The organism is Actinokineospora sp. NPDC004072 (genome assembly GCF_053604195.1).
This window is the reverse complement of the sequence record NZ_JBSGHB010000026.1, coordinates 1-57,671: the sequence shown is the minus strand read 5'-3', so window position 1 is coordinate 57,671 and position 57,671 is coordinate 1. Positions and strand designations below refer to the sequence as shown.

46 protein-coding genes (1 of these 46 running past the window's edge) are annotated in these 57,671 nt (G+C 73.9%); 37 read left to right on the top strand and 9 right to left on the bottom strand.

All coding sequences use genetic code 11. The annotated features are described in order from the left end of the window. Window positions 1-44: the final stretch of a S1 family peptidase gene (locus tag ACWEPX_RS29910; RefSeq protein ID WP_451900606.1), read on the top strand. Its footprint begins 1,060 nt before the window's first position; the window shows 44 of its 1,104 coding nt (coding positions 1,061-1,104); the start codon falls outside the window, past its left edge; its stop codon occupies window positions 42-44. A 56-nt stretch (window positions 45-100) separates the two neighbouring features. Here the strand turns inward: ACWEPX_RS29910 and ACWEPX_RS29905 are convergent, their stop codons facing one another. Then, the gene (locus tag ACWEPX_RS29905) at window positions 101-1,345 is read right to left on the bottom strand and encodes a helix-turn-helix domain-containing protein (RefSeq protein ID WP_451900605.1); all 1,245 of its coding nucleotides are present in this window, start codon (window positions 1,343-1,345) and stop codon (window positions 101-103) included. Window positions 1,346-1,721: 376 nt separating this feature from the next. On the opposite strand from ACWEPX_RS29905, the gene ACWEPX_RS29900 reads away from it, so the two are divergent. From ACWEPX_RS29900 to ACWEPX_RS29800, 21 genes are all read left to right on the top strand, one after another. Next, a complete protein-coding gene (locus ACWEPX_RS29900; RefSeq protein WP_451900604.1) occupies window positions 1,722-3,053 on the top strand; it encodes a DUF6801 domain-containing protein in 1,332 nt (443 codons plus the stop codon). 220 nt (window positions 3,054-3,273) lie between these two features. After that, the gene (locus ACWEPX_RS29895; protein ID WP_451900603.1) at window positions 3,274-4,476 is read left to right on the top strand and encodes a lipase family protein; all 1,203 of its coding nucleotides are present in this window, start codon (window positions 3,274-3,276) and stop codon (window positions 4,474-4,476) included. A 200-nt stretch (window positions 4,477-4,676) separates the two neighbouring features. Next, the gene (locus ACWEPX_RS29890; protein ID WP_451900602.1) at window positions 4,677-5,462 is read left to right on the top strand and encodes an SDR family oxidoreductase; all 786 of its coding nucleotides are present in this window, start codon (window positions 4,677-4,679) and stop codon (window positions 5,460-5,462) included. 814 nt (window positions 5,463-6,276) lie between these two features. Continuing rightward, on the top strand, window positions 6,277-12,495 hold the full coding sequence (locus ACWEPX_RS29885) for an SDR family NAD(P)-dependent oxidoreductase (protein ID WP_451900601.1): 6,219 nt from the start codon (window positions 6,277-6,279) through the stop codon (window positions 12,493-12,495). Next, window positions 12,492-15,098, top strand: coding sequence for an acyltransferase domain-containing protein (locus ACWEPX_RS29880; RefSeq protein WP_451900600.1), 2,607 nt, complete (start codon window positions 12,492-12,494; stop codon window positions 15,096-15,098). Before ACWEPX_RS29885 ends, ACWEPX_RS29880 begins: the two co-directional genes overlap by 4 nt. Continuing rightward, a complete protein-coding gene (locus ACWEPX_RS29875) occupies window positions 15,095-15,412 on the top strand; it encodes an acyl carrier protein (RefSeq protein ID WP_451900599.1) in 318 nt (105 codons plus the stop codon). The genes ACWEPX_RS29880 and ACWEPX_RS29875 overlap by 4 nt, the downstream gene beginning before the upstream one ends. Before the next feature lie 9 nt (window positions 15,413-15,421). Then, entirely contained in the window at window positions 15,422-16,219 is a 798-nt protein-coding gene (locus ACWEPX_RS29870) for an alpha/beta fold hydrolase (RefSeq protein WP_451900635.1), read from the top strand. A 382-nt stretch (window positions 16,220-16,601) separates the two neighbouring features. Continuing rightward, entirely contained in the window at window positions 16,602-17,855 is a 1,254-nt protein-coding gene (locus ACWEPX_RS29865) for a glycosyltransferase (protein WP_451900598.1), read from the top strand. Window positions 17,856-17,989: 134 nt separating this feature from the next. After that, complete coding sequence (locus ACWEPX_RS29860; RefSeq protein ID WP_451900597.1) at window positions 17,990-20,071, top strand: AMP-binding protein; 2,082 nt, start codon at window positions 17,990-17,992, stop codon at window positions 20,069-20,071. A 245-nt stretch (window positions 20,072-20,316) separates the two neighbouring features. After that, the gene (locus tag ACWEPX_RS29855) at window positions 20,317-21,525 is read left to right on the top strand and encodes a DUF6801 domain-containing protein (protein WP_451900596.1); all 1,209 of its coding nucleotides are present in this window, start codon (window positions 20,317-20,319) and stop codon (window positions 21,523-21,525) included. A 27-nt stretch (window positions 21,526-21,552) separates the two neighbouring features. Continuing rightward, window positions 21,553-22,809, top strand: a complete 1,257-nt coding sequence (locus ACWEPX_RS29850; protein ID WP_451900595.1) for an ABC transporter ATP-binding protein — start codon at window positions 21,553-21,555, stop codon at window positions 22,807-22,809. A gap of 107 nt (window positions 22,810-22,916) precedes the next feature. Continuing rightward, a complete protein-coding gene (locus ACWEPX_RS29845) occupies window positions 22,917-23,639 on the top strand; it encodes an MlaE family ABC transporter permease (protein ID WP_451900634.1) in 723 nt (240 codons plus the stop codon). Between the two features lies 1 nt (window position 23,640). Next, on the top strand, window positions 23,641-24,477 hold the full coding sequence (locus ACWEPX_RS29840; RefSeq protein WP_451900594.1) for an MlaE family ABC transporter permease: 837 nt from the start codon (window positions 23,641-23,643) through the stop codon (window positions 24,475-24,477). Further along, window positions 24,474-25,718 (top strand): MCE family protein, encoded by a 1,245-nt coding sequence (locus ACWEPX_RS29835; RefSeq protein ID WP_451900593.1) that lies wholly within the window; start codon window positions 24,474-24,476, stop codon window positions 25,716-25,718. The genes ACWEPX_RS29840 and ACWEPX_RS29835 overlap by 4 nt, the downstream gene beginning before the upstream one ends. Further along, window positions 25,715-26,743, top strand: a complete 1,029-nt coding sequence (locus ACWEPX_RS29830) for an MCE family protein (RefSeq protein WP_451900592.1) — start codon at window positions 25,715-25,717, stop codon at window positions 26,741-26,743. The genes ACWEPX_RS29835 and ACWEPX_RS29830 overlap by 4 nt, the downstream gene beginning before the upstream one ends. Then, entirely contained in the window at window positions 26,740-27,723 is a 984-nt protein-coding gene (locus tag ACWEPX_RS29825) for an MCE family protein (protein WP_451900591.1), read from the top strand. Before ACWEPX_RS29830 ends, ACWEPX_RS29825 begins: the two co-directional genes overlap by 4 nt. A gap of 5 nt (window positions 27,724-27,728) precedes the next feature. Then, a complete protein-coding gene (locus ACWEPX_RS29820) occupies window positions 27,729-28,748 on the top strand; it encodes an MCE family protein (protein ID WP_451900590.1) in 1,020 nt (339 codons plus the stop codon). Next, on the top strand, window positions 28,748-29,770 hold the full coding sequence (locus ACWEPX_RS29815; protein ID WP_451900589.1) for an MCE family protein: 1,023 nt from the start codon (window positions 28,748-28,750) through the stop codon (window positions 29,768-29,770). Before ACWEPX_RS29820 ends, ACWEPX_RS29815 begins: the two co-directional genes overlap by 1 nt. After that, window positions 29,770-30,957: an MCE family protein gene (locus tag ACWEPX_RS29810; protein ID WP_451900588.1), complete on the top strand. Its 1,188-nt coding sequence runs from the start codon at window positions 29,770-29,772 to the stop codon at window positions 30,955-30,957. The genes ACWEPX_RS29815 and ACWEPX_RS29810 overlap by 1 nt, the downstream gene beginning before the upstream one ends. After that, window positions 30,954-31,457 carry a hypothetical protein gene (locus ACWEPX_RS29805; RefSeq protein WP_451900587.1) on the top strand — a complete coding sequence of 168 codons (504 nt, stop codon included), beginning with the start codon at window positions 30,954-30,956 and terminating at the stop codon, window positions 31,455-31,457. Before ACWEPX_RS29810 ends, ACWEPX_RS29805 begins: the two co-directional genes overlap by 4 nt. Window positions 31,458-31,677: 220 nt before the next feature. Then, window positions 31,678-32,220: a hypothetical protein gene (locus ACWEPX_RS29800; protein ID WP_451900586.1), complete on the top strand. Its 543-nt coding sequence runs from the start codon at window positions 31,678-31,680 to the stop codon at window positions 32,218-32,220. A 66-nt stretch (window positions 32,221-32,286) separates the two neighbouring features. Here the strand turns inward: ACWEPX_RS29800 and ACWEPX_RS29795 are convergent, their stop codons facing one another. Both ACWEPX_RS29795 and ACWEPX_RS29790 read right to left on the bottom strand, forming a co-directional pair. After that, window positions 32,287-33,540 (bottom strand): PucR family transcriptional regulator, encoded by a 1,254-nt coding sequence (locus ACWEPX_RS29795; RefSeq protein ID WP_451900585.1) that lies wholly within the window; start codon window positions 33,538-33,540, stop codon window positions 32,287-32,289. Window positions 33,541-33,635: 95 nt separating this feature from the next. Next, window positions 33,636-34,988 (bottom strand): PucR family transcriptional regulator, encoded by a 1,353-nt coding sequence (locus ACWEPX_RS29790; RefSeq protein WP_451900584.1) that lies wholly within the window; start codon window positions 34,986-34,988, stop codon window positions 33,636-33,638. A 510-nt stretch (window positions 34,989-35,498) separates the two neighbouring features. On the opposite strand from ACWEPX_RS29790, the gene ACWEPX_RS29785 reads away from it, so the two are divergent. Both ACWEPX_RS29785 and ACWEPX_RS29780 read left to right on the top strand, forming a co-directional pair. Beyond that, the gene (locus tag ACWEPX_RS29785) at window positions 35,499-36,101 is read left to right on the top strand and encodes a hypothetical protein (protein WP_451900583.1); all 603 of its coding nucleotides are present in this window, start codon (window positions 35,499-35,501) and stop codon (window positions 36,099-36,101) included. A gap of 13 nt (window positions 36,102-36,114) precedes the next feature. Beyond that, on the top strand, window positions 36,115-36,570 hold the full coding sequence (locus ACWEPX_RS29780) for a universal stress protein (RefSeq protein ID WP_451900582.1): 456 nt from the start codon (window positions 36,115-36,117) through the stop codon (window positions 36,568-36,570). An 11-nt stretch (window positions 36,571-36,581) separates the two neighbouring features. Here the strand turns inward: ACWEPX_RS29780 and ACWEPX_RS29775 are convergent, their stop codons facing one another. Next, complete coding sequence (locus ACWEPX_RS29775; RefSeq protein ID WP_451900581.1) at window positions 36,582-37,409, bottom strand: ABC transporter permease; 828 nt, start codon at window positions 37,407-37,409, stop codon at window positions 36,582-36,584. Then, window positions 37,406-38,344, bottom strand: a complete 939-nt coding sequence (locus ACWEPX_RS29770; RefSeq protein ID WP_451900580.1) for an ATP-binding cassette domain-containing protein — start codon at window positions 38,342-38,344, stop codon at window positions 37,406-37,408. Before ACWEPX_RS29770 ends, ACWEPX_RS29775 begins: the two co-directional genes overlap by 4 nt. A 227-nt stretch (window positions 38,345-38,571) precedes the next feature. Between ACWEPX_RS29770 and ACWEPX_RS29765 the strand changes: the two genes are divergently transcribed. The 4 genes from ACWEPX_RS29765 to ACWEPX_RS29750 all read left to right on the top strand — a co-directional run bounded on the left by ACWEPX_RS29765 (window position 38,572) and on the right by ACWEPX_RS29750 (window position 41,751). After that, window positions 38,572-39,459, top strand: coding sequence for a helix-turn-helix domain-containing protein (locus ACWEPX_RS29765; RefSeq protein ID WP_451900579.1), 888 nt, complete (start codon window positions 38,572-38,574; stop codon window positions 39,457-39,459). 18 nt (window positions 39,460-39,477) lie between these two features. Then, window positions 39,478-39,861 carry a nuclear transport factor 2 family protein gene (locus tag ACWEPX_RS29760; protein WP_451900578.1) on the top strand — a complete coding sequence of 128 codons (384 nt, stop codon included), beginning with the start codon at window positions 39,478-39,480 and terminating at the stop codon, window positions 39,859-39,861. Between the two features lie 31 nt (window positions 39,862-39,892). Next, a complete protein-coding gene (locus ACWEPX_RS29755) occupies window positions 39,893-40,843 on the top strand; it encodes a carbohydrate kinase family protein (protein WP_451900577.1) in 951 nt (316 codons plus the stop codon). 86 nt (window positions 40,844-40,929) lie between these two features. Then, window positions 40,930-41,751 carry an SAM-dependent methyltransferase gene (locus ACWEPX_RS29750; protein ID WP_451900576.1) on the top strand — a complete coding sequence of 274 codons (822 nt, stop codon included), beginning with the start codon at window positions 40,930-40,932 and terminating at the stop codon, window positions 41,749-41,751. Here the strand turns inward: ACWEPX_RS29750 and ACWEPX_RS29745 are convergent. Then, window positions 41,748-42,506 (bottom strand): EI24 domain-containing protein, encoded by a 759-nt coding sequence (locus tag ACWEPX_RS29745; protein ID WP_451900575.1) that lies wholly within the window; start codon window positions 42,504-42,506, stop codon window positions 41,748-41,750. The genes ACWEPX_RS29750 and ACWEPX_RS29745 overlap by 4 nt on opposite strands. Before the next feature lie 102 nt (window positions 42,507-42,608). Here ACWEPX_RS29745 and ACWEPX_RS29740 point away from each other — a divergent pair, with 102 nt between their 5' ends. After that, a complete protein-coding gene (locus ACWEPX_RS29740) occupies window positions 42,609-44,477 on the top strand; it encodes an ABC transporter ATP-binding protein (RefSeq protein ID WP_451900633.1) in 1,869 nt (622 codons plus the stop codon). Window positions 44,478-44,515: 38 nt separating this feature from the next. Here the strand turns inward: ACWEPX_RS29740 and acs are convergent, their stop codons facing one another. Continuing rightward, entirely contained in the window at window positions 44,516-46,480 is a 1,965-nt protein-coding gene (acs, locus tag ACWEPX_RS29735; protein ID WP_451900574.1) for an acetate--CoA ligase, read from the bottom strand. A 178-nt stretch (window positions 46,481-46,658) separates the two neighbouring features. Between acs and ACWEPX_RS29730 the strand changes: the two genes are divergently transcribed. The 7 genes from ACWEPX_RS29730 to ACWEPX_RS29700 all read left to right on the top strand — a co-directional run bounded on the left by ACWEPX_RS29730 (window position 46,659) and on the right by ACWEPX_RS29700 (window position 53,362). Beyond that, window positions 46,659-47,726 (top strand): sensor histidine kinase, encoded by a 1,068-nt coding sequence (locus tag ACWEPX_RS29730; protein ID WP_451900573.1) that lies wholly within the window; start codon window positions 46,659-46,661, stop codon window positions 47,724-47,726. Beyond that, window positions 47,726-48,517, top strand: coding sequence for a LytR/AlgR family response regulator transcription factor (locus ACWEPX_RS29725; RefSeq protein ID WP_451900572.1), 792 nt, complete (start codon window positions 47,726-47,728; stop codon window positions 48,515-48,517). Before ACWEPX_RS29730 ends, ACWEPX_RS29725 begins: the two co-directional genes overlap by 1 nt. Beyond that, window positions 48,514-48,885 (top strand): hypothetical protein, encoded by a 372-nt coding sequence (locus tag ACWEPX_RS29720; protein ID WP_451900571.1) that lies wholly within the window; start codon window positions 48,514-48,516, stop codon window positions 48,883-48,885. The genes ACWEPX_RS29725 and ACWEPX_RS29720 overlap by 4 nt, the downstream gene beginning before the upstream one ends. Continuing rightward, window positions 48,882-50,642, top strand: a complete 1,761-nt coding sequence (locus ACWEPX_RS29715) for a sodium/solute symporter (protein ID WP_451900570.1) — start codon at window positions 48,882-48,884, stop codon at window positions 50,640-50,642. The genes ACWEPX_RS29720 and ACWEPX_RS29715 overlap by 4 nt, the downstream gene beginning before the upstream one ends. Before the next feature lie 63 nt (window positions 50,643-50,705). Continuing rightward, a complete protein-coding gene (locus ACWEPX_RS29710) occupies window positions 50,706-51,050 on the top strand; it encodes a DUF485 domain-containing protein (RefSeq protein ID WP_451900569.1) in 345 nt (114 codons plus the stop codon). Then, on the top strand, window positions 51,047-52,654 hold the full coding sequence (locus ACWEPX_RS29705) for a solute symporter family protein (protein WP_451900568.1): 1,608 nt from the start codon (window positions 51,047-51,049) through the stop codon (window positions 52,652-52,654). The genes ACWEPX_RS29710 and ACWEPX_RS29705 overlap by 4 nt, the downstream gene beginning before the upstream one ends. Before the next feature lie 105 nt (window positions 52,655-52,759). Then, entirely contained in the window at window positions 52,760-53,362 is a 603-nt protein-coding gene (locus ACWEPX_RS29700) for an HNH endonuclease family protein (RefSeq protein WP_451900567.1), read from the top strand. Between the two features lie 45 nt (window positions 53,363-53,407). Here ACWEPX_RS29700 and ACWEPX_RS29695 read toward each other — a convergent pair whose 3' ends face one another. Beyond that, window positions 53,408-54,133, bottom strand: a complete 726-nt coding sequence (locus ACWEPX_RS29695; RefSeq protein ID WP_451900566.1) for a S1 family peptidase — start codon at window positions 54,131-54,133, stop codon at window positions 53,408-53,410. A 321-nt stretch (window positions 54,134-54,454) separates the two neighbouring features. On the opposite strand from ACWEPX_RS29695, the gene paaZ reads away from it, so the two are divergent. Then, window positions 54,455-56,476, top strand: coding sequence for a phenylacetic acid degradation bifunctional protein PaaZ (gene paaZ, locus ACWEPX_RS29690; protein WP_451900565.1), 2,022 nt, complete (start codon window positions 54,455-54,457; stop codon window positions 56,474-56,476). 50 nt (window positions 56,477-56,526) lie between these two features. Here paaZ and ACWEPX_RS29685 read toward each other — a convergent pair whose 3' ends face one another. Then, the gene (locus tag ACWEPX_RS29685) at window positions 56,527-57,108 is read right to left on the bottom strand and encodes a snapalysin family zinc-dependent metalloprotease (RefSeq protein ID WP_451900564.1); all 582 of its coding nucleotides are present in this window, start codon (window positions 57,106-57,108) and stop codon (window positions 56,527-56,529) included. Window positions 57,109-57,671 lie beyond the last annotated feature (563 nt).

Genomic DNA, 57,671 nt, shown 5'->3' with positions numbered 1-57,671 from the left:
ACGAGATCCTCAGCCGCTACGGCCTGCGGCTGGTCACCAGCTAGCCCCCGGGGGCGTGCCAGGGGGGTGCCACCCAGGTCCCGGGTGGCGCCCCCTCGGCTCATGCCCGGGTGTCGCGCGCGAGCAGGACCGACCCGCGCAGGGCGATCTCCAGCGCCAGCCGCTCACCCGGGTCTTCGAGCCGCTCGCCCAGCAGCTCCTCCAGCTGGTGCATGCGGTAGCGCACCGTCTGCGGGTGCACGGCCAGGCGGGTGGCGATCTCGTTGACGCCGCCGCGGGTCTCCAGCCAGGCCAGCAGGGTGGCGGTCAGCCGGTCGCGCTGCTTGGCGGTCAGCTCGTCGAACGGGGCCAGCGCCTGCTCGACGATCTGGGCGAGCAGGTACTCGTCGGCCATCAGCACCAGCGCGGGCAGGTGGTCGGCGCAGCGCAGCACCGGGGTCGCGGGCAGCGCGCCGCGCTGGACCAGCCCCAGGGCGCGGCGGGCCACGGCGAGCGAGTGCGCGGCGCGCTCGACCGGGACGGCGGGGCCGACGGCGATGCGGCGGCCGGGCAGCGCGGCCGCCACCGCGTCCGTCCACTCCGGAACGACCAGGCACGGCGCCGGGCCGCCCAGGTCGGCGAGGACGTCCGGGCCGAGGTCGGCGGGGTCGTCGTCGGCGGGCTCCAGCGCGACGGCCACGACCTCGGCGGGCAGCGGCCAGTCCGCGGACCCGGCCAGCTCGCGCACCGCGTGCGGGGAGACCGGCGGGTCGGCCATGAGCATCTTGAGCAGCTGCTTGCGCCTGCGCTCCAGCGCCCCGCCCGCGGCCGCCTGCGCCTCGGCGTACCCGGCGATGGCCACCGCGCACAGCTCGTCGACGTAGGCGAAGATCCGATCGGCGAGCACCAGCAGCGTCTCCGTCGGTACGCCGAGGTCGGCGGCCGCCACCCGGATCCGCCGCCAGGCCGCGCGGGCCCCGACGCGGACGGCGGACTGCAGCGCGTCCGTCGTGCGGCCCTGGGCGAACTCCAGCCTGCCTGCCTCGCGGAAGACCTGCTCCCAGCGCGTCTGGTCGGCGTTCTCGGGGTGCTGGAGGCAGAACATGATGGCCGCGTCGACGTTGCGCACCACGATGAAGGTCGGGTCGCGCTCGGGGTCGGGGTCCGGGCGGTAGGCGGGCACGGCAGCCTGCACCTCGGCGACGACCTCGCGCACCACCTGCGCGCTCATCGCCCGCATGTGACGGGCGAGCGCCGGGGGCAGCGAGGCGATCACCTGTCGGACCGTCCCGCGCGGGGGCGGCGGGGCGGACCGCGGGCGGGGCAGCCCGCCCATCCGTGCCACCTGACCGGGCGTCGCCGTCATGCCCTCACCCCGTTTCTGACAAGTTCGGCCCCGCCGTTCCCCCCGCGTTCGGCCGGATTGCTCCGCCGACGATAAGTTTGCTCGCAGCGGGTGTCAACGAGTTCTCCGGAGAACGGGTTCCTGACCTGTGCCATCGCGGCGGGCCGTTGCCTGGTTATCACGTCCGATACAAAGCATGAGCGGTGTCTTGTGGGTGGATGACAAAGTTTCTCGGCGTGGTCTGCGCAGGTCACGACTGGTGTGTCGAAGTGATAAGGCGATGGCGGGAAATTGTGCCGATTAGTGGGTGGCGATTTCTTTCTAGACGTTCGTGAGTATTGCATCCCGTCGTTACCGGCCGGTAGTTTCGGCGTATTCCGGGACGGAAAGAGGACTGATGAGCACTCGCGTGAAATCGCGGCACGCGCTGGCGGCGGTATCCGCTGCCGCGGTTGCCGGACTCGTCTTCGGCGGCCTGCTCGCGGCCGCCGGGTCCGGCGCCGCCGCGACCGTCGAGGTGGACAGGACGCTGGCCTACTCGTGCCCCTTCCCGCTGATCGGCACGCAGCAGCTCGCGGTGCGCATCCGCGCCGTGGTCGACGTGCCCGCCGCCGAGGGCGGGGCGATCGTGACCACCGGCTTCTCCGCCACCGCGACCGTGCCGCCGACGGCGACCCAGGGGCTGGCGCTGGTCGGTGCGAAGACCGTCGAGGGCAGCGCGGAAGCGGCCATCACGATGGAGAACGCAGGCCAATCCCTGCCGATCGCACTGCCCGGGCTGACGATCCCGACCACCGAGGTCCCCGCCACCGGACCATTCGACACCGTGGCGACCGGGCCGGTGCCGCCCGCCCACCCGAAGGCGGGCCCGACGGCCATCGTCGTCGGCAACTTCAGCACCACGCTGACCCCACGCCGCGCCGACGGCTCCGAGACGGGCCTGGGCACCTTCACCGCACCCTGCACCCTCGCCCCCAACCAGAACACAACCCTCCTCACCTTCACCGTCGCCCCACCGACAACCCAGCCACCCACCACCGAGCCGCCCGCCACGACCCAGCCGACGACCACGACCGCCCCACCCACCACGACCGAGCCGACGAGCACGACCCAGCCGACGACCACGACCCAACCGACGGGCACGACCGAGCCGCCCACCACTACCGAGCCGACGGGCACGACCGGGCCCACGGGCACGACCCAGCCGACCAGCACCCAGCCGTCCGCCACGACCCCGCCGACGACCACCACCCGCCCGCCCAGCACGACCTACCCACCCACCACGACCCGGCCGACGGGCACCACCCAACCCACGACCACGAGCCGTCCGCCCAGCACGACCCCGCCGAGCACGAGCCGCCCGACCGCCACGACTCGCCCGACCGCCACGACTCGCCCGACCACCACGACCCGTCCGACCGGCACGACTCAGCCGACCGGCACGACTCAGCCGCCCAGCACGACCCGCCCGCCCACCACATCGGCGACTCCCACGACCCAGCCCACGACCGGCCCCTCCACCACCAACCCTCCACACCCCACAACCACGGAACCGACGGCAACCACGACCGCCAGTCCCACCACCGAACCGACCGCCCCACCCACCCAGCAGCCATCGGACGGCCCGAGCGGAACCTCCGATCCCGGCATCCTTCCCCCGCCCACCGGCAACCTCCCCGACACCGGCGCCCCGATCCTGCTCCCCTGGGCATCGGCGCGACCCTCGTAGCTGCAGGCGCCGCCTTGCTCCTCCACCGCAAGCGCTCCACCCGCCGCTGACGAACCTGCGCGGAGGCCGAGCGCCGCAGCAACCGACACCCCGATCGGGCTGCTCGGCTGGCGAACCTCGACCAACGCTTCGAGCGCCTGCGCATTCCACTGAAGCGCCTGCGCATTCCACTGTTTGTCCCGCCGGCGACGTGCGTCCCGGTGCAGCGAAAGGGTTTGCAGTGTTGACCACGACCAACCGCCCGCGGTGGCTGGGTGCGGCGTGTGCCGTCCTGGTTGCCGTGCTGGGCATCGGCCTCGCCCCCGCCGGGCACGCGCAGCCCGTGGCGCAGGACGACTCCTTCTACGTGCCGCCCTCGCCGTTGCCCCCGGGCGGGCCGGGGGACGTCATCCGCAGCAGGCCCACCACCGCGGCCGCCGTCGCGGAGCGGGTCGAGGCGTGGCAGGTGATGTATCGGTCGACGGATGCGTTGGGGCAGGCGATGGCGGTCGTGGGGACCGTGTTGGTGCCCAAGGGGGTTGATCCGGGCACCGCGCCGGTCGTCAGCTTCGCCGCGGGGACGCACGGGCCTGCGTTCCGGTGCCGCGTCTCGCACATGTCGCAGATCGGCGCGTTCTACGAGCAGCCTGCGATCAACGACATGCTGGCCCAGGGGTGGGTCGTCGTCATGACCGACTACGAGGGGTACCAGCCGCAGCCGCGCACGACCTACGTCACCGGCCGCTCCGAGGGGCACGCGGTGCTCGACGTGGTGCGCGCTGCGCGGCGGGTGCCCGAGATCGGGCTCGGCGCGTCGGCGCCCGTCATGCTGCGCGGGTACTCCCAGGGCGGCGGCGCGGCGATGTGGGCGGCCGAGCTGGCCCCGGCGTACGCGCCCGAACTCGACCTCATCGGCGTTGTGGCGGGCGGGGTGCCTGCCGACCTCGTGCAGGTGACCCTGTTCCTCGAAGGCAAGTTCGGGTTCGGCTTCCTCCTCTACGCCCTCGCCGGCCTCGACAACGCCTACCCGGAGCTGGACCTGGAGAAGTACCTCAACGACGCCGGCCGGGCCGCGCTCGCCGAGATGGTCGCGGGGGACTGCACGCTGGAGCTGCTCGTGAAGTACCAGGGCAAGCGGCTCGGCGAGTTCACGACCGCCAGCCCGGTGCTGACCCCGGAGTGGCTGGCCAGGGTGCAGGAGAACAAGCTGGGCAGCGGGAGCATCGGCGTCCCGGTGCTCCAATACCACGGAACCGAGGACAACATCGTCGCCTACCGCCAGGCGAAGCAGCTCAGCGCCGATTATTGCGCCAAAGGTGTCAAAGTCACGTGGAAAGAACTGCCCAAGGACCACATCGCGATGGTGTACCACGGCAACAAGGACGCCCTCGCCTTCATGAAGGACCGGGTCGCGGGCGTTCCTGCGTCGTCGAACTGCGCATAAGTCGAGCTCAGGAGCACCCCGTGCCGCCCAGGCGCGGGGTGCTCCTCGTTTTCCGGCCGACTAAACTGCTCACCGCCCCACAATGGCCGAGCGCTTCGCCTTGGGGCTGCGCCGATATTCCTCGGCGTTGCTTGACGCTGCCGCGAACGCGGTTCTAACTTCGGCCGACAGCCAGCGGAGAAAGCGGTCGGAGGAATGGCGTGGCAATAGCCGGGAAAGCGGTGCTGGTCACCGGGGCGGGCGCCGGAATCGGCGCGGCGCTCGCGCTCGCGGCGGCCTCGGCGGGCGCGTCCGCGGTGATCGCCGCCGACATCGACGCCACCGCCGCCGAGACGACCGCCGCCGCCATCCGCGCCCGGGGCACGACCGCCGCAGCGGCCGGGGTGGACGTCGCCGACGCCACCGCCGTGCGCGCCCTCGTCGCCGCGGTGCGCGCCGAACACGGCCCGATCGGCGTGGTGTTCTCCAACGCGGGCGTGGCGGTCGGCCTCGGCCTGCACGCGCCCGCGTCGCTGTGGGAGAAGGCGTGGGCGGTCAACGTCCGCGCCCACGTCCACCTGGCCCAGGCGGCGCTGCCCGGGATGGTGCGCGACGGCGGGGGCCACTTCATGATCACCGCCTCGGCCGCGGGCCTGCTCGGCCTGCCCGGCGACGCGCCCTACGCGGTCACCAAGCAGGCGGCCGTCGCCCTGGCCGAGTGGCTGGCCACCGCCTACGCCCGCGACGGGATCGCGGTGAGCGCCCTGTGCCCCCTGGGGGTGCGCACCGGCCTGCTCATGCCCGCGATCGAGTCCGGCCACCCCGCAGGCCTCGCCGTCGCCCGCCTCGGCCCGATCCTGGACCCCGCCGACGTCGCCGCCTGCGCCCTCGCCGCCCTGTCCGACGGCCGCTTCCTGGTGCTGCCCCACCCCGAGGTCGCCCACCTGTACGCCCAGAAGGCCGCCAACCCCGACACCTGGATCCATACCCACGCGAGCCCGCGATGACCGGAGGACTGATGCGGAACCAGCGCATGCAGCCGACTGCCTCCGCCGCGGCGGGTGGCGAGCGCCTGGCGTACGTGCGAGCCGTCGATGTGGCGCTGAGGGCCGGAACCCGCACCCAGGTGCACCCGACTGCCGGAGGAGCCCTGCGGAACCGGCCCGAGGACACGCAGCCGACACCCCAACGACGCGGTGGGCAGCGAGCGCTTGGCGTGGATGCCAGTCGCCGGTCCGGCGTTGAGGGCCGCCTTCCGCACGCGATGGGCCGGCGACTGCTCGCCGCACGTGCGGGCCGTTGGTCTGCCGCTGAGAGCCGGACTCTGCGCAACTGTGGGCCCGCGATGGCCGGAGCAGCGATGCGGACCTGGCACATGCAGCCGAGCGCCCGCCGACGCGATGGGCGGCGAGTGCCTGCGTGTGTTGGTCGTCGGTCTGGCGCTGAGGGTTGGAGTCCGCGCCCAAACGAGCCTGCGATGACCGGAGGACCTATGCGGAGGCAGAAGCACACGCAGCCGACGGTCGGTGAGGGCCTGGGGCGTGTCTGGGCCGTAGTTCGCATCTACGTGAGCACCCGATGACCGGAGGAGCAATGGGCGACGAGCGGCCCGAGTACGTGTTGGGCATTGGTCCGGCTGGGCAGAGCTGCGCCAGCCTGTGCGCCGCCGTTGCGGCGGCCGGGGGGCTTGGTGTGCTGGATCTGGGTGACGGCGGTAGGCGGGCGCGGGCGGCCTTGGTGAAGGCGGCGCGGGCGGCGGTTGGGGGTGGGCGGCGGTTTGGGCTGCGGGTGCCGCAGGGGTGTGCGTTGTCCTTTGCCGAGGTGGCTGAGCTGCTGGGGGACGCGGCGGAGCGGGTTGATGTCGTGGTGCTCGGGTGGGGGGCGCCGTGGCGGGTGGTTGATGTGCCGGATCGGTATGTCGTGTTGGTGGAGGTCGTCTCGGTTGGTGAGGCGGTGGTGGCGGGAGAGCAGGGGGCGGACGGGGTGCTGGCGCGGGGGGCGGAGTCCGGGGTGCGGGCGGCGGAGTCTGGGGTGCGTGGGGCGGAGTCTGGGGTGCGTGGGGCGGAGTCCGGGGGGCGGGTGTCGGAGTCCGGGGGGCGGGTGTCGGAGACCGGGGCGTTCGTGCTGTTGCAGCAGATCATCGCGGGCACCTCGCTGCCGGTGTGGCTGGCGGGCGGCATCGGGCCGGACACCGCGGCCGCCGCGATCGTCGGTGGGGCGGCGGGGGTCGTGCTGGACTCGCAGCTCGCGCTGCTGGCCGAGACCGACGAGATGGTCCTGGATGGACAATCCCTCGGCGAGGATGCCGCCCTGGCCGAGGAGTTCCGCCGCCGCTTCGGCACGGTCGCGCGGGCCGTGCGGGCGGTGCTGACCGCCATCGGCGGGGCCGTGCACGCCACCCGCCCGCCGGTCCTCGGCCCTGGCTCGCCCCTCGCCGCCGAGCTCGGCACGCGGTACCCGATCGCGCAGGGGCCGATGACCCGGGTCAGCGACCGCGCCGAGTTCGCCGAGGCCGTCGCGGAGGGGGGCGCGCTGCCGTTCCTCGCCCTCGCGCTCAACTCCGCCGAGCGGACCCGGGCGCTGCTGGCCGAGACCGGGGACCGGCTCGGCGGGCGGCCCTGGGGCGTCGGCCTGCTCGGGTTCGCCCCGCCGGAGCTGCGCGCGGCGCAGGTGGCGGCCGTGCTGGCGGCCCGCCCGCCGGTCGCGCTGATCGCCGGTGGCCGCCCCGACCAGGCCGAGGTGCTGGAGGCGGCGGGCATCAGCACCTTCCTGCACGTGCCGTCGCCGGGCCTGCTGCGCCAGTTCCTCGACGCGGGCGCGCGCAAGTTCGTCTTCGAGGGCAGCGAGTGCGGCGGGCACGTCGGCCCGCGCACCTCGTTCGCCCTCTGGCAGGCCCAGCTCGACGTGCTGCGCGAGCACCCGGCCGCGGGGGAGACCCGCGTGCTGTTCGCGGGCGGCATCCACGACGCGCGGTCGGCGGCGATGGTGGCGGCGCTGGCCGGGCCGCTGGCCGACCGCGGCGCGGCCGTCGGCGTCCTGATGGGCACGGCCTACCTGTTCACCGCCGAGGCCGTGGCGACCGGGGCCATCACCGACACCTTCCAGCAGCAGGTGGTCGCTGCGACGGGCACCGAGCTGCTGCACACCGCCCCCGGCCACGCGACCCGGTGCGTGGCCAGCCCGTTCACCGCCCAGTTCGCCGAGACCGCCGCCCGGCTGGCCGCCGAGGGCGTGCCCGAGCGGGAGGCGTGGGCGCGGCTGGAGGAGCTCAACGTCGGGCGGCTGCGGGTGGCCAGCAAGGGCCTGCGCCGCGAGGGCGGCGCGCTGGTCGAGGTCGACGCCGGCACCCGGGTCGCCGAGGGGCTGTTCATGGCGGGCCAGGTCGCCGCCCTGCGGTCGGAGGTGACCACGATCGCCGAACTGCACGAGGAGATCGCCGTGGGCGCGGGGGAGCACCTGCGCGAGCGGGCCGCGCGCGTGCGCGGCGGCCTGCCCGGCGCCCGCCCGCCCCGGCCCCGGTCCACCCCGGCCGACATCGCGGTGGTGGGCATGGCCTGCGTGTACCCGGGCGCGCCGGACCTGGCGGCGTTCTGGGCGAACGTCGTGGGCAACCGCGACAGCGTCACCGAGGTGCCGCCGACGCGCTGGGACACCGGGACCTACTTCGGCGACGGCGAGGGCAAGACCCGCTCCAAGTGGGGCGGGTTCCTCGACCCGGTCCCCTTCGACCCGCTGCGCTACGGCATCCCGCCCGCCGCGCTCGGCGCGATCGAGCCGGTGCAGCTGCTGGCGCTGGAGGTGGCCCAGCGGGCGCTGGCCGACGCGGGCTACGGCGACGGCGGCTTCGACCGCGAGCGCGCGGGCGTGGTGTTCGGCGCGGAGGCGGGCAGCGACCTGGCCAAGGCCGAGGACCTGCGGATGCTCCTGCCGTCCTACACCGACCCCCCGGAGGAGCTGCTGGCGCAGTTGCCCGCGCTGACCGGCGACAGCTTCCCGGGCAGGCTGGTGAACGTCATCGCAGGCCGCATCGCCAACCGGCTCGACCTCGGCGGCGCGAACTACGTGGTCGACGCGGCGTGCGGGTCGTCGCTGGCCGCCGTCGACGCCGCGTGCAAGGAGCTGGTGACCGGCGGGGCGGACCTGATGCTGGCCGGTGGCGCCGACCTGCACAACGCGATCGGCGACTTCCTGCTGTTCTCCTCCGTCGGCGCGCTCTCGCCGACTGGCCGCTGCCGCACCTTCGACGGGTCGGCCGACGGCATCGCGCTGGGCGAGGGCGTGGCGTGCCTGGTGCTCAAGCGCCTGGCCGACGCCGAGCACGACGGCGACCGGGTCTACGCGGTGATCAAGGGCGTCGGCGCGGGCAGCGACGGCCGGGCGCTGGGCCTGACCGCCCCGCGCCGCGAGGGCCAGCTGCGGGCGCTGGAGCGCGCCTACGCCGAGGCCGGGGTCCCGCCCGCCGCCGTGGGGCTGGTCGAGGCGCACGGCACCGGGACGGTCCTGGGCGACCGGACCGAGCTGGCCACGCTGACCGAGGTGTTCACCGGGGCGGAGCCGGGGTCGGTGGTGCTGGGGTCGGTGAAGTCGCAGATCGGGCACACCAAGTGCGCGGCGGGCCTGGCCGGGCTGATCAAGGCCGCGCTGGCCGTCCACACCGGCGTCCGCCCGCCGACCCTGCACCTCGCCGAACCCAACCCGGCCTGGGACGCCGACACCAGCCCGTTCGCGTTCCGGTCGACGGCCGCGCCGTGGCCGGGCGAGCCGCCCGCGCGGGTCGCCGCGGTGAGCGCGTTCGGCTTCGGCGGCACGAACTTCCACGTCGTGCTGGCAGGTCACACGCGCGCCCGCCGGGGCTTGGCGCAGTGGCCCGCGGAGCTGTTCGTCTTCCGCGGCGAGTCCGACGAGGCGGCCGTGGCGCAGGTGCGCGCCCTGCTGGCCATCGCCGACGGCCCGGTCCGCCTGCGCGACCTGGCGCGCACGGCCGCCCTGCGCTCCGACCGCGACCCCGCCCCGGTGCGGATCGCCGTGGTGGCCCGCGATGTCGCCGAGCTGGTCACCCTCCTGGGAAAGGCGATCGCGGGCGAGGCCGACCCGGGGATCTACCGGGCGGGCGGGGCGCAGGGGAAGCTGGCGGTGCTGTTCCCCGGGCAGGGCAGCCAGCGGCCGGGCATGCTGGCCGAGCTGTTCGTGGCCATGCCCGAGCTGCTGTCGGCCGACCCCGCGGTGGTGGCGGCGCTCTTCCCGGCCGATGCGTTCTCCGCGGAGGCGGCCGACGCGGCGGTCGGGCGGCTGCGGGACACCCGGATGGCGCAGCCCGCGCTGGGCGTCACCGGCCTGGCCGTGCACGAGGTGCTGACCCGGTTGGGCGTGCAGCCGGACATGTACGCCGGGCACAGCTACGGCGAACTCGTGGCGCTGGCCGCCGCGGGCGCGATCGACCCCGCCGACCTGCTCCCGCTGAGCACCGCCCGCGCCGAGGCGATCCTCGCCGCGGCGGGCGCCGACCCGGGCGCGATGGCGGCCGCGACCGCCGACTACGCCCGCGTCCAGCAGGTGCTGGCCGAGGCGATGCTCGCCGGGCGGGTCGTGGTGGCCAACCACAACGCGCCCTCGCAGGTGGTCCTGTCGGGGCCGACGGCGTTGGTGGCCGAGGCGGTGTCGGCGCTGCGGGCGGCGGGGGTGCCTGCGCGGGAGCTGCCGGTGGCGTGCGCGTTCCACAGCCCGGTCGTCGCCGCGGCAGCGGAGTCCTTCGCCGACGAACTCGCCCTGCACCGCGTCGAGCAGCCCAGGACCCCGGTGTGGGCCAACCGGACCGCGCGGCCATACGTGTCCGATGTGGACGGCATCCGGGCCGAGCTGGCGGCCCAGGTCGCCTCGCCGGTGCTGTTCGCCACCCAGATCGAGAACATGTACGCCGACGGCGCGCGGGTCTTCTTCGAGGCAGGCCCCGGCCACGTCCTGACCAACCTGGTCCGCGCGACCCTCGGCGAGCGCCCGCACACGGTGGTCTCCTGCGAGCCGGGCAACCGGACCGGCCTGACGGGCCTCCTGCACGCCCTGGCCGCCCTCGCCGCGGCGGGCGTGCCCATGCGCACCGGGTGGCTGACCGCAGGCCGCGACGCCGCCGAGCTGACCGCCCCGGCCCCGACCCCCGGGTGGACGGTCGACGGCCACCTCGTGCGCACCGCCGACGGCACGCCGGTCGCAGGCGGCCTGACCTCGGCCCGCCGCATTACCGCGTCCCCGCCCGCGACCGACCGGGACACCGTGGTCTCCACCTTCCTCCGCACCACCCGGGACCTGATCACCGCCCAACGCGACGTCCTGCTCGGCTACCTCGGCACACCCCCGCCCGAACAGCCCACTGCTCCGCCTGCCCTTCCCGAGCCACCCGCTGCGCCACTCCCGGTCGCGCCGGAACAGCCCTCCGTCCTCACCACCATCGCCACCGTCGTCGCCGAACGCACGGGCTACCCGGTGGACATGATCGAGCCGGGGCTGGACCTGGAAGCCGACCTCAGCATCGACTCGATCAAGCGCACCGAGATCGTCGGCGAGCTGGTGTCGCGGCTGGGCAGCGCGGTCCCGGTGGACGACCTGGTGCAGGCCCGCACCGCCCTCGACCTGGCCGCGCTGCTGGGCGGGGAGCGCGCGGAGGGGGTCGTGCCGACCCGGCAGGAGATGGTCCTCGTGCCCGCGGCCGGGCAGCCGGTGGACGACCCCGCGGCGTTGTTCGGGGCCACCATCCTCATCCTCGGCGGCACGCCCGGAGCTGTGGAAGCCCTCGCCGGGCGGGTCTCCGCGCATGGCGGGCTGGCCGTTCCGCTGCCGTCGGCGGTGGAGTTGCCCGAGTGGGTCGAGCGGGTCGACGGGCTGGTGTGCCTGCCTGCGGACGAGCCCGTGCTGCCGGGCGCGTTCGGCCTCATCCGGTCCGTGCTCGCCCGCCGCCCGCGGTGGCTGCTCGCCGTCGCCGGGGTGGACGAGGCGCTCGGCCTGTCCGGGTTCATGCGGACGGTCCGCCGGGAGCAGCCGGAGACCGCGGCGCGGCTGGTGGAGCTCGACGAGCCGCCCGCCGACGACGAGGCCCTCGCCGACATCGTCCTCGCCGAGCTGCTCACCCCCGGCCCTGAGCCGGTCATCCGCCGCGGCGTCGAGCGGCAGGTCTACGCGCTCGCGCCCCGGCCGCTGACCGCCGCCGCGGACCTCGACCTCGGGCCGGGCAGCGTCGTCCTGCTCATCGGCGGCGCCCGGGGGATCACCGCCCGGGTCGCGGCCCGGCTCGCCCGCACCGGGTGCACGCTGGAGCTGGCCGGGCGCACCAGCCCGCCCGAGGGGCCGGAGGACGCCGAGACCGCGGCGGCCGCCGACCTCGCCGCGCTGCGCGGGGTCCTGGCCCGCCGCGGCGGCACGCCCGCCGAGGTCGACCGGACCGCCAAGGCGATCATCGCGGGCCGGGAGGTCGCCGCGACGCTCGCCGAGGTCCGCGCCGCCGGGGCGACCGCCGTGCACCGCAAGGTCGACGTGGGCGACCCGCACGCGGTGGGCAAGCTGGTCAAGCAGGTGCACGCCGAGCGCGGCCGCATCGACGGGGTGGTGTTCGCGGCGGGCGTCATCGAGGACCGGCTCATCGCCGACAAGGACCCCCACTCCTTCCGCCGCGTCTACGCGACCAAGGTCGACGGCATGGCCGCCCTGCTCGACGGCCTCGACGACGCCGCCGTCGCGCCCCGGTTCGTCGTCGCCTTCGGCAGCATCGCCGCCGTGCTCGGCAACCGCGGCCAGGCCGACTACGCCGCGGCCAACGCCGCCATCGATACCCTCGCCGCGCGGTGGTCGCGGCAGACCGGCAACCGCGCCCTGACCGTCCACTGGGGACCGTGGGCGCCCAGCGCAGGCGGCATGGTCACCCCCGAACTGGGCCGCGCGTACGCCGACCGCGGCATCGAGCTGATCGACCCCGACGCGGGCGTCGACGCCCTCATCGCCGAGCTGGCCAACGGCGGCGCCCGCTCCGTCCTCTACGCCGGGGAGGGCTGGTGATCCTGCGCATCGCCGCGCCGACCCCGGACGCCCTGCGCGACCGCCTCGACCGCGAGGAGCCGAGAATCGGACCCACCGGGACCGGGCCGACCCGCCTGGCCATCGCCGACCCCACCGAGGAGCGGATCGGCCTGGCGCGCCGGGTCGTGGCCGCGGGCAAGCCGTGGCGGGGCAGGCGGGAGCTGTGGTTCACCCCGCAGGCCGTCCCCGGCCCGGTCGCCTTCCTGTTCCCCGGCCTCGAAGCCGACTTCGCCCCGGAGGTCGCCGACGTGGCGGCCTGGCTGGGCCTGCCGTGCCCGGACCTGGACACCAGCAGCCTCGGCAGGCACGGCGCCGCGGTCATCGCCGTCGGCCGCCTGCTCGACGCGGCCCTGCGCAGGCTGCGCATCACCCCGGTCGCCGTCGCCGGGCACAGCGTGGGCGAGTGGACGGCGATGATCACCGGCGGGCTGTTCGCCGCGGCCGACTTCGAGGCCATGCTCGCCGCCGCCGACCTCGACGCGCTGCGCGTGCCCGGGGTCGAGTTCGCCGTGCTCGGCTGCCCGGTCGAGCCCGCGCGCCAGGCCATCGCGGCCCACCCCGAGGTGGTCGTCTCGCACGAGAACTCCACCAACCAGACGGTGGTCTGCGGCCCGGCCGAGCAGGTCGCCGAGGTCGTCGCCCGGCTGCGCGCCCAGCACGTCATCTGCCAGGTGATGCCGTTCCGCTCCGGCTTCCACACCCCGATGCTCGCGCCCTACCTCGACCAGTTCCGCCGCACCGGCGTGCCCAGCCTGCCGCTGCACCCGCCGACGACCCCGGTCTGGTCGGCCACCACCGCCCGCCCGTTCCCCGGCGACCCGGCCGCCGCGCGCGAGCTGTGCCTGCGGCACCTGCTGGAGCCGGTCCGCTTCCGCCAGCTCACCACCGCCCTGCGCGCCACCGGCATCCGCTCGTTCGTGCAGATGGGCTCCGGCCAGCTCGCCTCCCTCGTCTCGGACACCCTGCGCGGGGTCGACCACCTCGCCGTCGCCGCGGGCAGCGACCGCATCCCCGGCCTCGCCCAGCTCCACCGCGCCGCCGCCGCCCTGTGGGTCGACGGCGCGGACCCGGATTTCACCGCCTTCGACCCGGACGGGCCGGTGATCACCCTGGCCCACGCCCCTGAACCCGCCGGTCCGCGCGGCTCGCTGACGGAGGCGGTCCACCGCTACCCGGCCCTCGCCGAGCTGCCGCCGCTCCTGCGCGAGATCGAGGACGCCGTGCAGGCCGTGCTGGCCGCCGCCGACCCGCGGCCGACCACGCTGGCCGTGTCCACAGCGGACATGCCCTGGCTTGCCGACCACTGCTTCGTCCGCCAGCGCCCCGGCTGGCCGGACGAGACCGACCTGCGCCCGGTCGTCCCGGCCACCACGATCCTGCACCACCTGGTGGAGGCCGCCGCGCGGCCCGGCATGGTCGCGGTCGGCGTGGACGAGCTGAAGCTGCACCGCTGGCTGGTCGCCGCCCCCGCCACCGAGGTCGACGTCCACGTCCGCGCCGAGGGCCAGGACCGCATCGCCGTCCGGCTCGGGGACTACGCCGAGGGCACCGTGCTGCTCGCCCCCGCCCACCCCGCCGGACCGACCCCCTGGCAGCCCAGCCCCGACGAGCGCAAGCCCGCGATCACCGCCGAGCGCCTGTACTTCGAGCGCTGGATGTTCCACGGCCCCCGCTACCGCGGGATCACCCGCACCCTCGGCGTCGGCGACCGGTCCGCCCGCGCCGAGATCACCGTCCCGGCCGCGCCAGGCGCGCTGCTGGACAACGTCGGCCAGGTCATCGGCGTTTGGCTGGCCGAGCGGCACCCGGACCGCGCGATCGCCTTCCCGGCGGCCATCCGCCGCGTGCGCTTCCACGGCCCCGAACCCGCCCCCGGCACGACGGTCACCTGCGACCTGCGCATCACCTCCGCCGACGACCGCCGCATCACCGCCGACGCCCAGGTCACCCTCGGCGGGCGCACGGTGGTCACCGTCGAGGGCTGGACCGACCACCGCTTCGACAGCGACGCCCGCGCAGGCGCGATCCACCGCTTCCCGGAGACCTCGACCCTCTCCCGCAGGCACGACGCGGGCTGGTGGCTGACCGAGGACCGCTGGCCGACGCTGGCCTCCCGGGAGTTCTTCCTGCGCAAGTACCTCGCCGCCGCCGAGCGCGCCGAGCACGACCGGGTGCCGCCGCGGCAGCGCCGGGACTGGCTGGTCGGCCGCTTCGCCGCCAAGGACGCCGTGCGGGCGGCGCTGTGGGACCGCGGCTTCGGCCCGCTGTTCCCCGCCGAGATCACCATCACGGGCGGCGCGCAGGGCCTGCTCCGCGTCGACGGCGCGCACGGGCTGGTGATCCCGCCGCTGGCCGTCGCCGTGGCCGTCCGCCACGGGGTCGCCGCCGCCCTGGCCGCCGACGCGGCCGCCCACCCGGCCGTCGCGCTGGTGCCGGTCGGACCGGACGGGCGCGAGGCGGCCATCGCCGAGGCGTCGGCGGCGATCGGGTCCGGCGCCGCCGATGTGGTCGCGGTCGACGGGCCGCACGAGTACGCCGTGGCCTGGACCCCGGCCCGGCACACCGAGAGGGAGAGCGCGTGAGCACCATCCAGCCCCTGACCCAGCGGCCGTCTCGGGCCGCCGTCCTGGCCGACCTGCGCGGCATCATCGCCGAGGTCCTCGACCAGTACGGCGCCGACGCCGTCGAGCTGGCCGAGATCGGCGAGGACACCCTGTTCCACGACGACCTCGGCCTGGAGAGCATCGACCTGGTCGCCGTCGGCGCGCTGCTGGCCGAGCGCTACGGCGAGCACGTCAACCTCGCCGCGCACCTGGCCGAGCTCGACCTCGACGAGGTGATCGGGCTGCGCATCGGCCTGCTGGTGGACTTCGTCGTCGCGCGGACGGGGCGTTGACCGGTGGCGATGGTGCAGGTCAACGGCGTCCGCACGCACTACCAGCTGCTCCCGGCGCGCGACCCCGGGCCGGGCGAGCCGCCGGTGGTGGTGTTCGTGCACGGCCTCGGCTACGACAGCCTGGCCAGCTTCTACCTCACCCTCTGCCCGCCGGTCGCCGCGGCCGGGATGACCGCCCTGGCCTACGACCTGCGCGCCCACGGCCGCACCGAGCGGCCTGCCGCGGGCTACCGGCTGAGCGACTTCGTCGCCGACCTGCGCGCGCTGCTGGACCTGCTCGGCATCCACCGACCGGTGCACCTGGTGGGCAACAGCTTCGGCGGCACCGTGGCGTTCAGCTTCGCCGCCCAGCACCCGCACCGCGTGGCGGGCATCGTCGCCGTCGAAGCCGAGCCCGCCACCGCGTCGTGGGCCGAGAAGATGGGCCGCACGCTGGGCAACGTGGTGGACGGGCTGGCCAAGGAGGAGTACCTGGCCTGGGTGGCGGCGACCTTCGGCGCCCACCACGCCCGCCTCACCCGGGCCGCCCACGCCCTGATCCGCGCCACCACGATCGTCGAGGACGTTCCCGCAGGCCCCCTGCTGTCCCCGCCCGACCTGGCGCGCATCACCTGCCCGGTCCTGTCCATCCTCGGCGACCACGGGTTCCAGAGCGACGACCCGTTCGCGGTGCAACGCCTGCTGCCGGACTGCCGAACCGAGGTCATCGAAGGCCAGAACCACTCGGTCCTGGTCGAGCGCCACCGCACGGTCCGCACGCTGGTCCTGGACTTCGTGGCCGCACTGGCCGGGCGGGCTGCTGCGTGAAGTCGGCCCGGTCGTCGGGAGAGGGGCCGGGTGCGGGGCTGGCCGGGCGGGCGGCGGGTGAAGTCGGCGCGGTGGTCGGGAGAGGGGTGCGAGGTGCGGGGTGAGGTCAGCGCGGTGGTCGGGAGGGGTGCGGGGGGAGGTCGGCGCGGTGGTCGGGAGGGGTGCGGGGGGAGGTCGGCGCGGTGGTCGGGAGAGGGGTGCGGAGTGAGGGGGCAGGTCGGCTCGGTGGTCGGGAGCGGGGTGCGGAGTGAGGGGGGAGGTCGGCTCGGTGGTCGGGAGCGGGGTGCGGAGTGAGGGGGGAGGTCGGCTCGGTGGTCGGGAGCGGGGTGCGGGTGCGGGGTGTGGGGTAGGTCGGCTCGGTGGTTGGGAGAGGAGGGGCGGGGTGCGGGTTCTGGTTGTTGTGCCGCCGTTCGCGGGGCATGTCAACCCGGTGATCGGGGTGGCGGCGGAGCTGGGCGCGCGGGGGCACCGGGTGGCGTGGGCGGGGGACGCCGCCCTGCTGGGCGCGCTCCTGCCCGCCGGGTCGACCGTCCACCCCTGCGCCGGGCTGGACGTCGCCCGCCCCGCCGGTCTCCGCGGGTTCGCGGCGCTGAAGCACCTGTGGGAGCAGGTGCTCCTGCCGCTGGCCGACGTGATGGCCCCCGGGGTCGAGGCGGCGCTTGCGGCGGAGCGGCCGGATGTGGTCCTGGTGGACCAGCAGGCGTTCGCGGGGGCGTTCGCCGCCGAGCGGTGGGGGCTGCCGTGGGTGACCTCGGCGACGACCTCGTCGGAGCTGGTGGACCCGCTCGCGGGGATGCCTGCGGTGGCGGGGTGGATCCGCGAACGGCTGGGGGAGCGGTCCGCGGTCGACCCGCGGTTTTCGCCGCTGCTCACCCTCGCCTTCACCGCACCGGCGCTCGCCCCGGCAGCCGCCGCCCCGACGGTCCGCTTCGTCGGCCACACCGCCCGACCGAGCGAGCCGCACCCCTTCGACTTCGCCCTCCTGGACCCCGACCGCCCCCTCGTCTACGTCTCCCTGGGCACCGTCAACGCCGACACCGGCGCCCGCTTCCTCACCGAATGCGCCACCGCCCTCGCCCGCCGCCCCCACCTCCAAGCCGTCATCGCCGACCCCGCCGGCGCCGTCACCGCCGCGAGGCCGCACCTTGCCTTCGACGCGGCGCACATCGTCGCCGGATCACCACAGCCTGGCCTCGCCCCGGAACCGGCCGTCGACGCCCCGCTCATCGTCGCCGCATCAAGCCCGCCACAGCCTGGCCTCGCCCCGGAACCGGCCGTCGACGCCCCGCTCATCGTCACCGCGCCGCGGGTGCCGCAGCTGGCCCTCCTCGACCGGGCCTCGGTCGTCGTCTGCCACGGCGGGCACAACACCGTGTGCGAGGCGCTCGCCCGCGGGGTGCCGCTCGTCGTCGCGCCCATACGGGACGACCAGCCGGTCATCGCCGAGCAGGTGACCGCCGCGGGGGCGGGGATCCGCCTGCGCTTCACCCACGCCGCGGCCGAGCACATCGGCGCGGCCATCGACCGCCTCATCGCCGATCCCGCCTACCGCGCCGCCGCCGCCCGCGTCCGGGACTCCTTCGCCGCCGCGGGCGGTGCGGCCGCGGCCGCCGACGCGCTGGAAGCGCTGGTCTGATTGTCCGTCAGCGCGGCTCGAAGATCGGCGTTTGCGCGCGCTGGCAACACTTTTCCGCCATCTCACCCGCGTCCTTGACCGGTCGCCGAACCGGGTGCTTCATTCGATGGACCGGGGTGGAGGGAGCATGCGTCATGGTGGACGACTGCGTGGTCTACGAGACCACTGTGGACCATCCGCGGGCGGCGCTGTGGGCGGTGCTCGGCGAACCCGCCCGCTACCCCCGGTTCTTCCGCGGGATCAGCGGGTGCGACAAGCTCGCCCCGGCCCACTACGGCGCCCAGCCCGAGTACGCCATGCGGGCCTGCCTCGGCCCCGGCGAGGTGCTCGACCACCGGCTGCGCACGGTCATCCGCCGCGCGGAGGACCAGCTCGTGCTCGCGGGCGTGCCGGACACCGGCGGCTGGGTCTCGATCAAGCTGCAGGACGCCGACCGCGGCCGCACCCAGATCAAGATCGTCTTCTTCAAGCCCATGCTGCGCCACCGCCTCGGCGTGAGCTGGACGCAGGCGCAGATCAAGCGGTGGGCGCGCGACGGCATCCGGAGGGTGTGCGAGCACCTCGCGGGTGCCCCGGAAGCGCTGCCCGAGCGCGCGGGCGGCAGGCTGACCGCGCTGCGGGTGCTCGCCGCGGCGGGCGTCTTCACCCCCAGCCGCCCCGACCGCACCTACCGCCAGCTTCGGGAGCTGGCCAAGTGGGGCGCGACCGTCGCGGGCGGGTACGCCGCGGCCGCCGCGCGCTCGGCCAACCGGGCCGCGGTGGTGGACGAGCGCGGGGTGAGCACCTTCGGCGACCTCGACGCCGCCAGCACCCGGCTGGCCCGCGGCCTCGGCGGGCTCGGCGTGCGCTCGCGCGCCAAGGTCGCCGTCCTGGCCCGCAACCACGCCGACCTGGTCCGCGCGCTGGCCGCCTGCGCCAAGCTCGGCGCGGACACCCTCCTGCTCAACACCGGCCTGGCAGGCGCCCAGATCGCCGACCTGCTGCGCGTCCACCGCGTCACCGCGCTCATCGTCGACGACGAGTTCGCCCCGCTGCTGCGCGAGATCCCGCCGGAGGTGGCGCTGGTCGGCACCGGCCGGGTCGCCGACGTGGACTTCGACGCCACCCTGGCCGACCTCGCCGCCGACCAGCCCGCCGACCCGCTGCCCGCGCCGCGCAGGCCGGGCAGGCTGGTCGTGCTCACCTCCGGCACCACCGGCCTGCCCAAGGGCGCCCGCAGGCCCACGCCCGGCCTGCTCGACGCCGCCGCCGTGCTCGCCGCGATCCCGCTGCGCGCCAACGACCGCATCTTCATCGCCGCGCCGATCTTCCACACCTGGGGGCTGACCGCGCTGCAGATCGCCATGCCGCTGCGCGCGACGGTGGTGCTGCGCAGGCGGTTCGACGCCGAGGCGACGCTGGCCGCCATCGAGGAGCACGGCTGCACCGCGCTCTTCGCCGTCCCGATCATGCTCCAGCGCATCCTCGCCCTGCCCCCGGCCGTGCGCGACCGCTACGACACCTCCAGCCTGCGCGTGGTCGCCAGCAGCGGGTCGGCGCTGCCGAGGTCGCTGGTCACCGGGTTCATGGACGTCTTCGGCGACGTCCTCCACAACTTCTACGGCTCCACCGAGGTCTCCGCGGCCACCGTCGCGAGCCCGCACGACCTGCGCGCCGCCCCGACCACCGCGGGCACGCCCCCGCCGGGCACGCGGATCGCGCTGCTCGACCGCGACGGCGGGCCGGTGCCGCCCGGGGAGGTCGGCCGCATCTTCGTCGGCAACCGCATGCTCTTCGACGGCTACCTCGACGGCGCGGGCCGCGAGGTGCGGCGCGGGCTCATGGACACCGGCGACCGCGGCTACCTCGACGCCGACGGCAGGCTGCACATCTGCGGCCGGGCCGACGAGATGATCGTCTCCGGCGGCGAGAACGTCTTCCCGCGCCCGGTCGAGGAGGTGCTGCTCGACCTGCCGCAGGTCGCGGAGGCCGCCGTGGTCGGGGTGCCCGACGCCGAGTACGGGCAGCGCCTGGCCGCCTTCATCGTCGTGCGCGACGGGTGGCGGCTGGACGAGGACGCCGTGCGCGCCTACGTCCACCAGCGATTGGCGCGCTTCGCCGTGCCGCGCGACGTGGTGTTCGTCGACGAACTCCCGCGGAACCAGACCGGAAAGGTGCTCAAGCGCCTCCTAGTCGACGGGGAAGAACCCGCGCGGCGGCTGACAAAGCCCGCGTAGGAATTGCGCCGACGGTGACAAATTCTGTTCCTCCATCCCGCGTATCGGCAGGTCGAGCGGCTGGATCGACCACAAAGCCGATCACGGAAATGTGGCTCCGGTGATAACTGGCAAGCCGTTCGGAACGCGACGGAAAAGCGTCGTTGTCACCCTGGTAGCACGCTGGTAACGTCCGTTCGGCGAGGCCGGTCGAGGGTATCGGCCCGCATTTCCAGTCGCATTCCCGGCAGTCGAATGGGCGTCCCATGAAGATTCTCCGGTCTCGTCCGGCCCGTCGCCGCGCGCTGCTCGCCGCGGCGGTCGCGGCGGCGGTCGGCACGGCGGTCGGCGCGGTCTCCGGGATGCCCGCGGCCACCGCCCGCCAGGAGCAGGCGCCGCCGGGCTTCCGCTGCGCCCTGCCCGCGGGCGGCCAGGTCGACACCCCGGTCGAGGTCGGCCTGGCCGTCCCCGCGGCGGTGACCGCGGGCGAGCCGCTGGCCGCCCGGCCCACCGCGGCGATCGCCCTGCCCGCCGACGCCGTGGCCGCCCTGCGCGCGGCAGGCGCGCAGACCGTCGCGGGCGACGCGACCGCGGAGCTGGTCCTGCGCCAGGGCGGCGTGGACACCCCGCTCGCCCCGGCCGAGCTGACCGCGGCCCCCGCCCCGCTGGCCGACGGCCTGGTCCTGCGCCTGACCGGCCCCGTAGTCACCGCCACACCCGAAGCAGGCCCGGCCGAGGTGGTCCTCACCGGACTCACCGCCCGGCTGCGCGCAGGCGCGCCCGGCGCGGCCGACCAGGCCGTCGACTGCGGCGCCTACACCGGCGGCGACGTCCTCGGCAGCGCGACGGTCACCGCAGCCGCGGAGCGCGTCCCGGTCACCCCGCTGGCCGACCCCGCCGCCCCCGCGGGCCTCAAGGTGACCTTCGACGTCGCCGCGGTGAACACCATCGCCAAGGTGGGCGTGGACATCGAGATCAGCGGCGACCTGGTGACCTACCTCGACCCGTTCGCGCCGCCGCCGTCCCCGGTCACCGGCACCCTCGCGCTGGACCCGGTCGTGGACGCCTACCTGGTGGTCTTCCGCTTCATGCCGGTGCGCAACGACATCGACTTCAAGCCGGGCCCGGTCACCGGCACCGCCGCCATCGACATCACCGGCCAGCCGTGGGTCGCCAAGATCGACACGGTGTCCGACGTCGCGCTGAGGCTGCACCGGGTCCGCCAGGACGGGGTGGACCTGCGGGTCGGCGACAACTGCTGGACCGCGGGCCCGATGAAGGTCCCGCTCAAGGGCGACATCGTCCTGGTGCCCGGCCGGACCTCGACGTTCACGACCAAGGCCGACCTGCCCGCCTTCACCGGCTGCGGCACGCGCGAGGACCTCGACCCGCTGATCACCGGCCTGGTCTCCGGACCGGGCAACCCGATGTCGGTCGAGCTGACCCTCAAGTGCATCGAGACCAACTGCGGGTAGCCGAACCCCCTGTTCGCTGGAGGTGTGATGGGCGTCGAGGTGGCCGTCGAGGGGCTGAGCAAGTCCTTCGGCAGGCAGGCGATCTGGCGCGATGTGACGCTGACCCTGCCCGCAGGCGAGGTGAGCGTGCTGCTCGGCCCGTCCGGCACCGGCAAGTCGGTGTTCCTCAAGTGCCTGATCGGCCTGCTGCGCCCCGAGCGGGGCAGCGTCGTCATCGACGGGGTGGACCTGTGCGCGTGCGCCGAGCGCGACATGTACGAGATCCGCAAGCTCTTCGGCGTGCTGTTCCAGGACGGCGCGCTGTTCGGCTCGATGAGCATCTTCGACAACGTGGCGTTCCCGCTGCGCGAGCACACCCGCAAGTCCGAGACCGAGATCCGCCAGATCGTGATGTCCAAGATGGACATGGTGGGCATGCTCGGCGCGGAGCACAAGCTGCCCGGGGAGATCTCCGGCGGCATGCGCAAGCGCGCCGGGCTGGCCCGCGCGCTGGTGCTCGACCCGCAGATCATCCTCTGCGACGAGCCCGACTCCGGCCTGGACCCGGTCCGCACCGCCTACCTCAGCCAGCTCCTCATCGACCTCAACGCCCAGATCGACGCGACGATCCTCATCGTCACCCACAACATCAACGTGGCCAGGACGGTGCCGGACAACCTGGGCATGCTCTTCCGCAAGGAGCTGGTCATGTTCGGGCCGCGGGAGGTGCTGCTGACCAGCGACGAGCCCGTGGTCGCCCAGTTCCTCAACGGCCGCAGGATCGGCCCGATCGGCATGTCGGAGGAGAAGGACTCCGCGACGATGGCCGCCGAGCTGGCCCACCAGGCCGCGGGCCACGGCGACGGCAGCCCGGAGGAGGACCTGCGCGGCCTGGTGCCGCAGCTGGAGCCGACCCCGGGCCTGCCCGCCCGCCAGGCCGTGCGGCGCAGGCGGGCGCGGGTGCTCCAGGTCATCGACACGCTGCCCGACGCGGCCAGGAACGGCATCCTGGCCGAGCTGTCCCTTGAGGACTACGAGCGCTACCAGGACTGGCGCAGGCGCACCACCGGCATGGCGGTGCCGCAGACCCTGCCGCAAACCTTGCCCCAGTCCATGCCGCAGCCGATGCCGCAGTCCATGCCCCGGCCCACGCCCCGCAGACCGCTCCCACCCGGCCCGCCGCAACCCGGCCCGCCCCGGCCCGATCCGGCGACCGGGCCGATCCAGCACGTCCAAGGCGCGCCGCTGCCGCCCGCCCGCAAACCGCGCCCGTGGCGGCGCGACGACCAGGGGCGGCGCGGATGAGCGCGCCCACCAAGATCCTCGCGCCGGAGGACGTCGAACCCGGGCCGCTGGCCCGTGCGAAGGCCAAGGCCGTCGGCGCGCTGCGGGAGTTCGGCGACCTGTTCGCCATGGGCCTGGACGTGCTCTTCGGCCTGTTCAAGCGGCCGTTCCAGGTGCGGGAGTTCATCCAGCAGTTCTGGTTCATCGCCAGCGTCTCGATCATGCCCGCGGCGCTGGTGTCGATCCCGTTCGGCGCGGTGCTGACCCTGCAGCTGGGCTCGCTGACCGAGCAGATCGGGGCGGAGTCGTTCAACGGCGCGGCCAGCGTGCTGGCCGTCATCCAGCAGGCCAGCCCGGTGGTGACCACGCTGATCGTCGCGGGCGCTGGCGGCAGCGCCATCTGCGCCGACCTCGGCGCCCGCACCATCCGCGAGGAGATCGACGCCATGCGGGTGCTCGGCGTCTCGCCGATCCACCGGCTGGTGGTGCCCAGGGTGCTCGCCGCGATGGGTGTCGCCGCCCTGCTCAACGGCATGGTCAGCGTCGTGGGCGTGGCGGGCGGCTACTTCTTCAACGTCATCGTCCAGGGCGGCACGCCCGGCGCGTTCCTGGCCAGCTTCTCCGCCCTGGCCCAGCAGTCGGACCTGTGGGTCAGCGAGCTCAAGGCGCTGATCTTCGGCTTCCTGGCCGGGCTGGTCGCCGCCTACCGCGGCCTCAACCCCAAGGGCGGCCCGAAGGGCGTCGGGGATGTGGTGAACCAGTCGGTGGTCATCACGTTCCTGCTGCTGTTCTTCGTCAACTTCGTGATCAGCGTGTTCTACCTGCAGCTCGTCCCGGCGAAGGGAGCATGAGGTGACGACGCTCAACCGGGCGCGCGCGGCCGTCGCCAGACCGGGCACCGCGCTGGAGCGCCTCGGCGACCAGCTCGGCTTCTACCTGCGGGCGCTGGCGTGGATCCCGTTCACCGCCACCCGCTACGCCCGCGAGGTCGTCCGGCTGCTGGCCGAGGTCAGCTTCGGCAGCGGGGCGCTGGCGGTCATCGGCGGCACCATCGGCGTGATGCTGGGCATCTCGGTGTTCACCGGCACCGTCGTGGGCCTGCAGGGCTTCGCGGCGCTGGACCAGATCGGCACGTCGGCGCTGGCGGGGTTCCTCTCGGCCTACTTCAACACCCGGGAGATCTCGCCGCTGGTCGCGGGCCTGGCGCTGTCGTCGACGGTCGGCTGCGGCTTCACCGCGCAGCTGGGCGCGATGCGCATCTCCGAGGAGATCGACGCGCTGGAGGTCATGGCCGTGCGGTCCATGCCCTACCTGGTCACCACCCGGATCATCGCGGGCTTCATCGCGATCATCCCGCTCTACACGATCGGCCTGCTCACCTCCTACCTCGCCGCCCGGATGACGACGGTGTGGGTGTACGGGCAGTCGGCGGGCACCTACGACCACTACTTCTCCCTGTTCCTGCCGCCGGAGGACGTGGTCTGGTCGTTCGTCAAGGTGCTGGTGTTCAGCGTGGCGATCATCCTGTCGCACTGCTTCTACGGCTACCGCGCCGCGGGCGGCCCGGCGGGCGTGGGCGTCGCGGTCGGGCGGTCGGTGCGCACGGCGATCGTCGTCACGATGGTGCTGGACTTCTTCCTCAGCCTGGCGATCTGGGGCGCGACCACGACGGTGCGGGTGGCCGGATGAGGCGGCGCAGGAGCACCAGGCGGCGCAACCAGGCGCTCGGCGTGGTCTTCATCGTCCTGCTGGGCGCGCTCGGCTGGCTGACCGTGGCGATCTACGACCGGGCGTTCACCGCCACCGACGCGGTGACGCTGCGCGCGGACCGGGCGGGCACCCAGCTGCGGCCCAACGCCGACGTCAAGGTGCGCGGGATGGTGGTCGGCAGCGTCCGCGCCATTCGCACCGACGGCGACGGGGTGGCCGTCGAGCTGGCGCTGGACCCCGACCACACCGACCTGCTGCCCGCCAACGTGACCGCCCGGCTGCTGCCCAAGACCCTCTTCGGCCAGCGCTACGTCAGCCTGGTCCTGCCCGAGGACCCGGAGGGGGTGCTCGACGGCGGCGCGACGATCCACCAGGACACCAGCGAGCGGGCCATTGAGATCGAGAAGGCGCTGCGCGACCTGCTGCCGGTGCTCCAGGCGGTGCAGCCGCAGAAGCTCGCGAGCACCCTCGGCGCGGTGTCCCAGGCGTTGGAGGGGCGCGGCGCGCGGCTCGGCGAGACGCTGTCCCTGCTGGACGACTACCTCGCCGGGATCAACCCGCAGCTGCCCGGGATCAGGGCCGACATCACCAAGCTCGCCGACACCCTGGCCGTCTACCAGGAGGCGGCCCCGGACATCGTCGACGCCCTCACCGGCCTGACGACGACCTCGGCGACGCTGGTGGAGCAGCGCGACCAGCTCTCCGCCCTCTTCTCGACCCTCACCACCGCGGCCGGGGACCTCGACCGGTTCCTGCGCGGCAACCGGAAGACGCTGATCGGGCTGGTGGGCGCCAGCCGCCCGACGCTGGAGCTGCTGGCCGAGTACGCCCCGGAGTTCCCCTGCCTGGCCCAGGCCGCCGTGGCGCTCAAGCCGGACCTGGAGAAGGCGTTCGGCGTCGGCACGAACGAGGCCGGCCTGCACGTCAAGCTGCACGTCAAGGAATCGCGCGGGGCCTACAAGCCGGGCGCGGACCGCCCGCGCTACACCGCGGGCGGCGGACCGCGCTGCTACCCGGGCGGGCTGGCCGCGGGCGCCACCGCGGCCGTTCCCGCCGCCTACACCGAGGACGGTCTGGGGTTGCCCAACTCACCGCAGGAGAACGCCTTCGTCGGCGAGCTGGTCGCGGCCGCGGCCGGTGCGCCCCCCGCCGAGGTCGGCGGGTTCGGATCGCTGCTGGTCGGTCCGCTGCTGCGCGGGGCGGAGGTGGAGCTGTCGTGACCAGCATCCTCCGGCCGCTGCTCAAGTCCCTCGTCTTCACCGTGGTCACGGTCCTGGCCACCGGGCTGCTGGCCGTCACGATCGCCAACGACGGCGACGGCGACGCGGCCACCTACCTGGCCAGGTTCACCGACGTCACCTCGCTCAACCCCGGCGACGACGTGCGCATGTCCGGCGTCCGCATCGGCCAGGTCGAGGACATCGAGGTGGTGGAGGGCAACGTCGCCGAGGTAGAGTTCACCGCCGACCGGCGCTGGCCGCTGAACGCCCAGGTGACCGCGACGGTGAAGTTCCGCAACCTCATCGGCCAGCGCTACATCAGCCTCGACCAGGGCCCGGCCGCGGCGGGCGGGGCCACGCTGGCCGACGGCGCCACGATCCCGCTGGAGCGCACCCGGCCCGCGCTGGACCTGACCGCCATGTTCAACGGGTTCAAACCGCTGTTTCAGGCGCTGGACCCCGAGCAGGTCAACAAGCTGTCCCTGCAGATCGTCCAAGTGCTGCAAGGCGAGGGCGGCACGGTCGACAGCCTGATCGCCCACATCGGCTCGCTGACCACCACGCTGGCGCAGAAGGACGAGGTCATCGGCCGGGTGATCACGAATCTCAACACCGTCATCGGCCGCTTCGACGAGCGCGGCGACGAGCTGTCCAAGCTCATCCAGACCACCCAGCAGCTGGTGTCCGGCCTGGCCAAGGACGCCGTGCCGATCGGCGAGGCCATCGAGGGCTTGGCCGACCTGACGACGGCCACCGCCGGGCTGCTGGCCGAGGGCCGCGAGCCGCTGCGGCGCGACATCCAGGCCCTCGGCGCGCTGTCGAAGGCGCTCGCCGACAACACCCCGGCGTTCGAGGCGTTCCTGGCGAACCTGCCGGTCAAGTACGAGACCATCGGCCGCACCGCCTCCTACGGGTCGTGGCTGAACCTCTTCCTCTGCTCGATCAGCACCGACGTCCCCCCGGCCCCCGGCCAGGCGCCCGGCGACATCGGCCTGCCCGTCACCGAGGCGAGGTGCCGCCCGTGAAGCCCTTCCGCGAACGCGACACCGTCAAGGTCGGCCTGGTCGGCGCGGCCGTCATGGCGGTGGTCGGCCTGCTGCTGTTCACCTGGGAGAGCCTGCCGGTCATCGGCGGCACCACCTACGTCGCGCACTTCCGCGAGGCCGCGGGGCTGAGCCCGGACGACGAGGTCCGGGTGGCCGGGGTCAAGGTCGGCGAGGTGACCGACGTGGAGCTGGAGAACTCCTACGTCAAGGTCTCCTTCCGCTCCCGCGGCGTGTGGCTGGGCGACCGCACCGTGGCCGCCATCCGCATCAAGACGCTGCTGGGCCAGAAGATGCTGGCCCTGGAGCCCGCGGGCGGGGCGGAGCTGGACCCGGGCACCCCCATCCCGCTGGAGCGCACGATCATCGCCTACGACGTCACCGAGGCGTTCGAGGACCTGGCGGGCACCGTCGGCGACATCGACGCCGAGGGCCTGGCGGCGAGCTTCGACACCCTCGCGCAGACGTTCTCGGCGACCACCCCGCAGGAGGTGCGCACCGCGCTGGAGGGCATGTCGGCGCTCTCGCGCACCGTCGCCACGCGCGACGAGGAGCTGCGCAAGCTGCTGGCGCACTCGGCGGGCGTCGGCAAGATCCTCGCCGAGCGCACCGACCAGTTCACCGCGCTGCTGGACGACGGAGCCGTGCTGCTGGCCGAGTTCGCCCGCCGCCGCGACGCCATCGGCCAGCTGTTGCGCGGCACCCGCGATCTCTCCGCCCAGCTGACGGCGCTGGTGCAGGAGAACCAGGCGCAGATCGGGCCCGCGCTGACCCAGCTGGAGCGGGTCGCCACCGTGCTCCAGCGCAACCAGGCCAACCTGGACAAGGCGCTGAAGCTGGCGGGCCCGTTCTACCGGCTGGTGGGCAACGCGGTCGGCAACGGCCGCTGGATCGACACCTACCTCTGCGGCCTCATCCCGGCCGCCGACGGATCCGCGGGCTGCGTCCCGCCGAGGCGGTGATGGGCATGGCGAAGAAGACCAACCGGATTCGCGTCCGCAGGCCGTGGCTGGGCCGTGTTGCGCTGCTCGTGGTCGTGGCGCTCGTCGTCGCGGGGACGTGGGCGATCGCGGGCCGCGGCGACGTGCGCCGGGTGACGGCCTACTTCACCGCGGCCGTCGGCCTCTACCCGGGCTCGGACGTGCGGGTGCTCGGGGTGCGGGTGGGCGGCGTCGACGCCGTGACCCCGCAGGGCGCGTCGGTGCGGGTGGACATGACCATCGACGCCGATGCCCCCGTGCCCGCCGACGCCACCGCCCTGGTCGTCACCCCCAGCCTGGTCTCCGACCGCTACGTCCAGCTCGCGCCGGTGTGGACGGCCGGGCAGAAGATCGCCGACGGCGCGGTCATCCCGGTGCCCCGCACGCAGGTGCCCGTCGAGCTGGACGAGCTGTTCGCCAGTCTGGACCGGCTGACCACCGCGCTCGGCCCGGACGGGGCCAACGCCGACGGCGCGCTCAGCGACCTGCTGCGCACGGGCGCGGAGCACCTGGGCGGCAACGGCGCGGCCACCGGCCAGACCATCCGCGACCTCGGCGACCTCGCCCGCACGCTCAACGGCTCGCAGGAGGACCTGTTCGCCACCATCGACGGCCTGCACAAGTTCACCGAGATGCTGGCCGACAACGACGCGCAGGTGCGCGAGGTCAACGAGCAGCTGGCGGTCGTCACCGGGTTCCTGGCCGACGAGCGCGCCGCGTTCGACCAGGCGCTGACCGAGCTGGCGTCGGCGCTGGCGGTCGTCGAGGCGTTCATCCGGGACAACCGCGCGCTGCTCAAGTCCAATGTGGCCAAGCTGACCGGGGTGACCCAGGTGCTGGTCGACCAGCGGGCCTCGCTGGCCGAGGCGCTGGACACCGTGCCCAACGCGCTGACCAACCTGGTCGGCGCCTACGACCCGGCCACCCGCACCATCGACGGCCGGGCCAACCTGACCGAGTTCACCGCGCTCCCGCTGCCCGCCACCGACGACCCGGGAGGCCGCTGATGCGCGCGCCGCGGCTGACCGCCGCCCTGCTGGCCTGCCTCGCCGCCACCGGCTGCGGCGCCGGGCTCTACGACGTCGACCTGCCCGGCGGCGCCGACCTCGGCGACCACCCGTACCAGGTCACCGTCCACTTCCGCGACGTGCTGGACCTGGTCCCGCAGTCGGCGGTCAAGGTGGAGGACGTGCCGGTCGGCCGGGTCGAGGCGATCACCCTGTCCGCCGACGGCCGCACCGCCGTGGTCCGGCTGTCGGTCAACGGCGGGGTCCGGCTCGCGGGCAACGCCTACGCCCGGCTGCGCCAGTCCAGCGTCCTGGGCGAGAAGTTCGTCGAGCTGGACGACCCCGACGACGCCGCCAGGGTCGGCGCGCTGGTCGACGGCGCGGTCATCCCGGTCGAGCGCACCAACCGCAACCCGGAGGTCGAGGAGGTCTTCGGCGCGCTGTCGCTGCTGCTCAACGGCGGCGGCATCGGGCAGCTCCAGCTGATCACCAAGGAGCTCAACGCCGCGCTCGGCGGGCGCGGTGCCGACATCAAGTCGCTGCTGAAGAACCTCGACACGTTCGCGGGGCAGTTGGACGCCCACCGCGGCGAGATCGTCCGCGCGATCGAGGGAATGGACCGGCTGGCCGCCGACCTCGGCCCGCGCGGCGACCAGATCACCGCGCTGCTGGAGGGCCTGGGACCGGGCATCGAGGTGCTGGCCGCCCAGCGCGAGCAGTTCGTGGCGATGCTCAAGTCGCTCGACGGGCTGTCCGGGGTCGCCGTGGACGTGGTGAACCGGACCAGGGACGACCTCGTCGCCGACCTGCGGGCGCTGGAGCCGATCCTGCGCGAGCTGGCCGAGGCCGGTCAGCAGCTCCCCCAGGCGATGGAGGTGCTGTTCACCTTCCCCTTCACCGACAAGGCGATGGCGGCGGTGCGCGGCGACTACATCAACTCCTACCTGTCGTTCAGCGCCCGGTCGCCGGTCCCGCGCCCGGCCGCGCTGCCGCTTCCCCCGGTCGATGGCGGTGAGGGCTGATGCTGACCAGGCGCGTTCGGGTCCAAGTCGTGCTGTTCGTGGTCATCGCCCTGGTGGGGGTGTCCTACGTGGGCGCGCGGTACGTCGGCATCGACCGCCTCTTCGGCGGCGCCGGGTACACCGTGCACCTGCGGCTGGCGCACTCCGGCGGCATCTTCACCAACGCCGAGGTCACCTACCGCGGGGTGGCCGTCGGCCGGGTCGGGAACCTGACCCTGGTCGGCGACGGCATCGAGGTCGAGCTGCTGATCGAGCCGAACGCCCCGGTGATCCCCGGCAGCGTGCAGGCCGTGGTGGCCAACCGCTCCGCGGTGGGGGAGCAGTACGTCGACCTGCGCCCGACCCGCGACGGCGAGCCGTACCTCGCGGACGGGTCGATCATCGCCCAGGACCGGGCCGTGCTGCCGCTGCCCACCGAGACCGTCCTGCGCAACCTGGACCGGCTGGTGGAGTCGGTGCCGCGCGAGGAGCTGCGCACGGTCGTCGACGAGCTGTACCTGGCCACCGAGGGCGCTGGCCCGGCGCTGCAGGCGCTGCTGGACTCCGCCGCCGCGTTCACCGAGCTGGCGACCGAGCACCTGCCGCAGACCACGGCGCTGATCACCGACGCCGGGGTCGTGCTGGGCACCCAGGTGGAGACCTCCGCGGCGATCAAGGGCTTCGCCGAGGGCAGCAAGCAGATCGCAGAGCAGCTGGTGGCCTCCGACGGCGACCTCAGGGCGGTGCTGCGGTCGGCGCCCGGGGCCGCCGCCCAGATCAGCGGGCTGCTCGCCGAGACCGGGCCGGACCTGGGCGTCGTGCTGGCCAACCTGCTGACGACGGCGAACGTCCTGGTCACCCGGCAGGCGGGCATCGAGCAGGCGCTCGTGGTGACCCCGCGCGCGGTGGCCGCGGCGCGCGATGTGATCCGGCCGGACGGGGCGCACTTCGGCCTGGTGACGACGTTCTTCACGCCGCTGCCGTGCACCGCGGGCTACGGCGGGACGCGGTACCGCAACGGCCTGGACACCTCCGGCGCGCCGCTGAACACCGGGGCCAGGTGCACCGTCGCGCCCGGTTCCGGGAACGTGCGCGGCTCGCAGAACGCGCCCCGGGGCGGCGTGCCGCCCGCGCTGCCGCCGTTCACCTACGACGCGGCCGCGCCCGCGGGGCTGGGCGGACTACTCGGAGTGGAGGGGACACCATGAACCGGTTCCGGGTGCTGGCCGCGGCGGTCTTCGCCGTCGCGCTGGCGTTCGCGGTGTACGGGGGAGCGCGGTGGTGGTCGGCGGCGACCAGCTCCTCCGCCGACGCATCCGCGCTGCGCGACGAAGCCCTGCGCAGCGCGACCGCGGCGGTGGAGACCTTCAACACCCTCGACCACCGCAGCGTGGACGAGGGCCTGGACCGCTGGCTGGCCGCGGCGACCGGCCCGCTGGCCGACGAGCTGCGCTCCACCCGCGACACCAGCCGCGCCCGCATCGTCGAGGCGCGCACGGTCACCGAGGGCACGGTCGTCGACGCCGCGGTGACCGAACTGGACCCCACGGCGGGCACGGCCGCGGTGATCGCCTCCGTCGAGGTCGTGGTGACCCCGGAGACGGGGGCCGCGGCGACCAAGCGGGTGCGCTTCACCGCCCAGATGACCAAGACGGACCAGGGGTGGCTGCTCAGCGGCATCGCCCAGGTGCCGACCAGCCCGGTGTGAGGAGGCGTTCTCCATGCGCAGCACGCGAACCCCGGTGGCCTCCCGCCGCCCCCAGGTGGCAGGCATTCGCCGCCCCCGCCCTGCCCCAACCGAACCGGCATCGCCCGAGCTGCCACCTGCGGAGGACGGCCCGGGTGCATCCACCGCAGGCGAGTCAGCTCCAGACGAGGGTTCGGCTGAGCCCGCGGCAGGCGAGCCTGCCCGGGCCCAGAGCGCTCCGGTGGACGAGACGGGCGGGTCGGTCGCCGACGACCAGCCCGCCGCGCGTCGCGGTGTCCGCCTGCCGGTCGCCCTGCTGGTCGCCGCCGCCCTGCTCGTCGCGGCGGGCGTCCTGGCCATCGTGCGGGCAGGCGACCTCGACGCGACGGCCAACACGGCCCTCGTGGACCCCGCAGGCACCGCCGAGGTCACCCGCCAGGTCCGCGACGGCCTGGAGAAGATCTTCAGCTACCGCCACGACGACACCGCCGCCACCGAGACCGCCGCGCGCGAGGTCCTCACCGGCCCCGCCGCCGAGCAGTACGACCACCTGTTCCGGCAGGTGCGGGAGCAGGCCCCCGCCCAACGCCTGACCTTGACCACCCGCGTGGTCGCCTCCGGCGTCGTGAGCCTGCGCCAGGACACCGCCGTCCTGCTGGTCTTCCTCGACCAGAGCGCCACCCGGGCCGACACCGGCGAGACCACCACGGCAGGCGCCCAGCTCTCCATCACCGCCGTCCTGGCCGACGGCCGCTGGCGCATCAGCGACCTGGTCCCGCGGTAGCGGACCGCTAGAGCACCGGGCGGGTGGTCGGGCGACGAAGCCCGGCCACCCGCCCGGTTTCCACGCTCAGCACCGGCGCAGCGCGCGTTCGGCGCGCAGGGCCACCTCGATGTCGAAGCGCTGGTCGGGGTCGGTGAGGCCAGGGCCGAAGAGGCGTTCGAGCTGGCGGAGGCGGTAGCGGACGGTCTGCGGGTGGACGTCGAGGAGGGCGGCGATCTCCGGGGCGCTGCGGCGGGTCTGCAGCCACACCAGCAGGGTCTCGCCGAGCTTGTCGCGCTGCTTGCCGGTCAGGGCGGCCATCGGGGCCAGGGCGCGGGCGCCGATCTCGCGGACCAGGAACGGGTCGTTGAGCAGCCACAGCATCGACATGCTGCGGTCGAACCAGGTGGGGGCGCCGTCGGCGAGGGTGCCGTCGACCACCAGCGACAGGGTCCGCCGGGCCCAGCGCAACGACTGGGCGCACTCGGCGACGGGGACCGCGGGGCCGATCGCGGCCTGCCAGCCGGGCAGGTCGGCGGGCAGGTCCGCCAGCGCAGGCCGGTGCTCCTCGCCCACGACCAGGCACGGCTCGGCCGATTCCAGGTCGACCAGGTAGCGCTGGTCCAGCCCGGTGACCGGTGCCTCGGCGTCGCGCGGGCGCACCGCGACGGCCCGGACCCGCTGCGGCAGCGGCCACCGGGCCGCCTCGGCCAGGCTGGCCAGCGGGCGGCCCGGCCCGCCGCCGGGGGCGATGATGGCCTGCAGGAGCTGCCTGCGCCGCCGCTCCAGCGCGCCGACCTCCCGGGCGCGGGCCGAGGCGTGGCCCTCGACCGACAGCGCCGACAGCTCGTCGATGTAGGCGAAGATGGCCTCGGCCAGCAGGCACAGCGTCGCGCTCGACACCCCGGCCGCCTCGCCCGCGGCGGCGATCCGCCGCCACGCCACCCGCGCCCCGATCCGGTAGGCGGTCTGCAGCACGTCCAGGATGGGGCCGTCGTGGATCTCCTGGCGGCCCATGTCGCGGAAGACCTGCCTGCGCTCGTCGCGCGCCGCGCCCGGGTCTTCGAGCCGGTCGATGAACTGCGTGATGGCCTGCTGGATGCCCTCGGTGACCGCCCGGCCGACCACCCCGTCGGGGTTGCGGGCGAAGGCCGGGATGGCCTGGTTCAGCTCGCCGCGGATCTCCGCGACCAGGCGCGGGATGCTCGGCCGCAGCAGCGGGGCGAGCTGGCGGGGCAGCAGCGACCACAGGGTCGCCCCCCGCCCGCCGCCCGGGGCCAGCAGCGAATCGAAGGCGATGCGCGGCGGGGGTCCGGCTGGGTCACCCGGCTGTTCCGGCACCTGGGCCACCTCCGGCGGGATGCACTGGACAGACCGGAATGTACCGCGCCGCAGGGCGCTCTGGCCTGCGGATTCTGCGGTTCACCGCGGATTTGTCACGGCCGGACAAGGGTGGCTGCGGGAACGCGCCGCCGCTGCGCAGCCTGCGCGGCCGGTCGTCCGTCTTCTTCGGACGTCCACAGCAGACGGTGCGCGCGCAGGGCGATCTCCAGGTCGAGCCGGGAGTCCGGGTCGGTCAGCTGGTCGCCGAAGAGCTTCTCCACCTGGCGCATCCGGTAGCGCACGGTCTGCGGGTGGATGCGCAGCCGCTCGGCGATCTCCGGGGCGCTGCCCCGGCTCTCCAGCCAGGCCAGCAGCGTCTCGGCGGTGCGGGCGCGCTGCTTGGGGGTCAGGTCGGCCAGCGGGGCCAGCGTGCGGTTGAGCAGCTCGCGCACCAGGAACTCGTCGGCCAGCAGCCACAGCGTCGACAGGTGGTCGCGGCACCACGTGACCTGGCCGTCGCCGATGATGCCGCGGCGCACCAGGTTCATCGCCCGCCGTGCCCAGCGCAGCGAGGTGGCCGCGTCGCGCAGCCCCACGACCGGCCCGACGCAGGCCCGCCTGCCGCCCAGGTGCTCGCGGACGGCGCGCAGCTGCCGCTGCGGGTCGGGCAGCACCAGGCAGGGCAGGTCGCCGTCGAAGTCGGCCAGCACCTCATCGGGCAGCCCCGCGGCGCCGAGGTCGTCGGGCTCGCCGTCCGGCGCGGGCTCCACGACCACGACGACCACGGTGTCCGGCACCCGCCAGCGGGCGGTCGCGGCCAGCTTGCTGATCGAGGTCGGCGCGGCGGGCGGGTCGCTGAGCAGCAGCTCGACCAGCCTGCGGCGGCAGCGCTCGATCATCCCGGCCGACTGCGCCTGCGCGGCGGTGTAGCCCTCGATCGACAGCTTCGAGATCTCGTCGACGTAGGCGAAGATCGCCTCGGCGGCGATGGTGAGCGTCGCCGTGGGCAGCTTCTGCGCCTGGCCCCACGCCGCGACGTGCCGCCAGGCCACCCGGCCGCCGACGCGGTAGGCCGTCTGCAGGCTGTCCAGGCTGCGGCCCTCGCTGAACTCCACCCGGCCGAGCTGGCGGAAGACGTTGGCCCAGTTGTCGTCCGGGGTGCCGCCGACGCCGATGGTGTCCATGATCCGCATGATCGCCTGCTCGACGCCCGCGACCATGATCGCGCCGAAGTGGCCCTCCAGCGGCTGGGCGTAGGCGGGCACGACGCGCTGGATCTCGCGGATCATGTCCCGGGTCAGCTGCCCGACCATCGGCCGGAACCGCGGGCCGAGGTCGCGCGGCAGCGCCGCCCACAGCGCCGTGGCCTGGTCGTCCGGCCGGGCCGGGCGCGGCCGCGCGGGGAGCGGGGCCCTGGCCTGCCCCGGCCTGCGGGACGGGGGTCGGCTGCCCAGGTGAATCGCCATGTCGTCCCCTTTGTCGCTGGGCGCGCTCGCGAAGCGCGAATTCTCCCGGTTCCGGCTCGCCGCGAATCGGCGCAATTTGTGCCGACGACCATAAGTTCGGCTCGGCGGGCCTGTCAAACGGCTGGGTTGCGCGCCGCGCCGACTACCCGAACGGGTGACGGATCGGCCCGGGTATTTGCGGAATCGGGCGGGGTGCCCGGTCGAGTTCTTGCGCATCGGTGATAAAGCCGCCGGTGTCCCGTGATCGCCTGCGACGCGCGGATCAGCACGTCAGGACCAACAACCGTGCGGTGGCCCTCGACTGGGCGGACACACAAACGCAGACGGGCGGACTGTGCCGGGGTGACAAATCAGGCCGTCCACCGCGGCTGCTCCCGGGCAGTTCTTGCTCGGGCCGTCGGCGGGTCAGTAGGGTTTCGGCCAGATCGCCGCGGTCGGCGGATCGAGAGCCGGTGCGCATTCTGGCGAGCCCGCCGCGAATTACGCCGAGCAGTCGTGAGGGACGAATCCATGAAGCCTCGTTTGGTCGCCGCCGCGGTGTCCGCGGCCGCCGTTCTCGCAGTCGCCGGGGCGTGCGGCTCCGACCCGGAGGCGCCGCCGCAGCTCCCCGCGCCGGGCCAGGGCACGACCGCGGAGCAAGCCCCGCCCGCCGACCTCAGCGACCCGGCCGTCGCGTGGGCGGAGAAGGTCTGCACCGCGGTCGAGGACGGCGGCAAGGCGCTGTCCCAGTTCCCCGCGGTCGACCCGAGCGACCCGGCCAAGACCAAGCAGGCCATGCTCGACTACCTGCAGGCGATCTCCGACACCCTGGCCGAACTGGGCGCGGGGATCAGCGCCGCGGGCGAGCCGCCGGTCGACGGCGGGGCCGCTGCGGTGGACGCCGCGCTCAAGCGCGTCGAGGACCTGCGCGCCGGGCTGTCCGGGGCGCGGGCGGAGCTGGCCGCCGTCGAGACCGGCGACCCCGCGGCGTTCCAGGCCGCGCTGGCCGCGCTCGGCCCGCGGCTGGAGGGGCTCAACACCACCGAGGGCCCGACGACCGACCTCAAGGCCAACCCCGCCCTCAAGGACGCCTTCGCCCAGGCCCCGGCCTGCAGGCGCGTCGACGGCGTGTGAGCGGAGGCCCCCGATGCCCGTCTACCGCACCATCGTCGTCGGCACCGACGGCTCCCGCTCCTCGCTGCGCGCGGTCGAGCGGGCCGCCGAGGTCGCCCGCGACACCGCAGCCGCGCTGGTCGTCGCCTGCGCCTACGAACCGGCCGAGCAGCGCGCCGTCGACCGGGCCGTCGATCGGCTCGGTGATGACGTCGGCTACCAGGTGGTCGGGGCCAGCCCGGCCGAGGAGACCGTCCGCGCGGCGGCTGAGCTGGCCCTGGCGGCGGGCGCGGCCGACGTGACCACGGTCGTGGCCGAGGGCTCCCCGGTCGCCGTCCTGCGCCGAACCGTCCGCGACCACGACGCCGACCTCCTGGTCGTCGGCAACCGCGGCCTGAACACCCTGGCGGGTCGCGTCCTCGGCTCGGTGCCGGGTGAGGCGGCCCGCAAGTCCCGGGTGGACATCCTGATCGTGCACACCACCGGCTGATCCCGCGGCGCTCAGCGCGCCCGGCGGAAGGTGCGGAAGGCCCAGGCGCTGCCGCCTGCCGCCGCGGTGGCGGTCAGGGCGAGGGCGAGCAGCGGGGACCACCCGGCCGGGTGGCCCAGGGTGAGGGCGCGCACGGCGTCGACGGCGTAGGTGATCGGGTTGACGGTGCTGAACCAGCGCACCCAGGTCGGCATGGCCTCCAGGGGGAGGTAGGCGCTGGAGCCGAACATCAGCGGCACCGCCACCACGAACGAGGCCGCCTGCATCACCTCCGGCTTGGGCGCCCAGCAGGCGATGGCGATGAACAGCCAGCTCACCCCCCACCCGACCACGACCGCCAGCAGCAGCCCGAGCGCCAGGCCCGGCGCGCTGCCGGGGCGGAACCCCAGCAGCGGCACCGCGATGGCGACGGCCACCAGCAGGCTCAGCGCCAGCCGCGCGGAGTCGGCGAGCGTGCGGGCGACCAGGACCGCGCCCAGCGCCAGCGGCATCGCGCGCAGGCGGGCGATGAAGCCGGTGAAGACCTCCGCCAGCAGCCCGGCCCCCGAGCCGACCGCCGTCGTCAGCGCGATGGTGACGAGCGTGGCGGGCAGCAGGTAGTTGATGTAGCCCTGGTACCCGGCCATCCCGGGCAGCGCGCCGATCCCGCTGAACACCTGGCTGAACAGCAGCAGCAGGACGACCGGTTGCAGCAGGCCGAAGAGCAGCACCTTGCGGTCGCCGAAGGCCAGCCGCAGCGACCGTCCGGTGAGGACGGACACCTGGCGCAGCGGCGGCGCGGGCCGCCACCGGGCGGTCTGCCGGTCGGCGGCCCGGCGCGGCGCGGCGTGGCGGCTCACGACGCGCTCGCGTGGTGCAGGGCCAAGTACACGTCGTCCAGGGTCGGTTCGGTGACGGTGAGGTCGGTGATCGCCGGGCCGGTGGCGTCGAGCACGCGGACCACGGCGGTGATGTGCCCCGGCTCGGCCAGCGCGACCCGCACGACCGGTTCGACCGGGTCCGGGGTCGCGCGGATGCCCGCGTAGGCCAGCACCCCGAGGGCGTGCCGGACGCCGCGCCCGTCGGCGAAGCGCACGGCCGCGGCGCGCTGCCCGATGCCGGACTTGAGCGCGGCGGGCGTGCCCGCGGCGACGACGTGCCCGCCCGCCAGCACGACCACCTCGTCGGCGAGCCGGTCGGCCTCCTCCAGGTACTGCGTGGTGAGCACGACGGTCGTCCCGTCGGCGACCAGGCCGGACACCAGCGCCCACAGGCCCGCGCGGCTGACCGGGTCGAGCCCCGTGGACGGCTCGTCGAGGAAGAGCACGTCCGGGCGGCCGACCAGGCTGGCGGCCAGGTCGAGGCGGCGGCGCATGCCCCCGGAGTAGGTGCCCGCCCTGCGATCGGCGGCCTCGGCGATGCCGAAGGCGGCCAGCAGCTCCTCGGCGCGCTCGGCCGCCTGCCGCCGGGTCGCGCCGAGCAGCCGGGCCAGCAGCACCAGGTTGGCCCGGCCCGAGACCGCCTCGTCCACGCAGGCGTACTGGCTGGTCAGCCCGATGAGCCTGCGCACCTGGTGGCCGGAGCGCACCACGTCGTAGCCGCACACGCGGGCGCTGCCGGAGGTGGGCAGGGCGCGGGTGGCCAGGATGTCGATGAGCGTGGTCTTGCCCGCGCCGTTGTGGCCGAGGACGCCGAGGACCGCGCCCGCGTCGGCAGACAGGGAGACGTCGGTCAGCGCGGCCACCGGACCGTAGGTCTTGCCGAGCCGGGTGACCTCGATGCGGGGCCGGGGCATGGCCGCGACGATACCGGCGGCGCGAATTCCGGAACACCATTCCCGACGGTATTCATAAACAGATGACAAGACCTGTTCCGGCATTTGTGCGCGCCCATTCTGCAATTGCGTCGGAATGGGTCCGGCCCGCTGGCCCGACAGGTGTCGGGGTGCGGCTCGTCGCGGCGGGGCGACCGCCGGCCGCCGGCCGCTTCCGGCGATCGGCCCAGCCGGCTACCGTGCCCCAGGTGACCGAGCCGCCACCGCCTTTCGCGTCGGGTCTGCGCGCTGCCATCGATGCGGCCGGGGTGACGCTGGAGAAGCTGGCCGCCGACCTGCGGGGGCGGGGGACGCCGGTCAGCCTGGCCACCCTCAGCTACTGGTGCTCCGGGCGCAGCAGACCCGAGCGGGCCAGGTCGCTGGCCGCGCTCGCGGAGCTGGAGGACCTGCTCGGCCTGCCCAGCGGCGGCCTGCGCAGGCTGCTGCCCGAGCGCAGGCCGCGCGGGCGCGCGGCCAGGCGGGAAGTCGCGCCCATCACCGCGGGCGCGCCCTGGCACCGCGTCGAGCAGGTGCGCAGCCTGCTCGACGGCTACGACCTCAGCCGCGACGGCCAGCTCAGCAGGCTCAGCGCGCACGACCGGGTGGAGATCGACGCCGACCGGGTCAAGCGGGTGCAGCACACCCGGCAGGTGCTGCGCGCCGAGCAGGACGGCATCGACCGGATCGTGGTCGTCTCCTGGGGCGACGGACCGGACGCGCCCGCCCCCGCGGTGGTGCCGGTGCGCAACTGCTCTCTCGGCCGCACCGAGGTCGACGACGACGCCGGGCTCCTCGCCGCCGAGCTGGTGTTCGACCGGCCGCTGGCCCGGCGGGAGACGATCGTCGTCGAGCACGCCCTGCATTCCACGTCGCCGCCGACGGCCGTGAGCCACCAGCGGGCCAGCAGGCTGCCGGTGCGCGAGTACCTGGTCGAGGTCAGCTTCCATCCCGCGGCGCTGCCCCACCACTGCGTCCAGTTCTCCGAGGTCAACGGGGAGGAGCGGGTCCGCGCCGTGGAGCTGGACTCGACCTGCACCGCGCACGCCATCGGCATGGACCTGCCTCCCGGCCGCTACGGTTTGCGCTGGTCCTGGTAGTTCCGTACACTGTACGACATGACTGCCGAGATCCACGCCTGGTTCGCCGAGTACGACGCCCGCGCCGCCCGCGGCGACATCGAGGGGATGGCCGACCTCGCGGCCTTCCCGCTCAACGTGGTCACCGACATCCCCGGCGGCACCGCGGCCGCGCAGATCTGGGACCGCGCCGAGTTCATCCGGGTCATGGGCGAGGTCGTCGGCGAGGGGGCCGAGCTGACCTCCGAGCGCACCCCGCACCTGATCGGCGACAACCTCGCCGTCGTCTTCACCGACGCCGCCTACGGCGAGCACCGCATGCGCTACGCCGACGTCCTCGTCCGCACCCCCGACGGCTGGGCGTTCCAGACGATGGTCCAGCCCGGCTACGGCGCCGGGTGGACGCCCGCCCGGCGCGGATGACACCCTCGCCCCTGAGCAGAGGAGGCGCCTGGTGATCACCGTCGTTGGCGAGGCGCTGGCCGACCTGATCGCCGACCCGGACGGGCGGACCTTCCGCGCCCACCCCGGCGGCAGCCCGGCCAACGTCGCGCTCGGCCTGGCCCGGCTGGGCCTGCCCGCCCGGCTGGGCACCCGCATCGGCGACGACCTCTTCGGCCGGATGATCCGCGCCCACCTGGCCGCCGAGGGCGTCGAGGTGCACGCCCTGCCCGCGCTGACCGGGCAGACCAGCGTCGCCTTCGCCGCCACCGACGCCGCGGGCGTGGCCGCCTACGACTTCCGGCTCGACTGGGACATCACCGACCTGACCGCCCTGCCGGTGCGGACCCACCTGCACACCGGCTCGCTGGCGACCGCGCTGGAGCCGGGCGCGGCCGTGGTCGAGGACGCCATGCTCAGGGCCAGGGCCGCGGGCGCGACGGTCTCCCTCGACCCGAACGTGCGCCCGTCCCTGGCAGGCGACCGCGACCGCGCGGCCTCCCGGGTCGAGCGGCAGGTCGGCATGGCCGACATCGTGAAGGTCAGCGCGGAGGACCTGGCGTGGCTGCACCCGGACGCCGACCCGGTCGCCGTCGCGCGGCGCTGGGCGGCGGCGGGCCCGGCGCTCGTCGTCGTCACCCTCGGCTCGGACGGCGCGCACGCGGTCTCCGGCGGTGTCGAGGTGGTCCGCGCGAGCCCGCCGGTGACGGTCGTGGACACCGTCGGCGCAGGTGACGCCTTCACCGCTGGCCTGCTGCGCTGGCTGTCCGGCCACCTCGGCGCGATGTCCACACTGGACGGCCATGCCCTGGCCGCCGCCGTCGACTTCGCCAACGCCGTCGCCGCCCGCACCTGCGCCCGCCCGGGCGCGGACCCGCCCCGACCAGCGGATCTCGCCGACAGCTGGGCGCTGCTCCCCGATCCGTCACCGGTTGCCGCCGACCGGGCGAATCCGCCGCGATAGGCGGGGGAGAAGCCCGGCCGCGGCGTGACCCCCCGTCCACCGCCCGGTACGGTGCGTGTCCAGGAGCCCAGATCGACGGGGGACGCATGCTCGAACGGTCCGCGCAGGGCGGCGTGGTCGACTTCGACCGGCCCAACCAGGCCAGGTTGGTCGACGCGCTGCTCGGCGGTCGGGACAACTACGCCGCCGACCGCGAGCTGGTCGACCGGCTGCTCGACGTCGACCCCGGCGCCCGGCAGATGGCCCGCGACCACCGCGCCTGGGTGCTGCGCTGCCTGCGGCTGCTGTCCACCGCGCACGGCGTCGACCAGTTCATCGATCTGGGGTCCGGCTTGCCCACCACGGACAACACCCACCAGATCGTGCAGCGCCACAACCCCGAGGCGCGGGTGGTCTACGTGGACAACGACCCGCTCGTGCAGGCCTACGGCCGCGCGCTGCTGGAGGAGAACGACCAGACCCACATGGCCGCGTGCGACCTGACCGACCCGCACGCCGTGGTGTCCTCTCCGGTGCTGACCCGCACGATCGACTTCGACCGGCCGGTCGGGCTGATGCTGTGCGCGATCGTCCACCACATCCTCGACGACACCAGGGCCGCCGAGGTCGTGCGCGGCTGGGTCGACGTGCTGCCCGCGGGCTCCTACGTCATGCTGACCCACCAGTTCGACCCCGACGACGGCGGCGAGCACAGCGCGCTGGCCCGCAAGCTCGACAGCGCGTTCGCGGGCACCCCGCTGGCGGGCGTGCACCGCAAGCGCGAGGTGATCGAGGGCTACCTGGCCGGTCTCGACCTGATCCCGCCCGGGCTGGTGCTGCTGCACAAGTGGTGGCCGGACGGCCCGCGCCTGCGCCCGCTGGCGGGCATGAACCACCTGACGCTCGGCGCGGTCGGCCGCAAGCCCTAGCGCCGCTCGGTCATGGTCCGGTGGGCCAGCAGCGTGCCGCCCGCCATCGCCGCGGGGAAGACGACCAGCGCCGCCAGCGGGATCAGGCACAGCAGGTAGACGGGGGTGGCGAAGCCCAGCGTCATCGCCCGGCGGCTCTTGAGCGCCCGGCGCCGCTCCTTGAGGTCGCGGCCGCGCCGGACGAACGGGATCGCGGTCAGCTCCACGGCCAGCAGCCAGGCGCCGACCAGCACCGCGAGCACCGGCACGACCGTCTGGCCGAGCACCGGCACGAAGCCCAGCGCGAACAGCACGACGCCCCAGGCGATGATCCGCAGGATCAGCAGCACCGCGTCGCGCACCCCGAGCCACACCGACCGGCCCCACCCGATCTGCTGGGCCTCCGGGACGCCGCCGAGCACGGTGTCCTCGACCTCTTCGGCGATGCTCTCGTAGAACGGGCCGCCGATGGCCAGGGCCAGCGCGGCGAAGACCATCATCGCCAGGGCCACGGCCAGCACGACGACGGCGATGCCGACGCCGATGCGAACAATTGTCTGCCACGTCTGCGACCATCCGTCGGCGAACGGGGACGCCCAGGTCACCAGGTCACCGAGGTTGATCGCCAGCGCGACCAGCCCGCCGAAGAGGACCAGGCTGCTCAGCAGGGCGGGGACGGCCCCCTTCACCAGCATCGATCCCGAGGAGAGGACCAGCCGGAACCCCTTGGCCAGCAGGCCGGCACCGACCCCGAACTCACGCACCGCGTTGATCACCGGCGCAGTGTAATGCCCGGTTCCGCCAGCCTTGACCTCAACATTACTCGAACTTCTACCTTCGTACACACCACCTTGAACACACGGAGGAACGGCGTGGACATGCAGATGGCGGCGTTTTCGTCGCTCTACAACACGATGCGCGCGCAATCCGGGCCGGTGCCCACGCGGCAGACGTTGAAACGGGTGATCGGGTTCGCCCGACCATTACGCGGCAGGCTGGCGCTCTTCGTCGGCCTGAGCACCGTGCTCGCCGCGCTGACCGTGGCCACCCCGGTGCTGGCCGGACGGGTCGTCGAGGCGATCGTCGGCGGTCAGCCCTCCGGGGTCGTCGTCGCGCTCGCGCTGGTGATCGCCGGGGTGGCCATCGCCGAGGCGGGCCTCGGCCTGGTCAACCGCTGGCTGTCCTCGACCATCGGCGAGGGCATGATCCTCGACCTGCGCACGCGGGTCTTCGACCACGTCCAGCGGATGCCGGTCGCCTTCTTCACCCGCACCCGGACCGGCGCGCTGGTCTCCCGGCTCAACAACGACGTCATCGGCGCCCACCGGGCCTTCGGCGACACCCTCGCGGGCGTGGTCGGCAACCTCGTCACGCTGGTGCTGACCCTCATCGTCATGATCGGGATCTCGTGGCAGGTGACGCTGCTGTCGCTGGTCCTGCTGCCGGTCTTCGTACTGCCCGCCCGCCGCATGGGCACCCGGCTGGCCGCGCTGCGCCGCGAGGCCGCCGACCACGACGCCACCATGAACACCCAGATGACCGAGCGGTTCTCCGCGCCCGGCGCGACCCTGGTCAAGCTGTTCGGCCGACCGGAGGAGGAGTCGCAGGAGTTCGCGGTGCGGGCGCGGCGGGTGCGCGACATCGGGGTGCGCAGCGCCGTCATGCAGTGGGTGTTCGTCACCGCGCTGACCCTGGTCTCCGCCCTGGCCCTTGCCCTGGTCTACGGGCTCGGCGGCGTGCTGGCCCTGGCGGGCACGCTCGACGCGGGCGCGGTCGTCGCGCTGGCGCTGCTGCTGACCCGGCTGTACTCGCCGCTGACCGCGCTGGCCAACGCCCGCGTGGACATCATGAGCGCCCTGGTCAGCTTCGAGCGGGTCTTCGAGGTCCTCGACCTGCCGCCGCTGATCACCGACAAGCCCGACGCCCGCCCGGTCCCCGACGGGCCGGTCTCGGTCGAGTTCGACAAGGTCCGCTTCGCCTACCCCGCCGCGGACAAGGTCTCGCTGGCCTCCCTGGAGGAGGTCGCCGTCCTCGACACCCGCGGTGGCGAGGAGGTCCTGCACGAGGTGTCGTTCCGGGTCGAGCCGGGGCAGGTGGTCGCGCTCGTCGGCTCCTCCGGCGCGGGCAAGTCCACCATCGCCTCGCTCGCGCCGAGGCTCTACGACGTGGACTCCGGCGCGGTGCGCCTGGCCGGGGTGGACGTGCGGGACCTGCGCGCGGACTCGCTGCGCGGGGCGGTCGGCATGGTGACCCAGGACGGCCACCTGTTCCACGACACCATCGCCGCGAACCTGCGCTTCGCCCGCCCGGACGCGACCGACGCCGAGCTGTGGGACGCGCTGCGCCGCGCCCGCCTGGCCGACCTGATCGCCGACCTGCCCGACGGCCTGGACACCGTCGTCGGCGAGCGCGGCTACCGGCTCTCCGGCGGCGAGCGGCAGCGGTTGACCATCGCCCGCCTGCTGCTGGCCCGCCCCCGGGTGGTGATCCTGGACGAGGCCACGGCCCACCTGGACACGACCTCGGAGGCGGCGGTCCAGGCCGCGCTGACCGAGGCGCTGACCGGCCGCACGGCGCTGGTCATCGCCCACCGCCTGTCCACCATCCGCGCCGCCGACCAGATCCTGGTCATCGAGGCGGGCCGGGTCGTGGAGCAGGGCACCCACGACGAGCTGCTGGCCCGCGGCGGCCGCTACGCGGAGCTGCACCGCACCCAGTTCGCCGACCAGGAGCCCGCCGTCGCCTGACCGCGTGGGGGTTCCGCGCCGGAACCCCCACGCCCCTCCTAGTCCGCGGCCTGCTGGCTGCCGAGCCCTTCGGTGATCAGGCTCATGACGGTCTGGTCGGCGAGTGTGGTGGTGTCGCCGAGTTCGCGGTTCTCGGCGATGTCGCGCAGGAGTCGGCGCATGATCTTGCCGCTTCGGGTCTTGGGGAGTTCTTCCACGATCAGGATCTGCCGTGGCTTGGCGATGGCCCCGATCTCCTGGGCGACGTGGTTGCGGAGGGTGGTGATGTGGCTGTCGCGGTCTTCGGCTGCTTTGCCGCGGGGGATCACGAACGCCACGATGCCCTGGCCCGTGGTGGGGTCGCTGGCGCCGACGACGGCGGCTTCGGCGACGGTGGGGTGGGAGACGAGGGCGGATTCGACTTCGGTGGTGGAGATGCGGTGTCCGGAGACGTTCATGACGTCGTCGACGCGGCCGAGCAGCCAGATGTCGCCGTCGTCGTCGTATTTGGCTCCGTCGCCGGCGAAGTAGTAGCCCTGCTCGGCGTACCGGGACCAGTAGGTGTCCTTGAAGCGTTCGGGGTCGCCCCAGATGCCGCGCAGCATGGACGGCCAGGGCTCGTTGAGCACCAGGTAGCCACCGGAGCCGTGGGGGACTTCGGTGCCGGTGTCGTCCACCACGGCGGCGCTGATCCCCGGCAGCGGGGTCTGTGCCGACCCTGGCTTGGTGTTGGTGACGCCCGGGAGGGGGCTGATCATGATGCCGCCGGTTTCGGTCTGCCACCAGGTGTCGACGATGGGGCAGCGGTCGTGGCCGATGTGGGTGCGGTACCAGATCCAGGCTTCGGGGTTGATCGGCTCGCCCACCGACCCCAGCAGCCGCAGCGAGGACAGGTCGTGCCCTGCGGGGTTCTCCGTGCCCCACTTCATGAACGTGCGGATCAACGTCGGGGCGGTGTAGTAGATCGTCACCCCGTACTTGGCGATGATCTCGAAATGCCTGCCCTGGTGCGGGGTGTTCGGCGTGCCCTCGTAGACGACCTGCGTGGCCGCGTTGGCCAGGGGGCCGTAGACGATGTAGGAGTGGCCGGTGACCCAGCCGATGTCGGCGGTGCACCAGTACACGTCGGTGTCGGGCTTGAGGTCGAACACGGCGTGGTGGGTGTAGGCCACCTGGGTGAGGTAGCCGCCGCTGGTGTGCAGGATCCCCTTCGGCTTACCGGTGGTGCCCGACGTGTAGAGGATGTAGAGCGGGTGCTCGGAGTCGAACGCCTCGGGTTCGTGGGTGGCAGGCTGGCTCTCCACGAGGTCGTGCCACCACAGGTCGCGGCCCTCGGTCCAGGCGACGTCGCCACCGGTGCGGCGCACCACGACCACGTGCTCGATGGACGGGCAGTGGGCCGTCGCCTCATCCGTCAGGTTCTTCATGGGGACGGCCTCGCCGCGCCGGTACTGGCCGTCGGAGGTGATCAGCACCCGGGCTTGCGCATCGTCAATGCGCGATTGCAGAGCGGTGGGGGAGAAGCCGCCGAACACGACGCTGTGCACCAGGCCGAGCCGGGCGCAGGCCAGCATGGCCACGATCGCCTCGACCAGCATCGGCATCTGGATCGCCACCCGGTCACCGGCCTTCAGACCCAACGACGCCAGACCGTTCGCCGCCCGGCACACCATGTCCTGCAACTGCCCATAGGTCACCGTCCGCGCGTCCCCGGGCTCGCCCTCCCAATGCAGCGCCACCCGCTCACCCAGGCCCGCGGCCACATGCCGGTCCACGCAGTTGTAGGCGACGTTCAGCTTCCCGCCGACGAACCACTTGGCGAACGGGGCGTCCGACCAGTCGAGCACCTTGTCCCACTCGGTGGCCCAGTCCAGCCGCCGGGCCTGCTCGGCCCAGAACGCCAGCCGGTCTTCGGCCGCCTGCGCGTACACCTCCGCCGTCAGGTTCGCCTGGGCGGCGAACGCCGCGGGCGGCGGGAACGCGCGGGTCTCGGTCGACAGGTTGTCCAGGGTCTGTCCGCTCATCGATCCTCCGAACCGCCGGGGGGTGTGGCTGGTCACCCTAGGAGCAGCACCCCCGCGGGGTGACCGGGCGCACGACGGAAGGTCCGGTCGTGACGACGAACGGTCCACGAGCGTTATCCGGACAAGCCGGAACAGCACCTACCATCTACCCAACACACCCGGACCGACAGGGGAGCTGATGGCGGCGGCGCAACCCGGCGAGCCCCCGCGCGCCTGGTTGCCCTGGTCGCGGACGGACCCGGCGGCCGTGCTCGCCTCCGCCCGGCACATCGCCGACGACCTGGCCGACGGGCTCTCCGGCAGCCGCGTGCGCGCCGCGGCCCGCGGGGTGCGCAGGCTGCTCGGGGCCGCGGGCGTCGGGCTGGCCGACCTGTCCGGCAGGCCCGTCTGGGTCGGGGCGGTGCCGTCCGGGCCGCGCTGGGTGGAGCTGGTCGACCAGGTCCTGCACAGCGAGACCCGCGCGGGCAGGCCGCCCCTGGTCGTCACCCCGCTGCACGTGCACGACGAGCTGGCAGGCGTGCTGGTCGTCGCAGGCCAGGTGCGCCGCACCGCGATCGCCGAGGTGGCCGACTGGATCACCGCGGCGCTGGAGCGGGCCCGGCTGGAGGCCAGCGCCGAGCACGCCGCCCAAGCCGAGCTGCGGGCCCTGCGCGCGGAGATCTCCCCGCACTTCGTCTACAACGCGCTCACCGTCATCGCCTCGCTGGTCCACTCCGACCCCGAGCGCAGCCGCGAGCTGATGCTCGACTTCGCCGACTACAACCGCTACAGCCTGGCCAGCCACGGGGAGTACACCACCGTCGCCGACGAGTTCCACGCCATCGAGACCTACCTGGCCCTGCAACGCGCGGTGCTCGGCGACCGGCTGCGCGTGCAGGTGCGGGTCGCGCCCGAGGTGCTGGCCGTGGCCATCCCGTACCTGGTGCTGCAACCGCTGGTCGAGAACGCCGTCCGGCACGGCATCGAGCCGCGGCCCGCTGGCGGGACCGTGCAGGTCACCGGCGAGGCCGAGGGCAGCGATTGCGTGATCACCGTGGAGGACGACGGGGTCGGCATGCTCCCGGCCAGGGCCGAGGCGCTGCTGGCGGGCCGGGACGCGGCGGGCAGCGTGGGGCTGGCCAACGTCGACCGGCGGCTGCGTAACGTGTACGGCTCCTGGTACGGGTTGGTCCTCGAAACCGCAGAGGACGCCGGGACGAGGGTGGTCGTCCGGATGCCGATGTTCTCCCCGGGGGTGATGCCGTGATGGGTGGCGCCAAGGCGGGCGGCCTGCGCGTGCTGGCCGTCGACGACGTGCGCGCCGCGCTGGACGAGCTGTGCAGGCTGCTGCGCGCGGCCCCCGAGGTGGACGACGTGCGCGCGGCCGCCGACGCGCTCAGCGCGCTGAAGATGATCCAGGCCGAGAAGTTCGACGGGGTGTTCCTCGACATCTCCATGCCCGGGCTCAACGGCCTGGAGCTGGCCTCGCTGCTGGCCAAGCTCAGCGAGCCGCCCGCGATCGTGTTCGTCACCGCCTACGACGGCCACGCCGTGTCCGCCTACGGCATCGGCGCGCTGGACTACCTGCTCAAACCCGTCCGCGCCGAACGCCTCGGCGACGCGCTGGCCAGGGTGCAGCGCTTCGTCACCGCGCGCCGGGCCACCGAGGCCAGCGAGCAGGCCCCGCCGCCCAAGCCCGACGCCATGCCCGTGCTGCCGGTGGAGACCGACGGGCGCATCCGCTACGTGCGCCGCGGCGACGTCCGCTACGCCGAAGCCCACGGCGACTACGTCCGCCTGCACACCGCGGCGGGCGTGCACCTGGTCCGCATGCCGATCTCGCGCTTACAGGAGTACTGGGAGGACTCCGGCTTCGTCCGCGTCCACCGCGGCTACCTGCTGGCCATCGACGCCGTGCGCGAGCTGCGCAGCGACTCCGTGGGCGGGATGCTCGCCCACACCGACCTCGGCGACGTGCCGGTGAGCCGCCGCCACGCCCGGGAGCTGCGCGAACGCCTGCTCCAGGCGGCGCAGCGCGGGGAGCTGGGCCGCCGGTGAGCCCGCACCGCCGCCAGGTCGTCACCAGCCCGCAGACCCGGCTGGCGCACGCCCGCCGCAGGCACCGCACCTCCTGGCGCCCACCGGCTTTGGACCCGGCCGACGCTCGCCGCGCGCTGGCGGTCTACAAGGCGCAGCGGGTGCGCGCGGTCTCCGCGGTCGCCGCCCTGCTGCTGCTCATCGTCGGCCTGCCGCTGCTGCTGCGCGCCTACCCCGAGCTGGACGACGTGCGGATCTTCGACGTGCCGGTGTCCTGGCTGGCCCTGGTCCTGCTGCCCTACCCGGCGATGGCGGGCATCTCCTGGTGGCAGCTCCGGCGCGCCGAGCGGGTCGAGGACGCCGACGACGGCGCCGCGGAGCCCGGGTGATCGCCTTCGCGGTCGTCCCGGTCGTGCTGGTCACCCTGCTGATCGGCCTGCGCGGGGTGGCGGCCATGCGCACCACGTCGGACTTCCTCATCGCCTCCCGCCGGGTGTCGCCGCTGCTGAACTCGGCCGCGGTGTCGGGGGAGTACCTCTCGGCCGCGTCGTTCCTCGGCGTGGCCGGGCTCGTGGTCAAGGACGGCATCGGCGCGCTGTGGTACCCGGTGGGGTTCACCGCGGGCTACGTCGCCATGCTCGCGCTGGTCGCCGCCCCGATGCGCCGCTCGGGCGCGGTCACCGTCCCCGACTTCGCCGAGGCCCGGCTGGCCTCGACCTCGCTGCGCAGGCTCGCCGCCGTGGTGGTCCTGGTCATCGGCGGGCTCTACCTGGTGCCGCAGTTCCGCACCGCCGGGCTGGTGCTCAGCGTCGTCGGCGGCAGCCCGTACTGGGTCGGGGTGGTCATCGCCGCGGTCGTCGCGGCCATGACGCTGGCCCTGGGCGGCATGCGCGCGGCGACCTACGTGCAGGCGTTCCAGTTCGTCTTCAAGCTGGTGCTGTTCATCATCCCGGCGATCTGGCTGCTGATCGCCGTCGGCCCGCAGGTGCGCCACGACGCCGTGCACCCGGTGGAGTTCACCCACTTCGAGCGCGACACCCCGGTCACCTTCGACCTGGCGGTCACCCTCGAACTCGACGAGCCGACCTCGGTGCGCACCCCCGAGGGCGCGCTGTCGGTCCTGCCACCGGGCGAGCTGGCCGTGCCGCCGGGCTCGGTGGTCGTCTTCGCCGACGGCGCGCCCGTGCCCGGCGTGCGCGGCGGCTCGCCCCCCGGCGCGGAGGGCTGGCAGCGGCCGCTGCTGGACCTGCGCGACGCCGACCACCCCCTGCTGGGCACGCTGGCCGTGCTGACCGCCACGATGCTGGGCACGATGGGCCTGCCGCACGTGCTGATGCGCTTCCACACCAGCCCCGACGGCCGCGCCGCCCGCCGCACCGCCGCGCTCACCGTCGCCCTGCTCGGCGTGTTCTACCTGTTCCCCGGGATCTACGGGACGCTGGCCAAGGTGCTCGTCCCGCAGCTGTACCTGTCCGGGGCGACCGACACCGCGGTCGTCGCGCTGCCGTCCCAAGTGGACGCCGGGCCGTGGGGCTCGCTGTTCACCGGGCTGCTCACCGCGGGCGCCTTCGCCGCGTTCCTGGCGACCTCGCTGGGCCTGCTGCTGGTCGTGGCGGGTGCGATCTCCCACGACCTGCTGCCCGGCGGCCTCGCCCGGCTGCGGTTCACCGTGATCGGCGCGGCCGCCGTGGTCGTGCTGCTGGCCTTGCCCTCGGCGCGCATCGACGCGGGCGTGCTGGTCACCTGGGGGTTCACCGTGGCGGCCTCCACCTTCTGCCCGCTGCTGGTGCTGGGCATCTGGTGGTCGCGGCTGACCGTCGCGGGCGCGTTCGCAGGCGTGTCCGCCGGGCTGCTGGCCTCCGCCGGGGCGATCGCGGCGACGCTGTTCGGCCCACCGGTCACCGGGTGGCTGTCCATCCTCATCGCCCAGCCCGCGCCGTGGTCGGTGCCGCTGGCCTTCGCCACGATGATCGCGGTGTCGCTGTTCGGCCGCCCGCCGTCGTGGTCGGGCGCGGCGATGCTGCGGCTGCACCTGCGCGAGCGGCACACCCCGATGGCCCACCGCGGACGTGACCTGGGCCACTCGTCTTGGTCGGCGCGCCGTTCGTCCGCCGTTCGTCGCATCACCCGTCGATTGGACCGCTGACCCGACGGGCGGCCGCGTGATCTCCCTAGCGTGACGCCGACCACCCCGTCGGAGGAGGCGCGCATGAGCACCACCGAGTCCCAGGCTCGGCCCCCGGAACCAGACCAGTGGACCGAAGTCCAGTCCAGCGCGGAGTTCGTCGAGCTGCGCAGGCGGCTGCGCACGTTCGTCTTCCCGATGACCGCGCTGTTCCTGGTCTGGTACCTGCTGTACGTGCTGCTGGCCGACTACGCGCCGGAGTTCATGGCCACCAAGGTGATCGGCAACATCAACGTCGGCCTGGTGCTCGGCCTGCTGCAGTTCGTCTCGACGTTCCTGATCACCACGCTCTACGTCCGCTACGCCAACCGCAAGCTCGACCCGCTGGCGCAGAAGCTGCGCGAGACCGTGGGGGAGGACGAAGCATGACCGTCGCGCAAGGGGTGGAGGGCAACAGCCCCGTCCTCAACATCAGCATCTTCGGCGCGTTCGTCGTCATCACGCTGGTCGTGGTGTTCCGGGCCAGCCGCAACAGCAAGACCGCCGCGGACTACTACGCCGCGGGCCGCTCCTTCACCGGCCCGCAGAACGGCATCGCCATCTCCGGCGACTACCTCTCGGCCGCGTCCTTCCTCGGCATCGCGGGCGCGATCGCCCTCAACGGCTACGACGGCTTCCTGTACTCCATCGGCTTCCTCGTCGCCTGGCTCGTCGCCCTGCTGCTGGTCGCCGAACTGCTGCGCAACACCGGTAAGTACACGATGGGCGACGTGCTCGCCTTCCGCATGAAGCAGCGGCCGGTGCGCGCCGCGGCGGCGACGTCGACGCTGGTCGTGTCGTTCTTCTACCTGCTGGCCCAGATGGCGGGCGCGGGCGGCCTGGTCGCCCTGCTGCTGGGCATCACCGGCACCGGCGGGCAGGCCGTGGTCATCGCCGCGGTCGGCGTCATCATGATCGTCTACGTGCTGGTCGGCGGCATGAAGGGCACCACATGGGTGCAGATCATCAAGGCCGCCCTGCTGATCACCGGCGGGCTGGCCATGACGATCTGGGTGCTGGCCCAGTTCGGCTTCAACCTCTCCGCCCTGCTCGGCGGCGCCGTCGAGGCGGGCGGCGCGAACGGCGAGACGCTGCTCAACCCCGGCAAGCAGTACGGCGTCAGCGAGACCAGCAAGCTCGACTTCATCTCCCTCGCCCTGGCGCTGGTGCTGGGCACCGCGGGCCTGCCGCACATCCTGATGCGCTTCTACACCGTGCCCACGGCCAAGGAGGCCCGCCGCTCGGTGGTCTGGGCCATCTGGCTCATCGGCATCTTCTACCTGTTCACCCTGGTGCTCGGCTACGGCGCGGGCGCGCTGGTCGGGCCGGAGGCCATCCGCAACGCCCCCGGCGGGGCCAACTCCGCCGCGCCGCTGCTGGCCCAGGCGCTCGGCGGGCCGGTGCTGCTCGGCTTCATCGCCGCGGTCGCCTTCGCCACCATCCTCGCCGTCGTCGCGGGCCTGACGATCACCGCGTCGGCGTCCTTCGCCCACGACATCTACGCCAACATCATCAAGAAGGGCAAGGTCGACGACAAGGGCGCCGAGGTTCGCGTCGCGCGGATCACCGCGGTGGTCATCGGCGCGGTCGCCATCGTCGGCGGCATCATCGCCAACGGCCAGAACATCGCGTTCCTGGTGGCCCTGGCCTTCGCGGTCGCGGCGTCGGCGAACCTGCCGACCATCCTCTACTCGCTGTTCTGGAAGCGGTTCAACACCACCGGCGCGCTCTGGAGCATCTACGGCGGCCTGGCGGTCTGCGTGCTGCTGATCGTCTTCTCGCCCGCGGTCTCCGGCTCGCCCAAGGCGATGTTCCCCAGCGCGGACTTCGACTGGTTCCCGCTGTCCAACCCCGGCATCGTCTCGATCCCGGTCGCGTTCGTCCTCGGCTGGTTCGGCACGCTCATCGGCGGCGGCTCCGACAGCCGCAAGTACGCCGAGATGGAGGTGCGCGCGCTGACCGGCGCGGGCGCCGAGAAGGCGGTCGTCCACTAGGGATGCCCGACGGCTCCCGCCCCGCCATCGCACGGCGGGGCGGGAGCCGTCGTCGTGATCACACCGAGCTTCCACCCCGAGGCGCGATCACGTATCAGTGGACGCATGCCGTCCCGGTTACCCATTGCCCTGCTGGTCCTGCTCACCGGCTGCTCGTTCGCCCCGGTCGCCGACCCGGCGCCCCCGCCTGCCCTGGCCGAGCTCGGGGAGCCGCGCCCGGAGGACACCGGCGCCCACTACCGCCGCTCGGACTGGGGGGACTGGCGCTACGACTCGGCCACCAAGTGCAACACCCGCGAGCGCATCCTCGCCCGCGACGGGCGCAACCTCGACATCGACTCCCAGTGCCGCCCCCGCTGCCCGGACGGCGACTGCTGGACCAGCCCCTACGACGGCGTGGCCGTCGACGACGCGGCCGACCTCCAGATCGACCACATCGTGCCGGTCGCCGAGGCCAACCGCTCCGGCGCCCGCAAGTGGAGCAAGGAGCAGCGGGCGCAGTTCTACAACGACCCGGACAACCTCGTCGCCGTCACCGCGAAGTCCAACCAGAGCAAGGGCGACGACGACCCGGGACGCTGGCGGCCGCGGCGGGAGTACTGGTGCGACTACGCCACCAGCTACGTCACGATCAAGGTCCGCTACCGGCTGCACGCCGACGCCGCCGAGCAGGCCGAGCTGGCCCGCATGCTCGACACCTGCCGATAGCGCAAGCGGGGCCGCCCCGAGGGGCGACCCCGCACCACGCGGTGATCAGACGCCCGCGATGCTGCTGATCCAGCTGCGGTAGTAGGTCACGTTGGTGTAGTTGGTGACCGACTGGCGGTCGCTGGTGGAGGCCACGCCCACCTGACGGCCGTTGCTGAACATCGGGCCGCCGGAGTCGCCGCCCGCGGCGATGCCGTTGACGCGGTAGGCCTGGATGGCCACGCCGCCGTAGGCGTCGCGCGCGGTGGTCGACTGCACCCGGACGGTGGCGACCTTCAGGTAGCGGGACTGGCAGTTGATCTCCGAGCCGCAGCGCGAGGTCGCGCCCCAGCCGTAGATCTGCACGTTCTGGCCGACGCGCACGTCAGCGCTGGAGCCCAGCGGCGCGTAGGTCGTCTGCACCGGGCGGTCGATGCGGGCGATGGCCAGGTCGGAGCTGTGCTGGTAGATCTGGGTCGCGTTCACGACCACGCCACCGGAGTGCTGGTCGAGGCTGCCGATGCGGAAGGAGATCCCGCCGCCGGACACGCAGTGGCGGGCGGTCAGCACGTACTGCGGCGCGATGATGCTCGCCGAGCACGTCTCCCGGCCGTTGGAGAACAGCCGCGCGGCCCACGGCGCGTTGCTCGCGGTGCCACCGCCGATGATCATCGGCGTGACGTCGTTGTTCCCGGCCGGCGGCGCGGCGGGGGCCGCGGTGGCGGCCGGGGCCAGACCGAGCAGCGTGCACGCGGCCGCGGTGACGGCCAGTGCCAGCTTCGTCATCTTCATGGAATTACTTCTCGATTCCGCGGATTGCTCCGCACTGCAGGGATGAATCGGGAAATGGACGCAATCGGCGTGGCATTCGGCGACGCCGCCCGGTTACCGGGTCTGGACCCGCGCGTGTTCCGCGTGCCCCGACCGATCAGGTCCGCCAGCAACTTTTACAGCCTGCGCCGACCCGCGCAAGGGGTGGGTTGTTCACACCATTCCCGGTTACCCCGACAAATGTCGGGGGTGAATATCTCGATGGATGGGATGTCCCAGGACTAGCATTGCCTGCGACACCGGCGGCAACGACCTGCCGCCGCGAGCACGGGAGGCGACTCGATGGCGCTGCTGCGCAGCTACGTCGGCGGACACTGGCACACCCCCACCGCGGAGGGCGCGCCGCTGCACGACGCGGTGACCGGGGAGGAGGTCGCGCGGATCTCCAGCGCGGGCGTCGACATGGCCGCCGCCCTGGAGCACGGCAGGCGCACCGGGGGGCCTGCGCTGCGGGAGCTGACCTTCCACCAGCGCGCCGCCCTGCTCAAGGAGCTGGCCCTGCACCTGACCGAGCGCAAAGACGAGCTGTACGCCCTTTCCGCGCGCACCGGGGCCACCCAGCGCGATTCGCTGATCGATGTCGACGGCGGCATCGGCACGCTGTTCGCCTACAGCGGCAAAGGCCGCCGGGAAATGCCCAACGCGAAGGTCTACGTCGAAGGCGCGGTGGAACCGCTCGGGAAAGGCGGCACCTTCGTCGGCCAGCACATCCTGACCCCGCTGCACGGCGTCGCCGTGCAGATCAACGCCTTCAACTTCCCCGTCTGGGGGCCGCTGGAGAAGTTCGCGCCCGCGTTCGTCGCCGGGGTGCCCAGCCTCATCAAGCCCGCCAGCCAGACCGCCTACCTCACCGCGCGGCTGGTCGAGCTGATCGTGGAGTCGGGCCTGCTGCCCGAGGGCAGCGTCCAGCTCGTCTGCGGCAGCGCGGGCGACCTGCTCGACCACCTCACCCCGCAGGACCTCGTCGCGTTCACCGGCTCGGCCTCGACCGCGCAGCGGCTGCGCACCCACGAGGCCGTCGTCCGCAACGCGGTGCGGTTCAACGCCGAGGCCGACTCGCTCAACTGCGCGATCCTCGGCCCCGACGCCCGCCCCGGCACGCCCGAGTTCGACCTCTACGTCAAGCAGCTCGTCACCGAGATGACCGCCAAGGCGGGCCAGAAGTGCACCGCCATCCGCCGGGCCATCGTCCCCGCGGAGCTGATCGACGACGTGGCCGCCGCCACCGCCGAGCGGCTGGCCGGGGTGGTCATCGGCAACCCGGCCAACCCGCAGGTGCGCATGGGCGCGCTCGCCGGGCTGGAGCAGCGCGAGGAGGTGCGCCGCTCGCTCAAGGCCCTCACCGCCGTCGGCCAGGTCGTCTACGGCGACCCCGAGCGGGTGTCGGTCGTCGACGCCGACCCCGAGCGCGGCGCCTTCCTCTCCCCGGTCCTGCTGCGCGCCGACCCCGACCGCGCCGAGCCGCACGAGGTGGAGGCGTTCGGCCCGGTGGCCACGCTGCTGCCGTACACCTCGGCCGACCACGCCGTCGAGCTGGCCGCGCGCGGGCAGGGCAGCCTCGTCGGCTCGGTCGTCACCGCGGACACCGACTTCGCCACCACCGTGGTCCTGGGCGCGGCGCCCTGGCACGGGCGCATCCTGGTGCTCGACCGCGACGACGCCCGCGAGTCCACCGGGCACGGCTCGCCGCTGCCGCCGCTGGTCCACGGCGGCCCGGGCCGCGCGGGCGGCGGCGAGGAGATGGGCGGCATCCGCGCCGTCCTGCACCACATGCAGCGCACTGCCGTGCAGGGCAGCCCGAAGGCCCTGGCCGCGATCACTGGCCGGTGGACCACCGGGGCCCCGCGCCGCGAGGACGCCCACCCGTTCCGCAAGACCCTCGCCGAGCTGCGCGTCGGCGACGCGGTGGTCGCCGGGCCGCGGGTGGTCACCCAGGCCGACATCGACCACTTCGCCGAGTTCACCGGCGACACCTTCTACGCCCACACCCACCCCGAGGCCGCGGCGGCCAACCCGTTCTTCGGCGGGATCGTCGCCCACGGCTACCTGGTGGTGTCCTTCGCCGCGGGCCTGTTCGTCTCGCCGGAGCCCGGGCCGGTGCTGGCCAACTACGGGCTGGAGAACCTGCGCTTCACCACGCCGGTCTTCCCCGGCGACGCGCTGACGGTGGCGCTGACCTGCAAGCAGATCACCCCGCGGGAGAACGCCGACTACGGCGAGGTCCGCTGGGACGCCGAGGTCACCAAGCAGGACGGGACCGTCGCGGCCAAGTACGACGTGCTCACGCTGGTCGCCAAGGCGTGAGGGCATGAGGAAGGGGGGCCGGGCGTACCCGGCCCCCCTTCCCCGTCTGATCAGCTCGCGTCGACGACCACGATCGGCTTGGCGTTCGTGGTGGCCGCGCCGTACCACCCGGCGTAGTTGCGCTGCACGGCCGCGCGCTCAGCCGAGCTGGGCTGGGCGTTGGCGCAGCTCACCGGGGCCGAGCTGCCCGACATCAGGTCCGAGCACAGCCCGGTGCGCCGGTCCGGCAGGCCCAGGGAGTGGCCGAGCTCGTGGGTGGCGATGCGGACCACGTTGTAGCCCTGGTTGACCGCGGTGCGGCCCATCCAGACCGTGCCGCTGCCGGTGCTGCGCACCGGCCCGAGGGTGGCGCGCGGCCACCCGTTGTCGGCGATGATCCGGATGTTGGCCCGCTGGCCCGGCTGGGCCTTGACCAGCCGCACGTTGGTCACCGCGCTGTTCCAGATCTGGGCGGCCTGGGCCACCGCGTCCTTGAACTCCGCGGCGTAGCTGTCGTCGTATGTCAGCGTGGTGGCCAGGACTGCCGCCTGCGGCTGGGCGGCCTCGGCCGCCGCGGGCGTGGCGGTGATGCCCGCGAGCAGGCTGGCGCCGATGGCCACGTTGGCCAGCAGCGCGACGGTGCGTCGAAGCATGGGACTACTCCCTCAATTGAGCGGCCCCGGGACGGGGGCCGACCTCGTGGTGACTGCAGGGCGAGGGGTCTCAGCCGAAGGGACGGCGACGACGTAGATCTCCTCCGGTAGTTAGCCCTACCCGGTGCGTAGTCCGGCTAGTAGAGATAGTGACCGCGATCACAAGAACCGGTTGCGCGCTCACTGGGGGTGATGTCCGCACCCGCCCCGGGGCCACCCATACGGCGGTTGAACTGCGGAAACGGTGTCGCGGGTGTCGGGTTCGCGCACTTTGCGCGAGTTCGGCGCGGGATGCGCTCCGGTCGGGCCGTTCGGCCGCCGATCCCTTGTCCCCCAAGGGATCTGGGGCGGCGGGCGGCTGGGGGGACCCCCCGATTTGATCCGCGTTTGGCGGGGGTGTAACTTTCTCTCTGCCAGCGCGGAACGGGCCGGAAAGAGCGGAACGGGCGCGGCGAACAAGACCTAGCGATACCAGCCTCTGATGGCGTCGCGGTTGATCCGCGGGTTGTTGGATGTGCGTGTGTTGTTTGAGAACTCAACAGTGTGCCGATGAAAGCCAGTAG

What these genes read in the sequence shown, in the direction of transcription:
- ACWEPX_RS29695 (WP_451900566.1), bottom strand. Translation starts at nt 54,133, where the DNA reads ATGAAGATGACGAAGCTGGCACTGGCCGTCACCGCGGCCGCGTGCACG.
- ACWEPX_RS29785 (WP_451900583.1), top strand. Translation starts at nt 35,499, where the DNA reads ATGAAGCCTCGTTTGGTCGCCGCCGCGGTGTCCGCGGCCGCCGTTCTC.
- ACWEPX_RS29805 (WP_451900587.1), top strand. Translation starts at nt 30,954, where the DNA reads ATGAACCGGTTCCGGGTGCTGGCCGCGGCGGTCTTCGCCGTCGCGCTG.
- ACWEPX_RS29845 (WP_451900634.1), top strand. Translation starts at nt 22,917, where the DNA reads ATGGGCCTGGACGTGCTCTTCGGCCTGTTCAAGCGGCCGTTCCAGGTG.
- ACWEPX_RS29815 (WP_451900589.1), top strand. Translation starts at nt 28,748, where the DNA reads ATGCGCGCGCCGCGGCTGACCGCCGCCCTGCTGGCCTGCCTCGCCGCC.
- ACWEPX_RS29730 (WP_451900573.1), top strand. Translation starts at nt 46,659, where the DNA reads ATGGCGGCGGCGCAACCCGGCGAGCCCCCGCGCGCCTGGTTGCCCTGG.
- ACWEPX_RS29835 (WP_451900593.1), top strand. Translation starts at nt 24,474, where the DNA reads ATGAGGCGGCGCAGGAGCACCAGGCGGCGCAACCAGGCGCTCGGCGTG.
- ACWEPX_RS29750 (WP_451900576.1), top strand. Translation starts at nt 40,930, where the DNA reads ATGCTCGAACGGTCCGCGCAGGGCGGCGTGGTCGACTTCGACCGGCCC.
- ACWEPX_RS29685 (WP_451900564.1), bottom strand. Translation starts at nt 57,108, where the DNA reads ATGCTTCGACGCACCGTCGCGCTGCTGGCCAACGTGGCCATCGGCGCC.
- ACWEPX_RS29710 (WP_451900569.1), top strand. Translation starts at nt 50,706, where the DNA reads ATGAGCACCACCGAGTCCCAGGCTCGGCCCCCGGAACCAGACCAGTGG.
- ACWEPX_RS29705 (WP_451900568.1), top strand. Translation starts at nt 51,047, where the DNA reads ATGACCGTCGCGCAAGGGGTGGAGGGCAACAGCCCCGTCCTCAACATC.
- ACWEPX_RS29850 (WP_451900595.1), top strand. Translation starts at nt 21,553, where the DNA reads ATGGGCGTCGAGGTGGCCGTCGAGGGGCTGAGCAAGTCCTTCGGCAGG.
- ACWEPX_RS29820 (WP_451900590.1), top strand. Translation starts at nt 27,729, where the DNA reads ATGGCGAAGAAGACCAACCGGATTCGCGTCCGCAGGCCGTGGCTGGGC.
- ACWEPX_RS29770 (WP_451900580.1), bottom strand. Translation starts at nt 38,344, where the DNA reads ATGCCCCGGCCCCGCATCGAGGTCACCCGGCTCGGCAAGACCTACGGT.
- acs (WP_451900574.1), bottom strand. Translation starts at nt 46,480, where the DNA reads ATGAGCGGACAGACCCTGGACAACCTGTCGACCGAGACCCGCGCGTTC.
- ACWEPX_RS29900 (WP_451900604.1), top strand. Translation starts at nt 1,722, where the DNA reads ATGAGCACTCGCGTGAAATCGCGGCACGCGCTGGCGGCGGTATCCGCT.
- ACWEPX_RS29740 (WP_451900633.1), top strand. Translation starts at nt 42,609, where the DNA reads ATGCAGATGGCGGCGTTTTCGTCGCTCTACAACACGATGCGCGCGCAA.
- ACWEPX_RS29870 (WP_451900635.1), top strand. Translation starts at nt 15,422, where the DNA reads ATGGTGCAGGTCAACGGCGTCCGCACGCACTACCAGCTGCTCCCGGCG.
- ACWEPX_RS29780 (WP_451900582.1), top strand. Translation starts at nt 36,115, where the DNA reads ATGCCCGTCTACCGCACCATCGTCGTCGGCACCGACGGCTCCCGCTCC.
- ACWEPX_RS29860 (WP_451900597.1), top strand. Translation starts at nt 17,990, where the DNA reads ATGGTGGACGACTGCGTGGTCTACGAGACCACTGTGGACCATCCGCGG.
- ACWEPX_RS29700 (WP_451900567.1), top strand. Translation starts at nt 52,760, where the DNA reads ATGCCGTCCCGGTTACCCATTGCCCTGCTGGTCCTGCTCACCGGCTGC.
- ACWEPX_RS29855 (WP_451900596.1), top strand. Translation starts at nt 20,317, where the DNA reads ATGAAGATTCTCCGGTCTCGTCCGGCCCGTCGCCGCGCGCTGCTCGCC.
- ACWEPX_RS29790 (WP_451900584.1), bottom strand. Translation starts at nt 34,988, where the DNA reads ATGGCGATTCACCTGGGCAGCCGACCCCCGTCCCGCAGGCCGGGGCAG.
- paaZ (WP_451900565.1), top strand. Translation starts at nt 54,455, where the DNA reads ATGGCGCTGCTGCGCAGCTACGTCGGCGGACACTGGCACACCCCCACC.
- ACWEPX_RS29905 (WP_451900605.1), bottom strand. Translation starts at nt 1,345, where the DNA reads ATGACGGCGACGCCCGGTCAGGTGGCACGGATGGGCGGGCTGCCCCGC.
- ACWEPX_RS29810 (WP_451900588.1), top strand. Translation starts at nt 29,770, where the DNA reads ATGCTGACCAGGCGCGTTCGGGTCCAAGTCGTGCTGTTCGTGGTCATC.
- ACWEPX_RS29760 (WP_451900578.1), top strand. Translation starts at nt 39,478, where the DNA reads ATGACTGCCGAGATCCACGCCTGGTTCGCCGAGTACGACGCCCGCGCC.
- ACWEPX_RS29725 (WP_451900572.1), top strand. Translation starts at nt 47,726, where the DNA reads ATGGGTGGCGCCAAGGCGGGCGGCCTGCGCGTGCTGGCCGTCGACGAC.